The sequence below is a fragment of the Streptomyces mabaensis genome, assembly GCF_053763515.1.
Genome location: NZ_JBSOPZ010000021.1, coordinates 57,672 through 115,342 on the forward strand (window position 1 = coordinate 57,672; position 57,671 = coordinate 115,342).

Annotated in this window: 47 protein-coding genes and 1 pseudogene (1 of these 48 only partly in view); 28 read left to right on the forward strand and 20 right to left on the reverse strand. The window is 70.9% G+C overall.

Annotated elements, in window-relative coordinates:
• Positions 1-479 carry the final stretch of an MFS transporter gene (locus ACWV17_RS20050; RefSeq protein WP_455360818.1) on the forward strand. The gene continues 889 nt to the left of window position 1, outside the view, so only the last 479 of its 1,368 coding nucleotides appear in the window; its start codon lies off the left edge, out of view; it ends in the stop codon at positions 477-479.
• Positions 480-483: 4 nt separating this feature from the next.
• Here ACWV17_RS20050 and ACWV17_RS20055 read toward each other — a convergent pair whose 3' ends face one another.
• The 6 genes from ACWV17_RS20055 to ACWV17_RS20080 form a co-directional block, all read right to left on the reverse strand.
• Positions 484-876, reverse strand: coding sequence for a PIN domain-containing protein (locus ACWV17_RS20055; RefSeq protein ID WP_455351136.1), 393 nt, complete (start codon positions 874-876; stop codon positions 484-486).
• A gap of 2 nt (positions 877-878) precedes the next feature.
• Entirely contained in the window at positions 879-1,148 is a 270-nt protein-coding gene (locus tag ACWV17_RS20060) for a hypothetical protein (protein WP_455351137.1), read from the reverse strand.
• Between the two features lie 91 nt (positions 1,149-1,239).
• Positions 1,240-1,875, reverse strand: a complete 636-nt coding sequence (locus ACWV17_RS20065; RefSeq protein ID WP_455360819.1) for a flavin reductase family protein — start codon at positions 1,873-1,875, stop codon at positions 1,240-1,242.
• 107 nt (positions 1,876-1,982) lie between these two features.
• Positions 1,983-2,813: an enoyl-CoA hydratase/isomerase family protein gene (locus ACWV17_RS20070; RefSeq protein WP_455360820.1), complete on the reverse strand. Its 831-nt coding sequence runs from the start codon at positions 2,811-2,813 to the stop codon at positions 1,983-1,985.
• Between the two features lie 223 nt (positions 2,814-3,036).
• Complete coding sequence (locus ACWV17_RS20075; RefSeq protein ID WP_455360821.1) at positions 3,037-5,274, reverse strand: acetate--CoA ligase family protein; 2,238 nt, start codon at positions 5,272-5,274, stop codon at positions 3,037-3,039.
• Positions 5,275-5,415: 141 nt separating this feature from the next.
• The gene (locus ACWV17_RS20080; RefSeq protein ID WP_455351142.1) at positions 5,416-6,060 is read right to left on the reverse strand and encodes a TetR/AcrR family transcriptional regulator; all 645 of its coding nucleotides are present in this window, start codon (positions 6,058-6,060) and stop codon (positions 5,416-5,418) included.
• A 72-nt stretch (positions 6,061-6,132) separates the two neighbouring features.
• Here ACWV17_RS20080 and ACWV17_RS20085 point away from each other — a divergent pair, with 72 nt between their 5' ends.
• From ACWV17_RS20085 to ACWV17_RS20100, 4 genes are all read left to right on the forward strand, one after another.
• Complete coding sequence (locus ACWV17_RS20085) at positions 6,133-7,011, forward strand: metal-dependent hydrolase (protein ID WP_455351143.1); 879 nt, start codon at positions 6,133-6,135, stop codon at positions 7,009-7,011.
• Positions 7,012-7,066: 55 nt separating this feature from the next.
• Positions 7,067-8,242 carry a PDR/VanB family oxidoreductase gene (locus ACWV17_RS20090; RefSeq protein WP_455360822.1) on the forward strand — a complete coding sequence of 392 codons (1,176 nt, stop codon included), beginning with the start codon at positions 7,067-7,069 and terminating at the stop codon, positions 8,240-8,242.
• A 99-nt stretch (positions 8,243-8,341) separates the two neighbouring features.
• Positions 8,342-9,250, forward strand: a complete 909-nt coding sequence (locus tag ACWV17_RS20095; protein WP_455360823.1) for a M24 family metallopeptidase — start codon at positions 8,342-8,344, stop codon at positions 9,248-9,250.
• Positions 9,251-9,276: 26 nt separating this feature from the next.
• Positions 9,277-11,148: an SDR family oxidoreductase gene (locus tag ACWV17_RS20100; protein ID WP_455360867.1), complete on the forward strand. Its 1,872-nt coding sequence runs from the start codon at positions 9,277-9,279 to the stop codon at positions 11,146-11,148.
• Between the two features lie 34 nt (positions 11,149-11,182).
• Here ACWV17_RS20100 and ACWV17_RS20105 read toward each other — a convergent pair whose 3' ends face one another.
• Positions 11,183-12,349, reverse strand: coding sequence for a flavin-containing monooxygenase (locus ACWV17_RS20105; protein ID WP_455360824.1), 1,167 nt, complete (start codon positions 12,347-12,349; stop codon positions 11,183-11,185).
• A 206-nt stretch (positions 12,350-12,555) separates the two neighbouring features.
• On the opposite strand from ACWV17_RS20105, the gene ACWV17_RS20110 reads away from it, so the two are divergent.
• From ACWV17_RS20110 to ACWV17_RS20125, 4 genes are read left to right on the forward strand one after another with little or no spacing between them, the layout of a single operon-like run.
• The gene (locus tag ACWV17_RS20110) at positions 12,556-13,008 is read left to right on the forward strand and encodes a DoxX family protein (RefSeq protein ID WP_455360825.1); all 453 of its coding nucleotides are present in this window, start codon (positions 12,556-12,558) and stop codon (positions 13,006-13,008) included.
• Positions 13,005-13,484 (forward strand): Zn-ribbon domain-containing OB-fold protein, encoded by a 480-nt coding sequence (locus ACWV17_RS20115; RefSeq protein WP_455360826.1) that lies wholly within the window; start codon positions 13,005-13,007, stop codon positions 13,482-13,484. The genes ACWV17_RS20110 and ACWV17_RS20115 overlap by 4 nt, the downstream gene beginning before the upstream one ends.
• Positions 13,485-13,521: 37 nt before the next feature.
• Positions 13,522-13,800, forward strand: coding sequence for a type II toxin-antitoxin system Phd/YefM family antitoxin (locus ACWV17_RS20120; protein WP_455360827.1), 279 nt, complete (start codon positions 13,522-13,524; stop codon positions 13,798-13,800).
• Entirely contained in the window at positions 13,766-14,197 is a 432-nt protein-coding gene (locus tag ACWV17_RS20125; protein ID WP_455360828.1) for a type II toxin-antitoxin system VapC family toxin, read from the forward strand. Before ACWV17_RS20120 ends, ACWV17_RS20125 begins: the two co-directional genes overlap by 35 nt.
• A gap of 32 nt (positions 14,198-14,229) precedes the next feature.
• Here the strand turns inward: ACWV17_RS20125 and ACWV17_RS20130 are convergent, their stop codons facing one another.
• Positions 14,230-14,919: a pyridoxine/pyridoxamine 5'-phosphate oxidase gene (locus ACWV17_RS20130; RefSeq protein WP_455360829.1), complete on the reverse strand. Its 690-nt coding sequence runs from the start codon at positions 14,917-14,919 to the stop codon at positions 14,230-14,232.
• A 1,131-nt stretch (positions 14,920-16,050) separates the two neighbouring features.
• Positions 16,051-17,220 (reverse strand): thiolase C-terminal domain-containing protein, encoded by a 1,170-nt coding sequence (locus tag ACWV17_RS20135; RefSeq protein ID WP_455360830.1) that lies wholly within the window; start codon positions 17,218-17,220, stop codon positions 16,051-16,053.
• Positions 17,221-17,323: 103 nt separating this feature from the next.
• Between ACWV17_RS20135 and ACWV17_RS20140 the strand changes: the two genes are divergently transcribed.
• Both ACWV17_RS20140 and ACWV17_RS20145 read left to right on the forward strand, forming a co-directional pair.
• A complete protein-coding gene (locus ACWV17_RS20140; protein WP_455360831.1) occupies positions 17,324-18,526 on the forward strand; it encodes an acyl-CoA dehydrogenase family protein in 1,203 nt (400 codons plus the stop codon).
• Positions 18,526-18,996 (forward strand): nitroreductase family deazaflavin-dependent oxidoreductase, encoded by a 471-nt coding sequence (locus ACWV17_RS20145; RefSeq protein WP_455360832.1) that lies wholly within the window; start codon positions 18,526-18,528, stop codon positions 18,994-18,996. The genes ACWV17_RS20140 and ACWV17_RS20145 overlap by 1 nt, the downstream gene beginning before the upstream one ends.
• Positions 18,997-19,127: 131 nt before the next feature.
• Here ACWV17_RS20145 and ACWV17_RS20150 read toward each other — a convergent pair whose 3' ends face one another.
• Positions 19,128-19,775 (reverse strand): TetR family transcriptional regulator, encoded by a 648-nt coding sequence (locus ACWV17_RS20150; RefSeq protein ID WP_455351154.1) that lies wholly within the window; start codon positions 19,773-19,775, stop codon positions 19,128-19,130.
• Between the two features lie 298 nt (positions 19,776-20,073).
• Here ACWV17_RS20150 and ACWV17_RS20155 point away from each other — a divergent pair, with 298 nt between their 5' ends.
• A complete protein-coding gene (locus ACWV17_RS20155) occupies positions 20,074-20,904 on the forward strand; it encodes a VOC family protein (RefSeq protein ID WP_455360833.1) in 831 nt (276 codons plus the stop codon).
• Between the two features lie 155 nt (positions 20,905-21,059).
• Entirely contained in the window at positions 21,060-23,498 is a 2,439-nt protein-coding gene (locus ACWV17_RS20160; RefSeq protein ID WP_455360834.1) for a serine/threonine-protein kinase, read from the forward strand.
• Positions 23,499-23,554: 56 nt separating this feature from the next.
• Here the strand turns inward: ACWV17_RS20160 and ACWV17_RS20165 are convergent, their stop codons facing one another.
• On the reverse strand, positions 23,555-24,205 hold the full coding sequence (locus tag ACWV17_RS20165) for a hypothetical protein (protein ID WP_455360835.1): 651 nt from the start codon (positions 24,203-24,205) through the stop codon (positions 23,555-23,557).
• Positions 24,206-24,364: 159 nt separating this feature from the next.
• On the opposite strand from ACWV17_RS20165, the gene ACWV17_RS20170 reads away from it, so the two are divergent.
• Positions 24,365-24,886, forward strand: a complete 522-nt coding sequence (locus ACWV17_RS20170; RefSeq protein WP_455360836.1) for a hypothetical protein — start codon at positions 24,365-24,367, stop codon at positions 24,884-24,886.
• Here ACWV17_RS20170 and ACWV17_RS20175 read toward each other — a convergent pair.
• The 3 genes from ACWV17_RS20175 to ACWV17_RS20185 are packed head-to-tail and all read right to left on the reverse strand — an operon-like array spanning position 24,883 to position 27,335.
• Positions 24,883-25,686, reverse strand: coding sequence for an enoyl-CoA hydratase/isomerase family protein (locus tag ACWV17_RS20175; RefSeq protein ID WP_455360837.1), 804 nt, complete (start codon positions 25,684-25,686; stop codon positions 24,883-24,885). The genes ACWV17_RS20170 and ACWV17_RS20175 overlap by 4 nt on opposite strands.
• A 32-nt stretch (positions 25,687-25,718) precedes the next feature.
• Entirely contained in the window at positions 25,719-26,174 is a 456-nt protein-coding gene (locus ACWV17_RS20180; RefSeq protein WP_455360838.1) for a Zn-ribbon domain-containing OB-fold protein, read from the reverse strand.
• A gap of 9 nt (positions 26,175-26,183) precedes the next feature.
• Entirely contained in the window at positions 26,184-27,335 is a 1,152-nt protein-coding gene (locus tag ACWV17_RS20185; RefSeq protein WP_455360839.1) for a lipid-transfer protein, read from the reverse strand.
• Between the two features lie 146 nt (positions 27,336-27,481).
• On the opposite strand from ACWV17_RS20185, the gene ACWV17_RS20190 reads away from it, so the two are divergent.
• The 3 genes from ACWV17_RS20190 to ACWV17_RS20200 all read left to right on the forward strand — a co-directional run bounded on the left by ACWV17_RS20190 (position 27,482) and on the right by ACWV17_RS20200 (position 30,360).
• Positions 27,482-29,128: a FadD3 family acyl-CoA ligase gene (locus ACWV17_RS20190; protein WP_455360868.1), complete on the forward strand. Its 1,647-nt coding sequence runs from the start codon at positions 27,482-27,484 to the stop codon at positions 29,126-29,128.
• 56 nt (positions 29,129-29,184) lie between these two features.
• On the forward strand, positions 29,185-29,595 hold the full coding sequence (locus ACWV17_RS20195) for a PPOX class F420-dependent oxidoreductase (protein WP_455360840.1): 411 nt from the start codon (positions 29,185-29,187) through the stop codon (positions 29,593-29,595).
• A 111-nt stretch (positions 29,596-29,706) separates the two neighbouring features.
• On the forward strand, positions 29,707-30,360 hold the full coding sequence (locus ACWV17_RS20200; protein ID WP_455360841.1) for a carboxymuconolactone decarboxylase family protein: 654 nt from the start codon (positions 29,707-29,709) through the stop codon (positions 30,358-30,360).
• A 1,040-nt stretch (positions 30,361-31,400) separates the two neighbouring features.
• Here ACWV17_RS20200 and ACWV17_RS20205 read toward each other — a convergent pair.
• From ACWV17_RS20205 to ACWV17_RS20215, 3 genes are all read right to left on the reverse strand, one after another.
• Entirely contained in the window at positions 31,401-32,195 is a 795-nt protein-coding gene (locus tag ACWV17_RS20205) for a VOC family protein (protein ID WP_455360842.1), read from the reverse strand.
• Between the two features lie 194 nt (positions 32,196-32,389).
• Complete coding sequence (locus tag ACWV17_RS20210) at positions 32,390-32,557, reverse strand: hypothetical protein (RefSeq protein WP_455360843.1); 168 nt, start codon at positions 32,555-32,557, stop codon at positions 32,390-32,392.
• 209 nt (positions 32,558-32,766) lie between these two features.
• Entirely contained in the window at positions 32,767-35,679 is a 2,913-nt protein-coding gene (locus ACWV17_RS20215; RefSeq protein ID WP_455360844.1) for an AfsR/SARP family transcriptional regulator, read from the reverse strand.
• Positions 35,680-35,914: 235 nt separating this feature from the next.
• Between ACWV17_RS20215 and ACWV17_RS20220 the strand changes: the two genes are divergently transcribed.
• The 4 genes from ACWV17_RS20220 (at position 35,915) to ACWV17_RS20235 (ending at position 48,519) form a co-directional block, all read left to right on the forward strand.
• Positions 35,915-37,153, forward strand: a complete 1,239-nt coding sequence (locus ACWV17_RS20220; RefSeq protein ID WP_455360845.1) for an amidohydrolase family protein — start codon at positions 35,915-35,917, stop codon at positions 37,151-37,153.
• A gap of 206 nt (positions 37,154-37,359) precedes the next feature.
• The gene (locus ACWV17_RS20225; RefSeq protein WP_455360846.1) at positions 37,360-41,130 is read left to right on the forward strand and encodes a LamG domain-containing protein; all 3,771 of its coding nucleotides are present in this window, start codon (positions 37,360-37,362) and stop codon (positions 41,128-41,130) included.
• A 143-nt stretch (positions 41,131-41,273) separates the two neighbouring features.
• A complete protein-coding gene (locus tag ACWV17_RS20230; protein ID WP_455360847.1) occupies positions 41,274-48,251 on the forward strand; it encodes a polymorphic toxin-type HINT domain-containing protein in 6,978 nt (2,325 codons plus the stop codon).
• 10 nt (positions 48,252-48,261) lie between these two features.
• Complete coding sequence (locus ACWV17_RS20235) at positions 48,262-48,519, forward strand: MafI family immunity protein (RefSeq protein ID WP_455360848.1); 258 nt, start codon at positions 48,262-48,264, stop codon at positions 48,517-48,519.
• 145 nt (positions 48,520-48,664) lie between these two features.
• Here the strand turns inward: ACWV17_RS20235 and ACWV17_RS20240 are convergent.
• Both ACWV17_RS20240 and ACWV17_RS20245 read right to left on the reverse strand, forming a co-directional pair.
• A pseudogene (locus ACWV17_RS20240) lies at positions 48,665-48,850 on the reverse strand (site-specific integrase); the annotation flags it as partial.
• Positions 48,851-48,919: 69 nt separating this feature from the next.
• Positions 48,920-49,375 carry an ATP-binding protein gene (locus ACWV17_RS20245; protein WP_455360849.1) on the reverse strand — a complete coding sequence of 152 codons (456 nt, stop codon included), beginning with the start codon at positions 49,373-49,375 and terminating at the stop codon, positions 48,920-48,922.
• A gap of 210 nt (positions 49,376-49,585) precedes the next feature.
• On the opposite strand from ACWV17_RS20245, the gene ACWV17_RS20250 reads away from it, so the two are divergent.
• Together ACWV17_RS20250 and ACWV17_RS20255 are read left to right on the forward strand one after the other, a co-directional pair.
• On the forward strand, positions 49,586-50,467 hold the full coding sequence (locus tag ACWV17_RS20250; RefSeq protein WP_455360850.1) for a helix-turn-helix domain-containing protein: 882 nt from the start codon (positions 49,586-49,588) through the stop codon (positions 50,465-50,467).
• A 3-nt stretch (positions 50,468-50,470) separates the two neighbouring features.
• The gene (locus tag ACWV17_RS20255; RefSeq protein WP_455360851.1) at positions 50,471-50,671 is read left to right on the forward strand and encodes a DUF397 domain-containing protein; all 201 of its coding nucleotides are present in this window, start codon (positions 50,471-50,473) and stop codon (positions 50,669-50,671) included.
• Between the two features lie 63 nt (positions 50,672-50,734).
• Here ACWV17_RS20255 and ACWV17_RS20260 read toward each other — a convergent pair whose 3' ends face one another.
• Entirely contained in the window at positions 50,735-51,145 is a 411-nt protein-coding gene (locus ACWV17_RS20260; RefSeq protein WP_455360852.1) for a VapC toxin family PIN domain ribonuclease, read from the reverse strand.
• A 49-nt stretch (positions 51,146-51,194) separates the two neighbouring features.
• On the opposite strand from ACWV17_RS20260, the gene ACWV17_RS20265 reads away from it, so the two are divergent.
• From ACWV17_RS20265 to ACWV17_RS20285, 5 genes are all read left to right on the forward strand, one after another.
• Entirely contained in the window at positions 51,195-52,142 is a 948-nt protein-coding gene (locus ACWV17_RS20265) for an LLM class F420-dependent oxidoreductase (RefSeq protein ID WP_455360853.1), read from the forward strand.
• 11 nt (positions 52,143-52,153) lie between these two features.
• Positions 52,154-52,936 (forward strand): SDR family NAD(P)-dependent oxidoreductase, encoded by a 783-nt coding sequence (locus ACWV17_RS20270; RefSeq protein ID WP_455360854.1) that lies wholly within the window; start codon positions 52,154-52,156, stop codon positions 52,934-52,936.
• A gap of 123 nt (positions 52,937-53,059) precedes the next feature.
• Positions 53,060-54,184 (forward strand): LLM class flavin-dependent oxidoreductase, encoded by a 1,125-nt coding sequence (locus ACWV17_RS20275; protein ID WP_455360855.1) that lies wholly within the window; start codon positions 53,060-53,062, stop codon positions 54,182-54,184.
• 242 nt (positions 54,185-54,426) lie between these two features.
• Complete coding sequence (locus tag ACWV17_RS20280) at positions 54,427-56,166, forward strand: N-acyl-D-amino-acid deacylase family protein (RefSeq protein ID WP_455360856.1); 1,740 nt, start codon at positions 54,427-54,429, stop codon at positions 56,164-56,166.
• Positions 56,163-57,620 (forward strand): aldehyde dehydrogenase family protein, encoded by a 1,458-nt coding sequence (locus ACWV17_RS20285; protein ID WP_455360857.1) that lies wholly within the window; start codon positions 56,163-56,165, stop codon positions 57,618-57,620. Before ACWV17_RS20280 ends, ACWV17_RS20285 begins: the two co-directional genes overlap by 4 nt.
• Positions 57,621-57,671 lie beyond the last annotated feature (51 nt).

Sequence of the window (57,671 nt, forward strand, 5' to 3'; positions counted from 1 at the left end):
GCATGCCGATCACGGCTGCCGCGTCCCTGCTCGCGGTGATCGGCGTCTTCGACGTCGTAGGCACGATCGCCTCCGGCTGGTTCACCGACCGATTCGAGGCCCGCCGTCTGCTCGCCGTCTACTACGCGCTGCGCGGCATCTCGCTGCTCTTCCTGCCGATGCTGCTGGCGCCGTCCGTGCACCCGCCGATGCTCTTCTTCATCATCTTCTACGGCCTGGACTGGGTCGCCACCGTCCCGCCGACGATCGCACTGTGCCGCGAGCACTACGGCGAGGACAGCGCGATCGTGTTCGGCTGGGTCCTCGCGTCCCACCAGGTGGGCGCGGCGGTGGTCGCCTTCGCGGGCGCCGTGGCCCGGGACGTCTTCGGCTCGTACGACGTGGTCTGGTACGCCTCGGGAGCCCTGTGCGCGGCGGCGGCCCTGATGGCCCTGGTAATCCGCCGCAGGCCGGCGGTAGGCGGAGCTGTGCCCGCCTGACGGGTCAGACGCGGATGACCGCTACTCCGGGAAAGGCGGTAAACCCGAAGTCCTGCGTTACCACGGGCACGTCGTGGGCACGCGCGGTGGCCGCGATCCAGGCATCGTTCACGCGGGACTTGGGAAGGGGGCGGCCGGACTGGGCGATCTCGGCCATCATCTGGGACCAGACGGACGCGACGATGCGGTCGGGGGACAGGATCTCGTGGTCGGCCGCCATGAGCAGAGTGGCGAGTCGTTGGGAGCGGGCGTTGCCATCCCGTGCTGCCTGGACACCCAGCGACAACTCGCCGATCGTGATGGAGGAGATGTACAGCCGTCGCGGCAACACCGCGGCCAGTTGGCGACCCGTCTCGCGGGCAACGAAGAACGATGTGTCCGCGAGTGCGGAGGGCACCGTCACCTCGTGCCCGTGCTTCCAGGGTCCGTGTACTGGTCCGTACCGGAGAACAACGCGTCGATCTCGTCCAGCATTTCGCGGTCGATGCCTCCGCCGGATTCCCAGAATGCAACCATCTCCTCGGCGGTGAGAACCTTGTCCCTGCTTTCGATCACATGGATGACCTCGCCGTGATCGGTCACTTCGATGGGTGTGGGCCCGGCCAGGAGCCGGGTCATCATTCCCGGCTCGTTGAGCTCGGAGACGTCGATGCGTGCGGGTTCGCTCATGACTCGACGATAGGCGGGGCGCCACTCTCCGTAACGGTCTTCGTCCTACGAACCACCCGAACTGGTGAACGGCCGGATCGCGGGCGACTGTTCATGCGCTGAACCGCCCGAACTTCCCCCGGTGGAACAGCAGCGGCTCCCCGTCGGCCCCCTCCGCCGCGCCCAGCGCCGCCACCCGGCCGACCACGATCAGGTGGTCACCACCGGTGTGCACGGCGTGGATCGTACAGTCGATCCACGCGGGTACCCCGTCGAGCCGGGGCGACCCCGTCACGGGGGCGGGCGCGTGCCGGACTCCCGCGAACTTGTCCGCGCCGCTCACCGCGAAGCCACGGCACAGCTCGCCCTGGTCCGCGCCGAGGACGTTGACGCAGAAGACGCCGGCGCGTGCGATGCGCGGCCAGGTCGTCGACGTACGGGCGACCATGAACGTCACCAGGGGCGGGTCGAGGGACAGCGAGGCGAAGGACTGGCAGGCGAAGCCGGCCGGTTGTCCCGGTTCGCCGTCGGCGGGCGGGGCCGTGATGACGGTAACGCCGCTGGCGAAGCTCCCGAGGACGCGGCGGAACTCGGCGGGGTCGACGGGCAGCCGCTCGTCGTCACCGACGGCCCGCAGATCGGGCCGGGGCAGCGCTTCGACGGGCGCGACGACTGTGCCGGCGCCCACGGACCTGAGGTATCGGACGACGGTGGCTGCCATCCCTGCGTGTCCCATCACACCACCCATTGAAACTGACGAACCGTCAGATTGAAAGCCTGCGGTCTGCTGGAGCACGCTCACATCGGCTGGAGGTGCCCGGAGGTGCCGGAGTCTCTGGGGGGCCGGCCGGGCGGTTACAGCCCCCGGTACTTGGGGGTCCGGCGTTCCAGGAAGCTCGCCACGCCCTCGTTCGCGTCGGACGTGGTCATGTTGATCTCCTGGGCGGCGGCCTCCGCCGCGAACGCCGTCGCCCGGTCGGACTCCAGCGAGGCGTTCACCAGCTGCTTGGTGAGCGCCAGGGCGCGGGTGGGGCCCTGGGCCAGGCGTTCGGCCCAGGCGCGGGCCGTCGCGGTCAACTCCGGGTCCGGGACCACGCGGTTGACCAGGCCGAGGCGCTCGGCCTCCGGCGCCGGGAGCGAGTCGCCGAAGAACATCAGCTCCTTGGCCCGCTGCGGACCGATCAGACGGGGGAGCAGGTACGCCCCGCCGCCGTCCGGCACGAGCCCTCTACGGACGAAAACCTCGATGAACTTCGCCGATTCCGCGGCCAGTACGAGGTCGCACGCGAGCGCGAGATGCGCGCCGATGCCGGCCGCCGTGCCGTTGACCGCGGCGATCACCGGCTTCTCGCAGTCCAGTACGGCGCCGATCAGCCGCTGCGCGCCGAGCCGGATCGTACGGGCGACATCCCCCGCCACGCGGTCCCCGGTGCCGGGGGTGCCGCGCAGGTCCGCGCCCGCGCAGAAGCCCTTGCCGGCCGCGGTGATGACGACGGCCCGCACGGCCGGGTCGGCGGACGCTTCGGCGAGGAGGGAGATGACGCGTTCCCGCTGGTCCCAGGTGACGGCGTTCATCGCCTCGGGGCGGTTGAGAGTGATCCACGAGACGCCGTTGTCAGTGGCGTGCAGTACCAATGAGTCAACGGAGTCAACGGAGTCAGCGGATTCACGGGGGGAGTCGGTCATGGGAATGCTCCATTTCCGGGACGGAGACGCGGATGAGCGCGGGGGTAGCGGGGGCGGGGAACTCAGGGAGCGGGGCTGGGAAGCGGACGGCTGGGGCGATCGGGACGTCGGCCGTAACCGTGGATGGCCCCACGGTCGGCAGCCGGACGGGGGCGGCCGCCGGCCACGCGGGGCCGGGCCCGTCCTCAGGGCCGCCGGCCGGCGCGGCGGCGCGAGCCGGCCCTTACCGGCACACCGCCAGCGCGTCGAGCGCCACCGCACCCTGGCCCCGGGGCAGCACCATCAGCGGGTTGATGTCGAGCTCCGACAGGTCGTCGGCCAGCTCCAGTGCCATCCGCTGCACCCGGAGGACGACCTCGACCAGCGCGTCCACGTCCGCGGGGGGCGCCCCCCGGACCCCCTCCAGCAGGGCGTGGCCACGCAGTTCGCCGAGCATGGCCCGCGCCTGGTCCTCGCCGAACGGCGGGATACGGACGGCCGCGTCGTGCAGGACCTCGACGAGGACGCCGCCGAGGCCGACCGTGACGGTGGGGCCGAAGAGCGGGTCCCGCGTCACGCCGACGACCATCTCGACCCCCCGCTCGACCATCTGGCAGACGAGGACCCCGTCCAGCGGGACGTTCTCGTACCGCGCGATGTCGGTCAGCTCGCGGTACGCGTCGCGGACCTGGCTGGCCGACGTGAGACCGATCTTGACCAGGCCGAGTTCGGTCTTGTGCCCGAGCTGCGGGCCGGACGCCTTCATGACGACCGGGTAGCCGACGAGCCCCGCCGCCCGGACGGCCGCCGCCGCGCTGGCCACCAACTGCTCGCGCGGTACGCGGATGCCGTACGCCCGGAGCAGCTGCTTCGCCGCGTGCTCGCTCAGCTGGCGGCCCGGCTGCATCAGAGCCTGCGCCTTGCGGAAGGACGGCGACGGGATGCGCGGCGCCTCGTCGAACGGGGAGCGGTAGCCGGCCGTGAACCGGTGGTGGTCGAAGTAGGCGCGTACAGCGGTGATGCAGTTGCCGAAGGTGCGGAAGGTGGCGACCCGCGACGAGTCGAGCAGGGTGGTGCGGTAGGCGTCCTCCGTGCCGACGGGCGAGCCCCACACCACGCAGATCAGTTTGTCCGTCGCCTCCGCCGCATCCACCAGGTCTTGCGCGAGCTTGTCGCTCATCGGAGGGAAGGGGCCGGTGATCGGGCAGATCAGGACGCCCACGGACGGGTCGGCCAGGATGGCGTCGATGATCTTCCGGCCGCGCCAGTCGCCGACCGGATGCCCGCCGTTGTCGACCGGGTTGGCGACGTTCAGATACTCGGGTATCCACTGGTGCAGCTCGGTCTGCTTGGCGGCCGGCAGGGTGGGCAGCCGCAGTCCCGCCTCCGTCGCAAGGTCCGAGAAGTGCGCGCCCGTGCCGCCCGAGATCGAATACACGACGACGCCGTCGGCCCGCGGTTTCCGTGCCCGGGCCAGCAGCGCCGCGGTGTCCTGGAGTTCGTCGAGGCCGTCGACCCGGATCACGCCGAACTGCCGCATGGCCGCGTCCACCACCGTGTCGGCGCCGGTGAGCTTGCCGGTGTGTGAGGCGGCCATCCGGGCGCCGGCCTCGGTGCGGCCGACCTTGACCGCGACCACCGGTACCCCGTTGCGCGCCGCCCGGTCGGCGGCGAGCAGAAAGGAGCGGCCGTCCTTCAGCCCCTCGACGTACGCGGCGATCGCGCCGACCTCGGGCTGTTCCGCGAAGTACGAGATGAAGTCGGCGGTCTCCAGGTCGGCCTCGTTGCCGGTCGGCGCCCAGTGGGAGAGCCGGATGCCCAGCTCCTGGAGGGTGTAGACGGGCCGGCCCTGGTGGCCGGACTGGGTGATCAGGGCGATCGCCGGCCCGTCGAGGTCGTCGCGGAACTCCTGGAACGCGTTGAGGTTGGTGTTGGGGCCCAGCAGCCGTATGCCGGACCGTTCCACGGCGGCGGTGAGCCGCGCCTGTGCGGCGGCGCCCGCCTCACCGGTCTCGGCGAAGCCGGAGGCGAAGGCCACCGCGAACTTCACCTTGGCCTGGGCGAGTTCCTCGATGACGGGAAGGGGGTCGGCGACCAGCAGTACGGCCAGATCGACCTGCTCGGGCAGGTCGGCCACCGAGGGGGAGCAGGGGAGGCCGAACACGGACGTACGGGTGGGATGCACGGGGTGCAGCCGGGCGCCGACACGTTCGGCCCAGGCGATCAGCTGCCGGGTGATCCCGGTGTTCGGCCTGCCCTCGGCGTCGGAGGCGCCGACCACGGCCACCGACTCGGGCCGGAAGAACCGGTCGAGGTCGGGGACGGTGGCGTGCAGCGGGCGCCCGCTGACGTCCAGCCCGCCGTCCTCCGCCCGGGCCGAGGGGGCGGCCGTGGAATGAACGGCGGCGCGGGGATGCTCCCCGCAGGCTTCGACACGTGCGCGGAAGTCGGTGGTGAGGGTGCCGTGAGTAGATCCAAGCATCGTTCCGCCCGCTCCTGCTCGATGACTCCTGCATAACTGACGCTTAGTCAGATTACTGAACTGACATCGCGTCAGGAACAGTGCTGCACCGGAAACTGCGGCGGCGGGCTGCTGCGGGTGCGCTGCTGCGGGTGCGCGCGGCTAGGGGCGGGTGGACATGCGTACCAGGATCTCTTCCCACAGCCGGTCGTCGTCCAACGCCGTCCTCGCCAGTTGGTACAGGCTGCGCTCGCACAGGTCGACCAGGGCCGCCCGGTCCATCGTGGGCCGGTCCAGCCAGGCCAGTACGACCTCCTCCATGTACGCCAGCCAGCCGGCCACGGCCAGGTCGAGCGCCGGGGAGGCCGGTGCGCCGACGTCGGCGAGTGCCTCCATGAGCCACCCCGCCAGGGTGGCGCGTGCCGAGCGGTGCATGGAGCGCACCCCGGCGCCGCTGTTGAGGCGGGTGACCGCCTGGTAGAGGGAGGGGTGCCGCGAGACGTACTCGACGAAGGTCTCGATGCCGGCGGTCAGCTGTTCGGCGGCGCTCAGGGCCGGGTCGGGGCGGACATGGGCCAGCAGTTCTTCGGCGGCGGCCTGGAGGATCACCTCCCGGAACTTGCGCTGTGATCCGAAGTAGTGGAACAGCAGCCCTGGTGAGACGCCGGCCTCGGTGGCGACGGACTCGACGGTGATGTCGTCGATGGTCCGGGCCTCCAGCAAGCGGCGGGCGGCGGCGAGGATCTGCGTCCGACGGTCGGTCGGAGGCATCCGGGATGCGCGGGTGGCGGGGGTGCGACGAGCCATGCGCCCATCCTATTGACAAGAAATCAATAACTCCTACTGTTGAGTAAACCTCAATAAGCGAGGAGCGCCTTCATGAGCACCGTGGAAGAGCACGACAACCTGGTCCTTCAGCCCCGGGACGTCCAGTTCGACTGGTCCGGGCTGCCCCTGCACTGGATACCTCGCGAGCCGATGGCCACCCATGTCATCAACGTGCTCCACCTGCTGCTTCCGGAGGGCGAGCGCTGGTTCGTGCGCACCTTCCAGGAGGCGCTGCCGCTGATCACGGACGACAAACTGCGCGATGAGGTCCTCGGCTTCGTCGGCCAGGAGGCCGTCCACGCCGAGGCGCATCAAGGCGTCCTGGACCACCTGCTGGCCAAGGGCCTCGACCCCCGCCCGTACGTGGAGCAGGTCGAGTTCCTCTTCGGCCGGGTCCTGGGGAGCCGGCCCGGCCTCTCCCCGGCCGAGAACCGCGAGCACGTCATCGAGCGGGTCGCGATCATCGCGGCGGTCGAGCACTTCACCGCGTTCCTGGGCGACTGGGTGCTCAACGCGGACGGCCTGGACCGGGCCGGCAGCGACCCGACGATGCTCGACCTGCTGCGCTGGCACGGCGCGGAGGAGGTCGAACACCGCAGCGTGGCGTACGACCTGCTGCGCCACCTCGACCCCGGATACCTGCGGCGCATCCGCACGATGGCCATCGGCGGCCCGGTGCTCTTCCACCTGTGGATCCGCGGAGTCCGGTTCCTGCTCGCGGCTGACCCGAGCCTCGCCCAGGGCGCCCGGCCCACCTGGCGTGGGTACGCGGACGCGGCCCGGCGGGGGCTGCTGCCGCGGCTCGGCAGGCTGAGCCGCTCGGCGTCGCGGTACCTGAGCCCCCGTTACCACCCGTCGCAGGAGGGTTCGACGCAGCAGGCGGTGGCCTACCTCGGTTCCTCCCCGGCGGCGCGAGCCGCGGCGCACTGACCGGCGCGGGCTGCTGACTCCCACCCGACGTACGTAACGACAAGGACCCGCCTCGATGAGCCGCCCACACGCCGCCCGGCCCGCCCCACCGCCCGCGCCCGCCCAGCCGGCTGCCCAACCCTCCGCCCCGCCCTCCGCCCCGACGCCCGCCCCGGCGCCCGCCCCGCCGCGCGACCTGTACGGGCGCGACCGCAGTGACCGCCTCATGCGGTTCCTGGACGTGTTCGCCGGCCTCTACCTCCCGGCCGTCACCAGGTCGGACCGGTACGGAAGGAGGCGGCCCGCCCCGGACCGCGCCGCACCCCTCGCCCTCGTCGTCGCCGGCCGCGAGACCCTGGCCGAGGACGTCGTCTCACTGCGGCTGACCGCGCCGGACGGATCGCCGCTGCCACGCTGGCAGGCCGGCAGCCATCTGGAGCTGCACCTGCCCTCCGGCCGCACCCGGCAGTACTCACTGTGCGGCGACCCGGCGGACCGGTACGCGTACCGGATCGCGGTCCGCCGCATCCCGGACGGCGGAGGCGGCTCCACCGAGGTGCACGACACCCTGCGGAAGGGCACGCGGATCACCGTCCGGGCGCCGCGCAACGCGTTCCCGTTCGCCGCGGACCGCTCGGTCCTGCTCCTCGCCGGCGGCATCGGCATCACTCCGGTCCTGCCGATGGCCCGCGAGGCCGAACGGCTGGGCCTGGACTGGCACCTCATCCAGTGCGGCCGCTCCCGCGCGTCGATGCCGTTCGCGGCGGAACTCGCCGCGTTCGGCCCCGGCCGGGTGGAGATCCTGCCCGACGACGAGTACGGCGTACCCGACGGCGCGGACCTGCTCAGCCGCGCGGGGAACGGGACCGCCGTGTACTGCTGCGGACCCGGCCCGATGCTCGACTCCGTCCGCCGGGCCTTCGACGACAGTGCCGCGTCCGCCCTGCACTTCGAACGGTTCACCGCCGCGCCGATCACCGACGGCAGGCCCTTCGAACTGGAACTGCGCAGCAGCGGCGAGGTCCTGCGGGTGCCGGCCGACCGTTCCGCCCTCGACGTCCTGCGGGAACGGGACCCGGCGACCCCGTACTCCTGCCGGCAGGGCTTCTGCGGCGTCTGCACGGTGCGGGTGACCTCCGGCACCGTCGACCACCGCGACGGCAGACTCACCGCGCGGGAGCAGGCGGACGGGCGGATGCGCGTGTGCGTCTCCCGCGCTCCTGAGGGCGAACGCCTCGTTCTGGACGCGTAGTTCGAGTAGTTCGAGTAGTTCGAGTTCGCGTAGTACCTCCTTGTCCCCTTCCGCCCAAGACCACCCCCTCCTCAAGCCGAACGACCAGAAGGCGAGCACATGAGCACCGACGCCCCGACTCGCAAGGCGGGCAAGACGCGCAACGCGGGTAAGACGCGCACCGCGCGCACCGCGCATACGCCGGCTTTCCCCTTCGACGACCACGACCTCGACCGGTTTCGCGAACTCCAGCAGCTGGCCTACCGCTGCGCGCAGAAGGTCGGCGACTGGCTGGAGCCCGGCGTGACCGAGCGGCAGGCCGCGGCCCGGCTGCGCCGGGAGCTGGTGGCCGAGGGTGTCCAGGACTTCTTCCACGTACCGTTCGCCTGGTTCGGCGACCGCACCGCCTTCCGGCACTTCAGGACGCCGCTGCAGTTCTTCGCCACCGGCCGCCGCCTCGAGGAAGGCATGTCGTACGTCCTGGACTGCGCGCCCGTCGTCGACGGTTACACCGCCGACATCGGGTACGCCGGGAAGGTCGGCGACAACCCGGTCTGGGACCGGATCGCGCTGGACCTGCGCGAATACCGGGAACTGATCGTCCAGGAGGTTCGTGCGCGCAAGCCCCTCGACGAGGTGTACGCCGCCGTGGACGCCCTGATCGCCAAGCACGGGTACGACAACCGGCACAAGGTCTACCCGGGCCGGGTGATCGGCCACCAGGTGACGCGGATGACGGCCGCCCGCGGGCCTGCCGGGGTGAACGTCTTCGGCTTCGGGGTGCGCACGTTGCAGACCCTGGGCCGGGAGCTGATCAGCGAGCGGCTGCACGGCCGCTCACCGCTGTGGGCCGACGGCCGCGCGTCGCGCCACGCGCCGACCCCCGGCCTGTGGGCGGTCGAGCCGCACGTCGGATTCCGTGACGTGGGGCTGAAGTTCGAGGAGCTGCTGGTCGTCACCGAGGACGATGCGTACTGGCTGGACGACGACCTGCCGCACGTACGCCGCTGGGAGGCCGCGGCCCGATGAGCGCCGAACCGACGAGCGCCGACCCGATGAGTGCCGACCGGGTGAGCACCGACCCGACGAGCGCCGCGGCTCAGGTCCGCCATCGCACCGTCACCTCCGCCGGCGTGCGCCTGGCCGTGTACGAACAGGGGCACGGGCAGGGATACGAGCAAGGCCATCCCGCGCGTCCCACCGTCCTGCTGGTCCACGGCTACCCCGACACCCACCAGGTGTGGGACGACGTCGCCACCGCCCTCGCCGCGGACCACCACGTCGTACGGTACGACGTACGCGGCGCCGGCGGCTCCGGGCAGCCCGCCCGGCGGCGTGACTACCGCCTGGAGCTGCTCGCCGGGGACCTCTTCGCCGTCGCCGAGGCCGTCAGCCCGGACCGTCCGGTTCATGTGGTCGCGCACGACTGGGGCTCCATCCAGTCCTGGGAGGCCGTCACCCACCCCGGCGCGCCCGGCCGTATCGCCTCGTACACCTCGATCTCCGGACCGTGCCTGGACCACGTCGGTCACTGGATCCGCCACCGGCTGGCCCGGCCCACCCCACGCCATGTCGGGCAACTGCTCAACCAGCTGGCGCACTCCTGGTACATCGCGGCCTTCCACCTGCCCGTCCTCGCTCCCGCCGCCTGGCGGCACGGTCTCGCCGGCCGCTGGGAGTCGGTGCTCCGCCTCGCCGAAGGGGTCCGCCCCCGGCCCGGCCACCCGCAGCCCACCCTCACGGGCGACGCGGTGCGCGGCATCAACCTCTACCGGGCCAACATGCTGCCCCGGCTGCTCCGCCCCGGCCACCGGCCCGCCCTGCTGCCCGTGCAGCTCATCGGTCTGACCAAGGACCACTACGTAAGTCCGGTGCTGGCCGAGGGACTCGATCGCTGGGCGCCGAATCTATGGCGGCGCACCCTGCCCGCCACTCACTGGTCCGCACTGCTGGAGAAGGGAACCACCGTGGCCCGCATGGTCAGCGAATTCGTCGCCCACCACGAAGGACAAGGACACGAAGGACACGAGGGCCCCGGAAAGCACCGGGGAGACGACCCCGTACCCGCCCTGGACCGCGCGCGCCGCCGCGCACGGCAGGCGACCGGCGGCAAGCCCTTCGCCGGGCAGCTGGCCGTCATCACCGGCGCAGGCAGCGGCATCGGCCGCGCCACGGCGCTGGCGTTCGCCGAACACGGCGCGGACCTCGCGCTCTGCGACCTCGACCTCGAGGCCGCCGAGCGCACCGCCGAACTCGCCGTCCTGCTGGGCGCGTCGGCCCGCGCCTGGCGGGTGGACGTCTCCGACGGCCGTGCGGTCGACGCCTTCGCCGCCGAGGTCGCCGCGGAGCACGGCGTCCCGGACATCGTCGTCAACAACGCGGGCATCGGCCACTCCGGCACCTTCCTGGAGACCACCGAGGAGGAGTGGCAGCGCGTCCTGGACGTCAACCTGTGGGGCGTCATCCACGGCTGCCGCGCCTTCGGCACGCTCATGACCGCACGCGGCGAAGGCGGTCACATCGTCAACCTCGCCTCGGCCGCCGCCTACCTGCCGTCCAAGATGCTCGCCGCCTACGCGACCAGCAAGGCGGCCGTCTTCATGCTCTCCGACTGCCTGCGCGCCGAACTGGCCTCCTCGGACATCGGCGTCTCGGCGATCTGTCCCGGCATCGTCAACACCAACATCACCAGGACCACCACCTTCTCCGGACTCGATGCAGCGCAGCAAGCGGCGAAGCAGAAGCGCGTCTCCGGTATGTACGCCAGGCGCAACTTCCCCCCGGAGAAGGTCGCGGACCAGATCCTGCGCGCCGTCGCCAAGGACCGTGCCGTCGTCCCCGTCACCTTCGAGGCCAAGGCGGCCCGCCTCATCGGCCGGCTCTCCCCGGGGCTGCTGCGCACTGCGGCGCGGTTCAACGTGGGCTGAGCCGACGCCATCGCCCTCCCGGGCTGCGGCGCGTCTACCCGGCTGCGGCGCGCCGTTCGCGGCTCTTGTCCACCGCCTTCGCGATCCGGACCGCGTCGAGGGCCATCTCGCGGAACATGCCGCTGATCGGATTCGTGAACCCGGTGAAGTACAGGCCCGGCGCCCCGGCCTGCGTTCGTGCCCCGTGCACGACCGGCCGGCCGCGCCCGTCCAGTACGCCGAGGTGGCCGACCAGCGCTTCGAGCGCCCGCTCGTAGCCGGTGGCCGCGACGACGACCTCGGGGGAGATGGCCGATCCGTCCGCCAGGATCACCTTGCCGCCGTCGAAGGAGCCGACGGTGGCGACCGGTTCGACACGGCCCTTGCGCACCGCGTCGATCAGGCCGGCGTCCTGGACCGGGATCGCGCCGTCCTTTACTCGTGAGTAGAGGCCGGTGTCGGGGCGCGGCAGCCCGTGAGCGGTCAGGTCCGGTACGGCGATCCGGCACATCAGCTCTCCGGCCCGGTCCACCAGCCGGGTGGGCAGCCGCCGTACCAGGATGCCGGTCCGCTGGGCGGGCCAGCCGGCCGTGGAACGCCGCACGATGTGCGGAACGGTGCGGACGGCCAGCCGTACCCGCGCCGCGCCGCCCTCGGCCAGGTCGACGGCGATCTCGGCTCCCGTGTTGCCGACGCCGACGACGAGTACGTCCTTGCCGGCGTACGGGAGGGCGTTGCGGTACGCGGAGGCGTGCAGCAGTTCCCCGGTGTACGTCTCGCGGCCGCGCCACGTGGGCAGGCGGGGGCTGTGGTTGTAGCCGGTGGCGATGACGACCGCGTCACCGGTCAGCGCCCGCCCGCCCGTCGCGCGCAGCAGCCAGCCGGTGTCCTCGGGGGTGCGCTCGATGCGGGAGACCTCGACGCCGGTGACGATCTCCAGCTCGTGGTGCTCGGCGTACTTCTCCAGGTACCGGACGACATCGTCGCGGGCGACCCACCGCCCGAACGACCGCGGCATGGCCAGGCCGGGAAGCGCGGAGAGCCGGCGCGTGGTGTGCAGACGCAGCCGGTCGTAGTGGCCCCGCCAGGAGGCGCCGACGCTGCCGGACTTCTCGAGTACGACCGCGCGTATGCCCCGCTCGCGCAGCGCGGCAGCGGCGGCGAGACCGCCGGGCCCGCCGCCGATGACGTACACGGGTCTGTCATGGGTGGAGTCGGCCATGATGCGTGAGCGTAATCGCACTCTCTGTTGATGGGTCTCGGTCAAGACCTGAATCGGTTGCGAATTGATCACGGCAGGTGTGCGGCCGGGGGGGTGGGTTCGGGGATTCCGTGCCCCCGGCTCGTGCGTGGTTGTGCGTGCTCTTGCGTGACCGGCGTCCGTGCGCTGAACTGACGTTCCGTCAGATTGTGTGGGGAGGGTGAGCGATGCAGACCATGTGGCTCGGGGGCGCGGAATGGCTGGCCGTGCTCCGGATCGGCCTCGGGCTGTGGTGGCTGGAGAGCTGGCGCCACAAGGACAAGAAGGGCTGGTTCGAGCGCGGTACGGGCATCGCCTGGGCGGCGGACGTCGCCGGCAAGCACCGGTGGCCGTTCGTGCGGACCGGCTTCCGGAAGGTCGTCGAACCGCGCCCCAAGGCGATGGCGTACGTCGTCGTCTACGCCGAACTGGCGGTGGGTCTCGGCCTGGTCGTCGGATTCCTGACCCCGGTCGCGCTGGTCGGCGGCCTGCTGCTCAACCTTCTCTACCTGGTGCTGATGATCCATGACTGGGCCGAGCAGGGGCAGAACGCGATGATGGCGCTCATCTCGCTCGTCGCGCTCTTCGCGATGAGCTGGCAGGTGTGGTCGCTCGACAACGCGATGGGGCTGTTCCTGTGAGTGGGGGCGCGGATGGGGGCGCGGACGGGGCTGCGGGGGCCGTCCGCTTCGACCTCCCGGAACCCGATGCCTTCACGCGTCCTTACTGGGAGGCGGCGGGGCGGGGGCATCTGCTGCTGCGCCGCTGCGCGGCCTGCGGGCGGGCGCATCACTATCCGCGGGAGTTCTGTCCGTACTGCTGGAGCGACGACGTCGAGTGGGAGCGGGCGAGCGGCCGGGCCACGCTCTACACCTGGTCGGTGGTCCACCGGAACGACCTGCCGCCTTTCGGCAGCCGCGTCCCGTACGTCGCCGCGGTGGTGGACCTCGCGGAGGGGCCGCGGATGATGACCGAGGTCGTGGACTGCGCGGAGGGAGACCTCCGCATTGGCATGGCGCTGGAGGTCGCCTTCCGTCGCGAGGGGGGCGGGGGCGGGGGCGTGGAGGGGGCCGAGGAGTTGGCGGTGCCGGTGTTCCGCTGCCGTGCTCGCAGGTGATGTAGCTCGATGGGACACGTGGCGCTACGATTGATGCATGAAGACCATCACTCAGCGCGAGTTTCGGAACAACTCCGCCGCAGTCATGGATGCGGTTGAAGCCGGCGAGACCTACCACATCACTCGCAACGGGATAGAGGTAGCGGAGCTCCGACCGCTGCCGCGCAAGCGTCGGCTCAGCACGGAAGAGCTCGTAGCCCGCCACCGCACGATGCCGCGCATGGACTACAAGCAGATGCGTGAGGAAGCCGACGAACTCTTCGGAACCGAGGATCGTATCGGTGACGACGATCCGTGGGAGCGGGGTCGTGGCTGAGCGCCATCAGGTGGGCGTCCTCGACACCTGCACCTACATCGACCTCGGCGTCATCGACCCAGTCCGGCTCCCTGTGCTACCGGAGCTCACCGCTGTGACGCTGGCCGAGCTGCATCACGGGGTGGCTGCGGCCAAGAATGCTGCGGACAGGGCCATGCGGATGGAGAGGCTGGGGGCGGCCGTCTCAGACTTCGATCCCTTGCCTTTCGACGAGGACGCGGCTGCTCGGTACGGCACGCTGGTCGGGCTGACCATCGCCGCCAAACGTGACCCGAAGCCGCGGCGGATGGATCTGATGATCGCCGCGATCTCTTCGGTCAGGGGCCTGCCGCTCTACACGCGGAATGCAGACGACTTCAAGGGGCTGGACAGCGTGGTGACCGTCGTCGCGGTCTGATGGTCTCTGCATCGGCCTCTCCATGGCGGACATCAGGGCCAGAGCAACTCGCGGATCCAGCCGTCGGCGGCGCGGCGGTAGCGGAGCCGGATGTGCCGTCGGCGTTCGTCGCCCTGGAAGAACTCGGCCTCGTCCGGCGTGAGTACGTACCTGGTCCAGGTGGGGGCGGGTGCGTCCGGGTCCGCTTGTGCCCGCTCCCAGGCGGCCGCGGATTCCCGCGCCAGCTCCTCGTACGAGCCGAGTACGTCGCTCTGCCGCCCGGTGAGGGCGGCGGCCAGCGCGCCGGTCGAGCGGGCTCGCAGATCGGCGCGGCTCTCGTCCGGCCCGGTGGCGGTGACCCGGCCGCGTACCCGTACCTGGCGGCCGACGGCCGGCCAGTAGAAGCCGAGCGCGGCGTACGGACGGGCGGCCAGCTGGCGGCCCTTGGCGCTGGTCGCGTGCGAGGCGAAGTGCCAGCCGCGCTCGTCCGCGTCGTGCAGCATCAGCGTCCGTACGTCGGGCCGGCCGTCGGTGTCCACGGTCGCGAGCGACATCGTGTGCGGCTCGGTCTGGCCGGCGGAGACGGAGTGCGTGAACCACTGGCGGAAGAGGGCCAACGGCTCGCTGGGCGCGGTGCTGGGGTCGAACCCGGGCAGCTCGATGTCCCACACGCGGAGGGAATGAAGCGCGTCCCGGAACGCGGCGGCCTGCTGCGGTGCGTCGTGGTCGCTCATGTCGCTCATGCGCCCATTCCACACCACGGGGGTGGTGGGTGGGTGGTTGCCGGGCGCGGTCTGTCAGGGATGGGCCCGGCCCCGGCTGAGCGGCTGCCGGGCCGGTGGGATGGGGGCGGTCCGGCTTGGCCGGGGGCGAGTTCGTTCGGGAAGGGGGCCGCCCGGTTGGTGAGGATGGTGGCTCCGGGCCGGGCGTCAAGGGCGCTCCTTCGTCGCGTCGCTGCGCGATGGCCTTCGGCCACCCTGGACTCCCGTCCCTCCACCGCTACTGCTTGTTGAGGGGGCGGCCCCCGGAGCGGGGCCCGGGGCTGCTGGTCGGTTGGTCCGGGCCCCGCTGCCGGCCGCAGGCCGGTGGGTGGTTGCGGGGCGCGGCAGGTCCGGGGTGGGCCCGGCCCCGGCTCGGCGGCCACCGGGTGGTGGGTGGTGCGCGGTCGGCTCGGGCTGGGCCCGGCCCGGCCAAGCGGCCGCAGGCCGGTGGGTGGTCCGCCATCGACTCGCGGGAGTCCGGCTCCGGCTCAGCGACCACCGGGTAGTGGGTGACCAGGCGGGTGCGGCAGGTCCGGGCTGGGCACGGGCACGGCCAAGCGGCCGCAGGCCGGTGGGCGGGGGCCGCGCGTGGCAGGCCGGGAGGTGCTTGGCCCCGGCTATCCGGCTGTCAGGTCGGTGGAGCCGAGGTATGACTACATCTGTCGGCATGCGGGGTCCGCCGAGCCTCAATCGTGCCCGGTTTGCCGGGGTTTGTGGCTCGCCTGTGGGCCCCCTCGGCCGCTTGGTGTCGTCCCACCTCGGATTGGGCGTTGTCGTAGGCCAACAGGCGGCCGTCGGCCGCTATGCCGGGGCCCGCAGCCCCCGAACCTGGTGCGTGTCTTGCCCCTCCCGCCGGGCTGAGGTCACCGACGAGAGCTGGACCACTCCCGGGGCTCAGGTGGGGCCCCGCTCCCCGGGGCCGCCCGACACTCATCTGCACCAGCGGGACGCGGCTGCTTGTCAAGGGTGGCCGTAGGCCATCGCGCAGCGACGCGACGAAGGAGCGCCCTTTACAGGCAGGCGTGGCCCGCCATACTCACAAAGCGGGCGGCCCCGGGTTTTGGTGCACCCCTCGCCCCCGGGCACCGTCACCCCACCCACCCCCGGCGGCCCTCACCCCCTCCCCAGTACCACCGTTCCCGCCGAGCAGAACCAGCCGCCTGTGGCTGAGGCGACCGCCACCTCCGGTAGGCGGTCGCCCGCCTTGCGGACCTGGCCCTCGCCCGCCTCGCCGCGTAGTTGCCGTACCGCCTCCACCAGCAGGAACAGGCCCCGCATGCCCGGGTGGCAGGCCGACAGGCCGCCGCCGTCCGTGTTCACCGGGAGCTCGCCGTCCCGCAGCAGGCGGCCCTTCTCCACGAAGGGCCCGCCCTCGCCCTTCGCGCAGAAGCCCAGGTCCTCCAGCGTCACCAGCGTCATATAGGTGAACGCGTCGTAGATCTCCGCCACATCCACATCCGACGGCCGCACCCCCGCCCGCTCGAACGCCAGCCGTCCCGACACCGCCGCCGGCGAGACGGTGAAGTCCTCCCACTCCGACATGGTCGTGTGGGACACGGATGTACCCGAGCCCAGGATCCACACCGGAGTCTTCGCCGTGTCCGCGACGTACTCCTCCGCCGCCAGCAGCACCGCGCAGCCCCCGTCCGACCGGATACAGCAGTGCAGCTTCGTGAAGGGATCCGCGATCATCGGGCCGGACAGGACGTCGTCCACCGTGACCGGCTCCCGGAACATCGCGTCCGGATTCGTCGCCGCGTTCGCCCGCGCCTGGACGGCCACCGAGGCGAGCTGCTCCAGCGTCGTGCCGTACTCGTGCATGTGGCGACGCGCGGCCATCGCGTACTTCGCGATCAGCGTGTGCCCGTACGGCACCTCGAACTGCAGCGGCCCCCGGGCCCCGAAGGACAGGTTCGACGTGCGCCGCCGCGCCCTGATGTCGGCGCGGGCCGTGGATCCGTACACCAGCAGTACGGCGTTGGCGTGCCCCGCCGCGATCGCGTCCGCGGCGTGCGCGGCCATGACCTCCCAGGTCGCGCCGCCCACCGCGGTCGAGTCCACCCACGTGGGCCGCAGCCCCAGGTACTCGGCCACCTCGACCGGTGCCAGCGTCCCGAGGCCGGCCGAGGCGAGACCGTCGACCACCGAGCGGTCGAGGCCCGAGTCGGCCAGCGCGCGGCGGGCGGCCTGGGCGTGCAGGGCGTACGGGGTGGCTTCGTCGACCCGGCCGCAGTCCGAGAGGGAGATGCCGACAACTGCGACTCTGCGCGAAGATGATGGCATGCATCTGACGGTACATCAGATACGTCCGTCCCGTCGCGGCACTGTGCATCTCGGCGGGGCAGCCCTAGCATGACGCCCCGTCAGATCAGGGAGGAGCCCGCCGATGGACGCCGCCTTCACCACGGAACAGGACGAGATCCGCCGCACCCTGCGCGAACTGCTGAGCACAAGTCGCGGCCCCGACGAGGCCGGGTACGACGCCGGGTACGACCCGGAGCTCTGGCGGCGACTCGTGCAGCGGCTGGCGCTGCCGGGGCAACCGGTCCCCGAGGCGTACGGGGCCGTCGCTCGCGGACCCGCCGGGCTCGCGCTCGCAGCCGAGGAGGCCGGGCGGGTGCTGCTGCCCTCCCCGCTGCTCGCCACCGCCGTACTCGCCGCGCCGCTGATCACCGCGCTCGGCACCGGCGCCCAGCGTGCCGCCCTGCTGCCGCGCATCGCGTCGGGCGGGCTCACGGCGGCCCTCGCCGTGCCGGGCGGCAGCCTGTCGGCGGCGCTCGGGCTGACGGAGGACAACGCGAGCGGCGCATGGGCGGGCGGCGGCCGGGCCGGTGGCGTACAGGCGCGCCGGACCGGAAGCGGATGGCGGCTGTACGGAGAGGCCGGGCAGGTCCTGGACGGGCACACCGCCGGGGTGCTGGTGGTCGCCGCGCACACGGGCGGCTTCGCACGCAGCCGGACGCTGCTCTTCCTCGTCCGCGCGGAGGCCGCCGGCCTCGCCCGGACGCAGGAGACCGCGCTGGACGCGACCCGCCCGCACGCGCGGATCGAACTCCGCGACACCGAGGCGGATGTCCTCGGCGAGGGCGAGGGCGGGGGCGGGGGCGGGGGCGGGTGCGCCGACGTGCCGGGCGCCCTCGCCGCCGTCGGCCGCACCGCCGCCGCCGTACTGGCGGCCGAGGCGGCCGGCGCGGCGGCGGCCGTCCTGGAGCGGACGATCGCGTACGTCCGGGCCGGCGAGCGGACCGCGGACCCCGGCGGTTCGTACCGGCCGGTCGAGCACCGGCTCGCCGACCTGTACGTACAGCTGCACGCGGCGCGCTCGGCCGCGTACTACGCCGCCCGTGACCCGGCGGAGGCCGGCGGCCTCGCCCTGGCGCAGGCGCTGGAGGCGCTGCGCGCCACGGCCGCCGAGGCGGTCCAGCTGTCCGGCGGGACCGGCTCCGCCCGGGAGCGCGAGGCGCAGCGGTACTTCAAGCGGGCGGCGGCCGACGAGCTGCTGTTCGGCCCGGTCCACCGGCTGCGGGCGTACGCGGCCCGGCGGGCGGGCCTGTTCGCACCCTCCCCCCGAGAGGAAGTGGCGGTCTGATGCCCCCAGGAGTGCGTCTGATCCAGAAGGTCTCCTCGACCCGTACGTTCGCGAAGGTCGCCCCGCACTTCCTCCCGGCCATGGACCGCGCGGTCCACCGGCTCACCCGGGGAAAGGTGATCCTCAGCGCCCAGATGCTGCCCGGAGTCATCCTGACCGCGAGGGGCGCGAAGAGCGGGCAGCCGCGGACCACCCCGCTGGCCTGTATGCCGGAGGAGTCCGGCAGCTGGATCCTGATCGGTTCCAACTTCGGCCGCCCCGGCCATCCGGCGTGGACGGCGAATCTGCTCAAGAACCCGGACGCGGAGGTCAGTTGGAAGGGCCGGAACATCCCGGTCCGGGCGACTCTGCTGGCCGGGGAGGAGCGGGCGGCGGCGTGGCAGGCGGCGCTGCGGTTCTGGCCGCCGTACGCGACGTACCAGGCGAGGGTCGAGCGCGAGATCCGGCTCTTCCGGCTGCACCGCCGCTGACCGGGGAACGTGCCGCGGCGGCGGACCGGTGAGACGGTCCGCCGCCGCGTAGACAGGACTGGCGGGACTGCGAGCGGGACTGCAGACAGGAGTAAGCCCTCGGTACTACGGGGGCGGGGCGGCCCCGGCCGCTACCGCGTCGGCTTCTTGCCGGTGATGCCGAGGTGCACCAACAGGGCGAGATTGGGCTTGAGTTCGGCCTGTTTGACGCCCCACGTCTGGAAGCCCTTCTGGTGCGAGGCGACCGCCGCGAGCATCGCGACCAGCGAGCCGGCCATGGCGGCCGGACTGACGTCCTTGTCGACCCTGCCCTTGGCCTGCAGCTCCTTGACCGCGTCGGTGAGGGAGTTGTTCACGGAGTTCAGGATCTTCATGCGGATCTTGTAGAACCGCTTGTCGCCCTCCGCCGCTCCCAGGTCGACGACGCGAAGGATCGCGTCGTTCCGGCGCCAGAAGTCGAGGAAGCCCTCGACCAGTTCCTCCGAGGTCTGCCATCCGGCCTTGCCGACCCAGGAGCGGCCCGCGACGAGTTCCGTCAACTGGGCGCCCTCCGCCGCCATTTGCTCGGCGATCTCCAGGACGGCGCCCTCGACGTCGGGGAAGTACTGATAGAAGGTCGCGGGGGAAGTCCCCGCCTTCCGGGCCACGTCGATCACCTTGACGTCCCGGTACGGCGAGGAGCTGAGCATCTCGCTGAGGCAGTCGAGCAGCTTCTGCCGCGTCGCCTGGCCGCGTCGCCCGGCCACGCGGCCGTCGACGGTGCGTACTTGTCCTGTCATGCCGTCAGCTTACCGAGGGGTGATCCGAGCGCGATTCGGCCGACTGCAAATGGGGTTACCCCTCTCGGCGGACGGCCGCCCGCCCGGGATCACCCCGCCCGGCGTCGATGCGTCCCCCGAATAGTCTTATCAACAGCCTGTGGACAACTTCGGTGGACAACACAATAACCGCATGCCGTTCCGCCCCTATAATTGGCCGTATGTTCGATTAGTTCCCTGCGCGGAGGGCGTACCCCCGCTAGCGTGAGTGTGACGGGCGCCACAGGATGCCCGCAGCACCCGGAAAGGATCCGGCGCCATGGCTGACGTCGCGGCTGATTCCGCGGCCGAATTCCCGGCCGACTTCGCGGAGGGCATGCCCTGCTGGGTGGATGCCTCGCTGCCGGACCTCGCGGCGGGCAAGCGCTTCTACGGCGAGCTGTTCGGCTGGACCTTCGACGAGGGCGCGGGCGAGAAGTACGGCTCCTACACGCAGGCGTACAGCGACGGGAAGAACGTCGCCGCGCTGGCCCCCAAGCCGGACGGGCGGATGCCCACGGTCTGGGAGGTGTACTTCGCCACCCCGGACGCCGCCGCGCTCAGTGCCCGGATCAGGGACGCGGGCGGCCGGCTGGTCGTGGATCCGGTGGAGGTCGGCCCGTTCGGCACGATGGCGCTGGCCGCCGATCCCGAGGGGGCGGTCTTCGGGCTGTGGCAGCCGGGCACGCACCTCGGCTTCGAGAAGCTGCGGGAGCCGAATTCCTACTGCTGGACCGAGGTGTACTCGCGCGACAAGGATCGGGTCGATCCCTTCTACGAGAGCGTGTTCGGCTTCGTCGGACAGGACATCGAGGACGCGGGCGTCGACTTCCGGACCTGGTCGCCCCGGGGCGCGAGGCCGGGGCCGGAGACCGCGATCGGCGGGCGCAGCGTCATCACGGACGCCTTCCCGGCCGAGATGCCCGCCCATTTCCTCGTCTACTTCAACGTCGACGACTGCGACGCGTCGGTGGCCACGGTGCAGCGGCTCGGCGGCCGCGTCACCGCGGGTCCCTTCGATACGCCGTACGGGCGGATAGCCGTGGTGGCGGACAACCAGAGCGCGGTCTTCGCCCTGCTGGCCGAGCCGGAGGTGTCCGGATCGCGGTGAGACACCCCGATCCGCCCCCGGGTTCGCCTCGGCCGCCTCCGACAGGAAGAATCAGGGTGCGCACCGCCGGGTGGTGCCCAGTGGTGAGACGCTGCACAGGGCGGTATTTCACGGGCTCCGTTCCGATGGGGCCCGTACGGGGAGGTGGCAGGCAAGTGGTGGAGCAGCTGACGCAGCACGACCCGAGACGGATCGGCCCGTTCGAGGTGCTGGGCCGGCTCGGCGCCGGCGGCATGGGGCTGGTCTATCTCGCGCGCTCGGCGTCCGGCCGGCGCGTGGCGATCAAGACGGTACGTACCGAGCTTGCCGAGGATCAGCTGTTCCGGGTCCGCTTCACGCGCGAGGTCGAGGCGGCACGGGCGGTCAGCGGCTTCTACACGGCCGCCGTCGTGGACGCCGACCCGCGGGCGGCGGTGCCGTGGCTCGCCACCGCGTATGTGCCCGCCCCCTCCCTCGAGGAAATAGTGAATGAGTGCGGGCCGATGCCGGCCCAGGCGGTCCGCTGGCTCGCGGCCGGGATCGCCGAGGCGCTGCAGTCCATCCACGGCGCCGGCCTCGTCCATCGCGACCTCAAGCCGTCCAACGTCCTGGTGGTGGAGGACGGCCCGCGCGTCATCGACTTCGGTATCGCGAGCGGCGTCTCGAACACCCGGCTGACCATGACCAACGTCGCGGTGGGCACCCCCGCGTACATGTCGCCGGAGCAGGCCAAGGACTCGCGCAGCGTCAAGGGCGCGAGCGACGTCTTCTCGCTCGGTTCCACGCTCGTGTTCGCGGCGACCGGACATCCGCCGTTCCACGGGGCCAATCCGGTCGAGACCGTCTTCATGCTGCTGCGCGAGGGCCCCGACCTGGAGGGCCTGCCCGACGAGCTGCGTCCGCTGATCGAGTCCTGCATGCAGATGGAGGCCGCGCTGCGGCCGAGCCCCGCCGACCTGCAGGCCCAGCTCGCGCCCCACCTCTTCGGCTCCGGCACCGACGACAGCGGTACGGCGTCGGCCTGGCTGCCGGCGCGCGCGACCGCGATGATCGAGCAGCGCCGGGGCGGTCGTCCGCCCCTCCAGACGGCCGGTCCGCCCAAGCGCAGACCGCCCACGCCGCCGCGCGGCAACGACTGGGACGCCGCCTGGCGCGGCAGCGACCCGCGTACCGGCCAGGCGCCGCCGCCCCCGCCTTCCCACCGGCCGCAGCCGCAGCCTCACCACCAGCCGCAGCCACATGCCCAGGCCCAGCCTCAGCCGCAGCCCGATGGGCCGGTACGGCTGGCCGGCGCCAAGGTGTCCATCGGGCCCGGCCCGCGCGTCGCCGACGCCCGGCCCGGCAGCCCGCCCGCCGACTCGGCGGCCGCCACCGGATGGGTCCGCCCGCCCGCCGGAGTGGCCGCGCCCGCGCACCCCGGTCCGGCCGTCAACGGCGCCGAGCCCGGCCCCGCCGCGGTACCGGCGCCCGGCCCGGCCCCGGACAGCGGGCGCTGGCGGCCCTGGCGCTTCCGTATGTCGAACGACGTGTGGGGCACCCCCACGGTCGCCGGGAACCTGCTCTACGTCACCTCCTTCGAGGTGCACGCCCTGGACGTGGGCAGCGGCCGGCGCCGGTTCAAGACCCGCGACGTCGCGTGGGCGATGGCCGTCGCGGACGGCCGGATCCACGCCTCCGACGGCCCCTCGCTGTACGCCCTGGACGCGGCGGACGGCGCCGAGCGCTGGCGCCTGCAGACGGATGCGTGGGTGTACTCCCTCAAGGCCGACCGCGGCACGGTGATCACCGCGACGCGCGGCGGCGGCGTACAGGGCTGGGAGGCCGCCAACGGCCGGAAGCTGTGGGAGGTCACCGGCGCCCAGACCGACTTCGAGACCGCCGAGGCCGGTCCGGTGATCGACGACTCGACCGTGTACGTGTGGCAGGACGCCCGGCTCCGGGCCCTGGACGCCCGCACCGGCGCCGAGCGCTGGTCCTACCCGGTGGGCGACGCCGCGTCCTGCGGCAACGTCCCGGTACGGGTCACGCCCGCGCCGGACGGGTACGCGTACATCGCCGCCGGGACGCGCGTCCTCGCGATCGACATCGCCAGCGGCCATGTGCGCTGGCGCTTCGAGGCCCCGGCGGTGTTCCTCAGCCCGCCGGCGTTCGCGCCGGGTCCGGCCGTCACGGGCGGCGGGGTCTACCTGGCCGACTACCTGGGGACGGTGTACGCCCTGGACGCGGCCACCGGCAAGGACCGCTGGCGCATCGCGACGGAGGGCCGCCAGTCCGTCGAACCGGTCCTCGTCGCGGACGGCAGCATCCATGTCGGCTCGGGCAGCGCGCTGTACACGCTCGACGCGGTGACGGGCACGCCGAAGTGGCGGTTCGCCGCGGGCGGCGAGGTCGTCGGGGCGCCGGTGGCGGCCGACGGCCGCGTGCACTTCGGCTCCGCCGACCACTGCCTGTACACCCTGGACGCGGCGGGCGGCCAGCTGCGCTGGAAGCTCGCGACGGGCGGAGAGATCACCGGCTCACCGGTGGCGAAGGCCGGCGTGGTGTACGCGTGCAGCAAGGACCGCTGCGTCTACGCGCTGGACGCGGCCAAGGGCACGGGAACCCGCACCGCGTAGCTGCGGGGCGGCCCCTGGGGCGTGCGGGGCGTCCAGGGCGCGCGGGCGCCGGATCCTCACGGCCGTGGTCCGTCCCGTCCGCCGGGTGCGTCACGGCCGGTGTGCCGGGAGCGCCGGCTCCAGGGCCGCTCGCGCGGCGGCTGGTCGGGCGGCGGGCGGTCGGGACCTGCCCGGTCAGGCGGCGGGTACTCGTCCCGGTCGGGCGGTGCGTACTCGTCCCGGTGCCGGCCGGTCGGCTCGTACGGGGCGTACGGTTCCGCCTCCGCCCCCTCCCCCCGCCTCGGCCTGTGCCGGCGGCCGGGCAGCACCGCCGCGGCCACGAGCAGCAGCAGACCGCCGCCGATCGCGTTCGCGACGCCGTCACCGAGGCCCCCGCCGCCGCCTTCCACGGTGAGGCTGCCCGCGGCCTGGCCCTGCCGGACCATCCACAGGACCGTGAAGCCCAGGACCACCACCCCGGCCAGGGCCATCAGCAGGCGGGAGCGCAGTACGACGGCGATCAGGGTGAGCAGGGCGGCGAAGGCGAACGCCAGCAGGATCGAGGCGGCCAGGGGCGCCTTGCTGTCGGTGATGCCGGTGCCGCTGAACAGCTCCGCGATGCGGTAGTCGCGTCCGTGACGGCCGTCGTACCAGGCACGGAAGGGGCTCCAGACGGCGGCCGTCGCTCCGACGAGACCGATAACGGAGCCGAGAACATTACGGATCATGCTCGGCCTCCTGCGTCGGCTCTCGGTCCCGACGCTACGCCGGGAGGGGGGACGCCGCCACCAGGAAGCACCCCCCCGCCGGCCTCTCCAGGCGCTGCTAGGGTGACGTGTGCCCGTCAAGGGCGTACGCATATCCATGATTTCAACGGGGGTTGAAGCGTGAAGCTTCGTCATGTCCGCGCAGTCGCCGTGCTCGGCATCGCCGTCGTCGCCCTGACCGGAGCCCGCGGCTCCGGCGGTGGCGGCTGCGACAACTCGAGCAGCGGCAGCAGCGGCGGTTCGAGCAGCAGCAGTGGCGGTACGACGAGCGGCGGCAGCGACGACGGCTCGTCGAGCAGCACGTCCGGCGGTTACACCACCGGCGGCTCGACGACCGGCGGCAGCAACAACAGCGCCGTACGGGACATCAAGATCGAGTCCTGCGACTACGACCCGTCCCGCGGCATCGTGGCGCGGATCAGCGCCCGCAACAGCAGCTCGTCGGAGAAGTACACCTACAAGTTCAGCGTGAAGTTCACCGACCCGAGCGGCACGCTGCTGCGCACCAGCGACTCCACGATCCCGTACGTCATGCCGAACACCACTGACACGCTCGACGTCTCCGCCGCGTACGTGCCCAAGGGCAGCGACAGCGGCGGCGGCAAGTGCGAGGTCACCAACGTGACGCGTACGACGGCCTAGCGGACCCGGAACGACGGGCGGCGGGCGGTGAACAGCTCCGCCTGCCGCTCCGCCGGAAGATTCCCGAGCGCGATCAGGTGCGGCGCGTGCGCCAGCGCCTGCGCCCGTGCCGCCTCCCGGGCCGCCCATACGGCGCGCACGGTGCCCTGCACAGCCCCGGGCGGGTACGACGCGATGGTCTCGGCACAGCGCACCGCGGCCGCCAGTTCCTCGCCGGGGCCGGTGAGCTCGGAGACCAGACCGATCTCGTACGCCCGCTGCGCGGACAGCCGCTCGGCCGTCCCCATCAGCGACATCCGGGCCACCTCCCCGAACGGCATCCGCTGGGCCATGTTCATCGCCTCGTACGCGCTGACCATGCCGTACGTCGTGTGCGGGTCGAAGAACGTCGCGTCCCGGGAGGCGACGACGAACTCCGCCTCGCCGAGCAGGTAGAACGCCCCGCCGCACGCCATCCCGCCCACCGCCGCGATCACCGGCTTCCACAGGTCGTTGGCCTTGGGCCCGATCGAGAGCAGCGGATCGTCGATCGAGTACGGGGAGGACGGCTGCGGCACCTCCACCGAGCGGTCGATGCCCGTACAGAAGGCCTTCCCGCCGGCGCCGGTGAGGACGACCGCGCGTACGGAGTCGTCGAAGCGGAACTCCCGCCAGGCGGCGGACAGGGCCTCGGCGGCGGCCAGGTCGAGGGCGTTGTGCTTCTCCGGCCGGTCGAGCGTGACGACCACGACGCCGGTGGCCTTGTCCGGCTCGACCCGGACACCGCCCGGGCTCTTTGCCCCGCTCGCGGTCCCACTCACCGTCCCACTCGCTGCCCCCCTCACCGTCCCGCTCACGGCCGCTCCAGCAGCCAGCGCGGGACGGTGATGCCGGGCGTGACCTGCGAGAAGGCCACGCGTACCGGCGCCCCGATACGCAGCCGCGCCGGATCGACGGAGTTCAGCGGTGCGTCCGGTGCGCTCACCAGGTTGCCGACGAGCCGGATGTGCGGCGCGTCGGCGAGCTCCACGACGACCGCGGTGTACGGAGCCTGCTCGGTGTAGCCGGGCAGCAGCGGCGGGTGCGGCCGTACGTACGACCAGATGCGGCCGCGTCCGCTCATCCTGCGCCACTCGCTCTCAAAGGACTGGCAGTGCGGGCAGCACGGACGGGGCGGGAAGCGCAGCTCGCCGCAGTCCCCGTTCGCGCAGGCCTGGATACGCAGCTCGCCCTGGGCGGCGTACTCCCAGAAGGGCGCGCCGTCCTCGTCGACGACGGGGGTGAGCAGGTCGTGGTCGGTGGTCGTCATCGGTTCGGTTCAACTCCTCAGCAGGATCGCGGAGGTGGGGACGCCCTCGCCCGCGGTGACCAGACAGGTGGCGGCGTCGGGGACCTGGGCGGTGCTGGTGCCGCGCAGTTGCCGGACGCCTTCGGTGATGAGGTTGAAGCCGTGGACGTACGCCTCGGACAGGCCCCCTCCGCCGGTGTTGACCGGCAGCCGCCCGCCGATCTCGAGGGCGCCGCCCTCGGTGAACGCGCCGCCCTCGCCCCTGGCGCAGAAGCCGTAGCCCTCCAGGGAGAGCGGGATGAGCGGCGTGAACGCGTCGTAGATCTGCGCCACGTCCACGTCCTGCGGCCCGAAGTCGGCCTGCTTCCACAGGTGGCGGGCGGCGGTCCAGGCGGGGCCGGTGAGCGGGTCGTCGTTCCAGTAGTTGACCATGCCGTGGTGCTGGGCGGGCAGGCCCTGGGCGGCGGAGTGGACGTACACCGGCTTTTGCCGGCAGTCGCGGGCGCGCTCGGCGGAGACGATCACGCAGGCCAGCGCGCCGTCCGTCTCCAGGCAGTTGTCGAAGAGGCAGAGCGGCTCGCTGATCCAGCGGGAGGTCATGTACATCTCGCGGGTCAGCGGCCGGTCGTACATGATCGCGGCGGGGTTCTGGTTGGCCCGGTTGCGGCAGGCCAGGGCCACGTTGAAGAGGTGGTCGCGGGTCGCCCCGTACTCGTGCATGTAGCGGCGGGCCAGCATGCCGATCTCGTCGGCCGGGCGCAGCAGGCCGAAGGGGCGGGTCCACTGGGCGGGGGTGGGGAGCTGGACGGCGGTGTTCTTCCAGGGGCGGGGGCCGGATCCGCGCTTGCGCGATCGCCAGGCGACGCCGACGCTCGCCTGGCCGGTGGCGATGGCGGAGGCGAGGTGCGCGACGGTCGCGCAGGAGCCGCCGCCGCCGTAGCCGACCTTGGAGAAGAAGGTGACGTCGCCCGCGCCGATGGCTTTGGCGACCTCGACCTCGTCGGTCTCCTCCATGGTGTACGAGGCGAACGCGTCGACCTCGCGGGGCGCGATGCCGGCGTCGTCGAGCGCGGCGAGGACGGCCCGGCACGCCAATGTCTTCTCGGATTCCGGGAGTTGCTTCGCGAAGGTGGTCTGACCTATCCCGGCTATCGCTGTCGCGTCCTTGAGGGTTGCCGCCATCGCCACCTCCGCGGTAGGTCTTCGTGCTGCTGTCTTCGTGACCAGCTGCTGACAGCCGGGAAGGCTACCGCTAATCTGACGGATAGTCAGCTACCGGTGCGGGAGGGCTTGCGATGGCAGGAGACCAGGGTGGCGGTCAGTACCTCATGCGCGGGGACCTGAGGTGGGGCAGCATCCCGCGGCTGGTGCGCTCGGCCGCCGAGCGGTACGCCGGGCGCGAGGCCGTCGTCGAGGGTCGTACCCGGATCACGTACGCGGAACTGGGCGAGCGCGTCGAGCGCGCGGCCGCGGCCTGCATCGCGTCCGGAGTCGAACCCGGCGACCGGGTCGCGGTCTGGGCCCCCAACACCCTGGACTGGATCGTCTCGGCGCTCGGGGCGGTGTCCGCGGGGGCGGTGCTGGTGCCGCTCAACACCCGCTTCAAGGGCACGGAGGCGGCGTACGTCCTCGCCCGCAGCCGCGCGAAGCTGCTCTTCGTCACCGGTACGTTCCTGGGCACGTCGTACGTCGCATCGCTGCGGCGCGCGACGGCGGAGGGGACCGGGGGCGGCCCGCTGCCCGCGCTGCCGCACCTGGAGCAGGTCGTGGTCCTGGCGGACGACGCCCCCGAGAACTTCCGCACCTGGAAGGACTTCCTGGCCGGCGGGGACGGGCTGCCGGCCGCCGTGGTGCGCGAGCGCGCGGACGGGGTCGCGGGCGGGGCCGCGTCCGACCTCGTCTTCACCTCCGGTACGACCGGGCGGCCGAAGGGCGCGGTGATCACGCACGCCCAGACGCTGCGCTGCTACGACGTCTGGAGCGAGCTGGCGGGGCTGCGGGAGGGCGACCGCTACCTGATCGTGAACCCGTTCTTCCACACGTTCGGTTACAAGGCGGGCATCATCGCCTGCCTGATGCGCGGCGCGACGATGGTGCCGCAGCCGGTCTTCAACGTCGACACCGTGCTGGCCAACATCGCGGCCGAACGCATCTCGGTCCTGCCCGGCCCGCCCACGCTCCACCAGTCACTGCTGGACCACCCGGCACGCGGGAAGCACGACCTGTCGGCGCTGCGGCTGGTGGTGACAGGGGCGGCGGTGGTTCCGCTGCAGCTGGTGGAACGGCTGCGCAGCGAGCTGAACATCGCGACGGTGCTGACGGCGTACGGCCTGTCGGAGGCGAGCGGCATCGTCACGATGTGCCGGCGCGGCGACCGCCCCGAGGTCGTCTCGGCGACCTCGGGCCGCGCCATCCCGGACACGGAGGTCCGGGTCGTCGACCCGACGGGCGCCCCGCTGCCGCCGGGGGAGCCGGGGGAGATCCTGGTGCGCGGACACCACGTCATGCGGGGTTATTTCGAGGACCCGCAGGAGACGAAGAAGGCGCTCACGCCTGGGGGCACCTCCCGGACGGAGTCCGGGGGAGGATGGCTGCGCACGGGGGATGTGGGGGTGCTGGACGGGGAGGGCAATCTCCGTATCACCGACCGGATCAAGGACATGTTCATCGTCGGCGGCTTCAATGCCTACCCGGCGGAGATAGAGCAACTGCTCGGCCTGCACCCGGACATCGCGGACGTGGCGGTAATCGGCGTCCCGGACCCGCGGCTGGGCGAGGTGGCCAAGGCGTACGCGGTACGCAGGGCGGACTCGACGCTGACGTCGGACGACCTGATCGCGTGGTCGCGGCGGGAGATGGCGAACTACAAGGTGCCGAGGACGGTGGAGTTCGTACGGGAGCTGCCGCGCAACGCGAGCGGAAAGGTACTGAAGACGGCGCTCAGGGCGCGGCAGGGCTCGCAGCGCCAGGGCTAGTGACGGGGTGCGACGGGGGTCGACCGAGCCGGCGGCCGGAACGTACGCTCGCGATCATGCCGATATCGCTGAGTGCGGACGCACGAAAGATCCTCGACGCACCGAACCCCGCTGTCCTGGGCACGGTCAGCCCCGACGGGAGCCCCCAGACGTCCGTCGTGTGGGTGGGCTGGGACGGGGACGACCTGGTCATCTCGAGCCAGGCCGGCCGCCGGAAGGTCAAGAACGTGGAGCGTGAGCCGAGGGTCAGCCTCACGGTGTACGACCGGAGCGACCCGCTCCAGTACATCGAGGTACGCGGCCGGGCCACGGTCGCCGAGGACACCGGCCGGGAGGTGGCGGTGTCACTGGCCGAACAGTACGAGGGCCCGGGCGCGGGTGCGGAGTACCTGGAGCTGCCACCGGAGGTGGTGCGGGTGGTCATCCGGATCACGGTGGAGCGGGTGGTGGGCAGCGCGGCGGGGTGAGTCCGGCTGTCACATTGCTCCGCTCTGTTCCGTCAGAGTAGTGAGGAGCGGCAGAAGGAAGACGGAAGAAGGAAGAAAGAAGAAGGAAGACGCAGGAGGCAGGAGGTCGTGATGACACGCCTTGAAGGAGTCTCCGCCCGCAAGGCGGGACCATTGGTGCGACTCGTCTACTGGTTCACGCGGCGCGGCATCAAGCAGCTCACCGGGCGCGCACCGGAGCGCATGCTGGAGCCGCTCGAGATGTATGCGCATGCGCCGCGGCTGCTGAGCGGCTATGCCAGGTTCGAGCAGGCCACAGCCAAGCTGCATCGCGTCGACAAGCGCCTCAAGGCGCTGGCCGAACTGAAGGCCGCGACGCTCACGCAGTGTGAGTACTGCATTGACATCGGATCGCAGATCTCGCGCCGGTGGGGCATCACTGACGAGGAACTGCTCGCGCTGCCGTCGTATCGGACCAGCGGGCTCTTCAGTGACCTCGAGATGCTCGTGCTCGACTACGCGGTCGGCATGAGCCGCACGCCGGTCGAGGTGTCCGACGAGCTCTTCGCGCAGCTGCGCGAGCACTTCGACGAGGCCCAGTTGGTGGAGCTGACCCACGTGATCGCGCTGGAGAATCTGCGCGGCCGCTTCAACCTGGCACTGGGCATCGGCGCCGCGGGCTTCAGCGAAGGCATGGTCTGCGCGGTACCGGCAACGGCCGGCAGCGCCGGCCGGGGCGGGCAGCCGGGGGCGGGGGGTTCGGGTGGGGGGCCGCCCGGCCGGTGATGATGGCGGCTCCAGGCCGGGCGTCAAGGGCGCTCCTTCGTCGCGTCGCTGCGCGATGGCCTACGGCCACCCTGGACTCCCGTCCCTCCACCGCTGACTGATGAGTGGGGGGCGGCCCCCGGAGCGGGGCCCCGGGGCTGCTTGTCGGTTGGCCCGGGCCGGCCCCCGGCCGCAGGCCGGTGGGCGGCGACAAGACACGCGGCAGGCCCGGGATGGGCCCGGCCCCGGCTCGGCGGCCGCCGGGTCGTGGGTGGCGCGCCATCGGCCTGGGATGAGTCCGGCCCCGGCTCAGCGGCCGCAGGCCGGTGGGTGATTGCTGCGTGCGGCAGGCCGGGAGGGGTTCGGCCCTGGCTATGCGGTCGTCAGGCCGGTCTGGCCGAGGTGTGGCGACATGAGTCGCCATGCGGGGTCCGCAGTGACCTCAATCGCACCCGATTTGCCAGGGTTTATGGGGGTCATCGCGGCCCCCTCGGCCGCTTGGTGTCGTCTCACCTCGGATTGGGCGTTCTCCCAGAGCAACAGACGGCCGTCGGCCGCTATGCCGGGGCCCGCCGCCCCCGAAGTGGCCGCGTGTCTTGCCCCTACCCACCGGGCTGAGGCCACCGACGAAAGCGCGGCCACTCCCGGGGCTCAGGTGGGGCCCCGCTCCCCGGGGCCGCCCGACAACAAAGTTGCACCAGCGGGACGGGGCGGACGGTCAAGGGGGGCCGAAGGCCATCGCGCAGCGACGCGACCGCAGGGAGCGCCCTTGACGGGACGGTCCGGCCCGCCATACTCACCAACCGGGCGGCCCCGGGATTGGGTGCGGCTCTCGCTCCTGGTCGGTGCGCGCGCCCAGCTCCACCCAGACCGCCTTGCCGACTTGCCGGCGGCGAGTGCGTCGAAGTCGCCGCCAACGTCCCCGGCACCGTCGCCGTGCGGGACTCCAAGGACCCGGAGGGGCCGATGCTGCGCTTCACGCCGGGGCGTGGGGCGCCTTTCGGGCGGTCGTCGCCGACAGGGGCTTCGGCCGCCCGCAGTTCGTGGTCGGGGCCGGGGTGTCAGCTAGTCGGCTCGGGGGTCAGCAGCACGAACTCCGCGCCCGCCGGGTCGGTGCAGACCGCCAGGCGGCCGACGCCTTCCGCGGTCTCCGGGCCCATCGAGACGCCGCCGCCGTTCTCCCGTACGCGCGCGACCGTGGCGTCGCAGTCCGCCGAGCCGAACACCGGGTGCCAGTACGGCCCGGTACCGGAAGCGGCGCCCGCGTCCTCCATGAGGCCCCCGTGCATCCGTTCCTCGGCGCAGCCCGCCGGTGTCAGCAGCGTGTACGTGCCGCCGCCTCCGGGCATCGGCATGTCCTGGGTGGTCCAGCCGAAGACGCTGCCGTAGAAGCTTTGCGCGGCGGCCGAGTCGGTGGTGTAGAGCTCGATCCAGCTCAGGCTGCCCGGGCCGTCGGCCAGCTCGAGGCCCGCGTACTGGTTGGGTTCCCAGATGCCGAACTGCGCGCCCTGCGCGTCGGTGAGCTGGGCGAACCGTCCCTCGTCGCCGGGGACCTCGGCCGGGGCGGTACGGACGGCGCCGCCTGCCTGCTGTACGGCCTTGACGGTGGCGTCCGCGTCGGGGGTGTTGAAGTAGACCATCCAGGCCGGGCGGGCGCCCGGCTCGGTGAGTGGTCCGACCGCGGCGACCACCTTGCCGTCGAGGCGGAAGGCGGTGTAGCCGCCGGTGTCCTGGCCGCCGGCCGGGTCGGTCTGCCAGCCGAAGACGGCGCCGTAGAAGGCCGCCGCGGCGTCCACGTCAGGGGCGCCCAGGTCGATCCAGCAGGGGGAGCCGGGGACGAAGTCGGTCGTGATCATTGCGGTGCGCTCTCCTCCTGGACGGGAGACTGCCGGGACTTCCAGCGTCGCACCCCGTGCGGGCCGTCGCGCGGCGACCCGCACGGCCGCAGACCCGGATGTACGAAGGGCCCCGGCCCCTCGTGGTCCGGACATGCGGCGGCCGCGGTGGCTCCCCCTCCGGGCCACCGCGGCCGCTCCCCGTCGTGCTGGCTCTAGGCGGGCTCGGACCCCGCGTGGTTGTCCGCCGGCTTGAGGACGTCCTCGCCCACGCTGCCGGCGTGGTTGTCCAGCGGCTTGATGGTGTCGTCCTTGCCCGGGGTCCCGGCGTGGTTGTCCTGCGTGGTGATGTCGCCGGTGGTGGGCTTCTTGGCGTCGCTCATCGCTGTCAACTCCCGTTGTGGTGCTGGTTCTGCGGATCGTGGAGCCCGTCCGGCAACTCCCCCGAGGGTTGCCGGACGGGCGTATCAGGGCCGTTCACACTAGCGGTGACGTTCCCCGCCGACCCGCCTGCCCCCCGACGCGGCGGATCGTGGGTATGAGAGTGCCGTCCGGCGATAAACAATCGATGAACGCCACCGCCGCAAGGGCGTCAGGCGGCGGCCAGCGGCGTGAGCAGGCCGCGCACGGTCTCCGCCTCCGACGCTCCCGACTGCTCGTAGATGGCGAGGGCCTCCCGCCAGCATGCCCTCGCCCGGTCGGCCTGGCCGAGCTGGTCCAGGGCCCGGCCCAGGGTGGTGAGCACGTTGCCGCGCATCCACTCGCCGCCGATGCAGCGCAGGGCGAGTGCCTGCTCTGCGTGGAGTGCCGCCTGTGCGGGGCGGCGAGCGGCGAAGTGTGCCTCGGCGATACGGAAGTGGGTCGTCCCCTCCCAGAGACGCTGACGGTTCTCCTGGAAGACACGGAGCGCTTCGGCGAGTTGCTCAAGCGCTTCGGCGTGACGTCCGGCCCGGGTGAGCGCGATGCCGAGAGCGAAGCGCCCGTTGGCGATCCGGAGGGTGAGACCCATCTCGTCGTAGAGGGCGATGCCCTGCTGGGCCAGCTCGACCGCGCTGGAGGTCCGGCCCATGTTCACGTGGATGCGGGAGAGGTTGCACAGGGCGCTGGCCTCGCCGGACCGGTTTCCGTACGCGCGGAAGGCCTCGACCGCCTCGCTCAGGAACTGTTCACCGTCCGCGTGCCGGTTCTGGTAAAAGGCGATGATCCCGCGATCGTTGGGCGCCCAGCTGGCGGGCACCGGGTCGTCGGCCGCCCGCGCGAGCCGCGTCGCGATCCGTGCTTCCTCGTCGGCCTGCTCGAAGCGGCCGGAGACCAGCAGCAGCGTGGTCAGGGCCACGCGCGCTCTCGCTTCGGCGCGCTGGTCCCCCGCCGCGTGAGCGGCGTCGCGCATGGCGACCGCCGTGGTCTCGTACTGACGGGAGTTGGCCCCGGACTCGGCCAGGTCCTTGGCGGCCCACAGCAGGTCTACGGCGCGCCTGAGCATCCCCTCGTCCACGCACTGGCGCACGAACGCCAGCAGGCAGTTGGCCTCGGCGTACAGCCAGTCGACCGCCTCGGCGCCGCAGGTGAACCGCAGGCCCGGGTACTGGGCCGGCTCCCAGTGGTCGACCGTCCGGTCCCCCGGCCGTTCCAGCGCGTACACCCCCGCCGCCGTCGACAGGTAGAAGTCCAGCAGCCGCGACATCGCCGCGTGGCGTTCCGTCGGGGGCTGTTCGTCCCGCTCCGCGCATGCACGCGCGTAGAGGCGGACCAGGTCGTGGTAGCGGTAGCGGCCCGGGGCCGCCGATTCCAGGAGGGACGTGTCGACCAGGGACTCCAGCAGGTCCTCGGTGTCGTGGAGCGGAAGGTCGAGTACGGCGGCCGCGGCGGCCAGGGAGATGTCCGGGCCGTCCGCCAGGCCCAGCAGGCGGAACGCGCGGGCCTGGGCCGGTTCCAGCTGGCCGTAGCCGAGTTCGAAGGTGGCCTTGACCGCGAGGTCGCCGGCCTGGAGCTCGTCCAGGCGGCGGCGCTCGTCGGCGAGCTTCGCGGCGAGGACCGAGACGGTCCAGGTGCGGCGGGCCGCGAGGCGGGAGGCGGCGATACGGATCGCCAGCGGGAGGAAGCCGCAGGCGCCGACGACGTCGAGGGCAGCCTGGCGCTCGGCGTTGACGCGCTCCTCGCCGACGATGCGGGTGAAGAGCTGAAGCGCCTCCTCCGGGCTCATGACGTCGAGGTCGACCAGGTGTGCGCCCGCCAGGTCCACCATGCGGGTCCGGCTGGTGACGAGGGCCGCGCAGCCCGCCGTGCCCGGCAGCAGCGGCCGGACCTGGGCGGCGTCGCGCGCGTTGTCCAGCAGGACCAGGACGCGGCGGCCGTCGAGGACCGAGCGGTAGAGCGCGGCGCGCTCGGCCAGGGTTTCCGGAATGGCGGAGTCCGCGGTGCCGAGGGCGCGCAGGAACGCGCCGAGGACGGTTTCCGGTTCCGCGGCGCGGGCGTCGGTGCCCTGGAGGTCGACGTACAGCTGGCCGTCCGGGAAGTGCGGCCGGGCCGCGTGCGCGACGTGCACGGCGAGGGTGGTCTTGCCGACGCCGCCGATGCCGGCGACCGCCGACACGGCCATGACCTGGCCCTCCGCGGTGGACAGCACCTCGCCGAGCTCGGAGACGAACGCGGCCCGGCCGGTGAAGTCCTGGACCGTGGCGGGGAGCTGGGCGGGCATGACGAGGGCCGGGGCGGCCGCGCTGGGGGCCGGCTCGGCGGGCCGGGCCAGTTCCGCGTCGGCCTGGAGGATGCGCTGCTGGAGGTGGGCGAGCTCGGGCCGCGGGTCCACGCCCAGCTCGTCGGCGAGCAGGCGGCGGGTGTCCGCGTACACGGCGAGGGCCTCAGCCTGCCGCCCGCTGCGGTAGAGGGCGAGCATCAGCAGCTCGCGCAGGCGCTCGCGCAGCGGGTGCGCAGCGGTGAGGGCGGTGAGCTCGGAGACCGCCTCCGCGTGGCAGCCGACCTCCAGGTCCATGTCGAGGCGGTTCTCCAGGAGCTGCAGGCGCCATTCCTCCAGCCGGGTGCGTTCGGTGTCGGCGTACGGGCCGGGCACGCCGGCCAGCGGTTCGCCGTCCCACAGCCCGAGCGCCTTGTCGATCAGTACGCGCGCCTGGCAGCGGTCGCCCGAGGCGCGCGACTTCTCCGCGTCCGCGGCCAGCTCCTGCGCGGCGGACAGGTCGAGGGCGCCGGGGCGCAGGCGTATCGCGTACCCGCCGGACTCGCTGATCAGCACGCCGGGGTCGAGGACCTTGCGGAGCCGGGAGGCGTACGTGCGTACGGCGGCCAGCGCCTGCGACGGCGGCTCGTCGCCCCAGATGGCGTCGATGAGCTCGGAGGCGGTGGCGGTACGGCCGTCGCGCAGCAGCAGCGCGGCCAGCAGCGCCCGCTGCTGAGGGGAGCCGGAGGGCAGGGGTTCGCCGCCCCGCCAGGCCCGGACGGGCCCCAGCACGCCGAAGCGCAGCCCGGCGCCGGGCTGTACTGCGTCCATCGCTTCCCCCTGACTGCACTGAAACCGCCCCGCGTGCCCCGCTGTGCCGCACAGGCCAGTTTGCCTTGTCCATGCCGCATGCGTCAGTACAAAAGTGGCGCTCTGCACAGGGCCTGCGCACCGGTTCACCGGGAGGGCTCATCCACGGATCCGGCATGGATCCGGCACCCATCCGGCGCAGGACCGGGCGTACGACTAGCTGACGGTACGTCAGATCGGCGCTACCGTGGAGCGTATGGAGACCTTCCCGAAGATCATCTCGGTGGACGACCACACGGTTGAGCCCCCTCACGTCTGGCGGGACCGGCTCCCGTCGAAGTACCACGACATCGGCCCGCGCGTCGTCCGCGCCCCACTGAAGGAAATGACCTTCCTGGGCGGCAAGTTCGCGCCGGTCATGGGCGCCAAGGGCGACGACGGGCCGATAGGTGACTGGTGGGTGTACGAGGACCTGCACCGGCCGCTGACCCGGCTCGACACGGCGGTCGGCTACGACCGCGACGAGATCAGGCTGGAGGTCATCACCTACGAACAGATGCGGCCGGGGTCCTTCAGCGTCCCCGACCGGCTGGCCGACATGGACGTGAACCACGTGCAGTCGGCGCTCTGCTTCCCCACCTTCCCGCGCTTCTGCGGGCAGACCTTCACCGAGGCGAAGGACCGCGAGCTCGGGCTGCTCGGCGTACGGGCGTACAACGACTGGATGGTGGAGGAGTGGTGCGGCCCCGAGGCGCGGGGCCGGCTGATCCCGCTGACCCTGATCCCGCTGTGGGACGCGGAACTGGCCGCGGCGGAGGTCAGGAGGAACGCGGCGCGTGGCGTGCGGGCGGTCTGCTTCTCCGAGATCCCGCCGCACCTGGGGCTGCCGTCGATCCACACCGACGCGTGGGACCCGTTCCTGCGGGCCTGCGACGAGACCGGCACGGTCATCGCGATGCACATCGGGTCGTCGAGCAGGATGCCGTCGACGTCGCCGGACGCGCCGCCGGCGGTGGGCTCCACGATCACCTTCGCCAACTGCTGCTTCTCGATGGTCGACTGGCTGATGAGCGGCAAGTTCGAGCGCTTCCCGAACCTGCGGATCATGTACGCGGAGGGCCAGATCGGCTGGATTCCGTACATCCTCGAACGGGCCGACGTGGTGTGGGAGGAGAACCGAGGCTGGGGCGGGGTGGCGGACAAGGTCCACCGGCCGCCGTCCGAGCTGTTCGCGGAGCACGTGTACGGCTGCTTCTTCGACGACGCGTTCGGGCTGAAGAACCTGGACGCGATCGGAGTGGGCAATGTCCTGTACGAGACGGACTATCCGCACTCCGACTCGACCTGGCCCAAGTCCCGGGAGGTCGGCGAGTCCCAGATGGGCCACCTGGACGCGGACGTGGTGGACCGGATCGTGCGCCGCAACGCGATCGGTCTACTGGGCCTGACGCCCGAGGGCCTGTGGGCGGGGCGGGCCGCCGCGGGCCGGGGCTGACGCAGGCCCGCGCTGCGTTCCCGGTCCCGGGCAGGGTGTACGGCACGCGCCCGCGCGCCCCGCCCGGGATGCGGAAACGTTTCTGTCGATCAGGGTGCCTTAGGGCGTTTCGCGGGGGGTGCAGGCTCCTGGCCTGCGGGTCTTCGTGGCGGGAAACTCTTGTTCGAGTCGTCTGGGGGTGTGTACGTTCCTGACGCGATCTTTATGTGGTCGCTGTTTCTGCATGGGTCTGGGGAGGCCCTGGAGGGGTGGGGTGGGCTATGCCTGCGCGTAAACAGCGGCGACTTGGCCGTCTTGTGGGAACGGGGCTGAGTGCTCTGCTGGTGGCGGGGGCTTCGCCTGCCCCGGCGATGGGCGCGACACCTGAGGTGAGATCGGCGCCGGCCTCCGCTGTGGGGCAATCTCCGTCAGCGCTCGCTGCGGCCTCCGGTGAGCCTGTCGAGGTGGTTGCGGAGCGATCTGAGTACACGAAGACGATGGCGAATCCGGACGGCACGTACACCCTGACGCAGTCGACGACTCCGCAGCGGGCGCGGGCCGAGGACGGTTCGTGGCAGAGCATCGATACGACGCTGGAGTGGCGGACGGACGGCACGGTGGGCCCGAAGGCCGCCGTGGTAGACCTGTCCTTCTCCGGGGGTGGTAGCGGCAAGGACATGATTCGGCTGGCCGGCTCCCGCGGCGCGATCGAGCTGGGCTGGCCGGATGCTCTGCCGAAGCCTGTTCTGGACGGGCCGATGGCCACCTACCCGGAGGTCTATACGGGGGTGGACCTGCAGCTGACGGCGACTGCGGAGGGTTTCCGCGAGGTGCTGGTCGTCAAGTCCGCCGAAGCGGCGGCCAATCCGGAGCTGCAGCGGATCAGCCTGTCCGCGCAGGGCGACGGACTGACGATCGTGCCTGGGGCAGGCGGTGGCCTTCGGGCCCTCGATGGTGACGGGAACGCAGTCTTCGCTGGGCCGGCCGGCGTGATGTGGGACTCGGCCGGAGATGCCGGAGTCCAGCCGCAGCTGTTGCGCACCGCCGAGGCCGGTGAGCCGACGGAAGGTATGGACGAGTCGGCGGAGGGTGCGGGGGACCCGACACAGCCCGAGGCCGGTGATGCGACGGCGGTCCTTCCTGTCCAGGTCGCTGACGGTTCGGTGAGCGTCGTCCCGGACCAGGCTCTGCTGCGCGGCAAGGACACGGTCTACCCGGTCTACATCGATCCGCCGATCGGCGTCGGTGCGTCGGAGAAGTCGGTGATCTCCTCGGACGGTGACCGGTGGTGGCAGTTCTCCGGCGACTACGGCGTTGGTCGTTGCTACCGGGTCGGCCCGTGGTACTGCGATGCTGACCACACCAACCGGATGCTGTTCGAGTTCGCGCCCACCAAGCTGACCGGCATGCACGTGCTGGATGCGACATTCCGCGCGTATGAGACGTGGTCGTTCTCCTGCACTCCGCACTGGGTCGACCTGGTGCGCACCAACAACATGTCCGAGGCCACCCGCTGGCCGGGGCCGACCCAGATCGACCTGATGGGCGACCGGGACGTCTCCGCCGGTCGAGGTACCAACTGTTCGCCGGAGCAGCCGGACTCGTGGGTCGAGTTCAACGACAACCCGGCCGAGCCGGACGAGAACCTGACCGCCACGGTGCGCAATTTCGCGGACGGCAAGTTCTCACGGCTGACCTTGATGCTGCGGGCGAAGGACGAGAGCGATCCGGATGCGTGGAAGCGGTTCGACGACAATGCCGAGCTGAAGGTCGTCTATGTTCCCAAGCCGTACCTGCCGAACAACGTCGGCGTGATCCCCGGCTACGGCACGGACCAGTTCTGCGGCAAGACGCCGGCGGAAGCGACGGCGGTCACGCGCACGGACCCGACCATCCAGGGGATGGTGCAGACACAGCAGCAGCCGCAGGGCAACGAGTCCCTGGGGTCGCTGCGGGCCCTGTTTCACACTGAGTACCAGAAGCCTGATGGAACGTGGGCAAAGGCGTTCAGCGTCAACGTGCCCGACCCCGGCTCGGACCCGGACGACACCCTGGAGAAGTTCCGCATCGACGGAGTCGCCGACGGGGCTCTGTACCGGTTCAACGTGCTGACAGAGTCGTACTGGACCTGGGGCACTGCGAACGGGAAGCTGTCGTCGGGCCGATCGGCGTGGTGCTACTTCAAGGTCGACACGCAGGGACCGAAGGCCCCGCAGATCCTGTCCGGTCCGGGCAACGACTACACCAGCAGGTGTTCCGAGGACTGGTCGTGCGTAGCCCAGGGCGGTCCCGGCAAGGCTGGAGTGTTCAATCTCAAGCCGAACGCGGCAGACGCTGATGTGACCGCCTACCAATGGTGGATGCAGGAGGGCAGCGCCACCACGGTGGCGAAGGCGGTGGGGGAGTTCACGACGATCTATCCCAAACCACTGCTTGCGGGTACCCACAGGTTGTTCGTCCGAGCCAAGGATGTGCGTGACCGGTGGGGCGACACCGCGGTGTACCGGTTCAAGGTAGATCCCGGCGCGAAGCCGTCCGGGCAGTGGAAGTTTGCCGAGAACACCGGGACCACTGCGGCGGACAGTGCCACTCAGGGCGCCGTCCGGTACCCCGCCACGCTGAAGCAGCCGCAGCCGGGCACAGCCGGCTGGTCGGACCGGGGACGCCGCGGCGCGAACGATTACTCCCTGGCCCTGAACGAGACGGTCACCGATCCGGCGAAGCAGGTCGGCTACGCCGAAACGGCAGCGCCGGTCGTCGATACCAAGGACTCGTTCACCGTTTCGGCGTGGGTGTATCTCACCGACGGGACGGCGAACCGTGCCGTTCTTTCTGCGCCGGGGGCGAGGGACACCGCCTTCACGCTCTACTATTCGCCGACCAAGAAGACCTGGGCGTTCAACCGCGGCTCGCGGGACGGGGACGACGCGGTAGACATCGTGACGGCAGGGACTCAGCCCGCCGCGCTGCGGGTGTGGACGCATCTGACTGCCGTGTTCGACACCAAGGGCGATGCGCTCAAGACCAACGACACCATCCAGTTGTTCATCAACGGCCGCCCGCAGGGCCCGGGGGTGACCGTGGTGCAGCAATGGCCCGAATACGAGCCGTGGACCGCCACGAGTGGACTGCAGTTCGGTCGAACCAAGATCAAGGGAGTGTTCCAGCAGCCGTTCCGCGGCAGCATCGACGAAGTGGCCGTTTGGCAACGGGCGTTGACGGCCGACGAAGTGCCTGAACAGGCTCAGATGCTGCAGGACGGTGTCGCGGCCACGGAACTGATCGCACACTGGGACCCCACCGTCTCGACGGGCACCGAGGTCAAGCAGCAGGTCACCGGCTATCAGGTGGCGCCGTTGAAGCTGTCCACGTCCGGGGCCGCGCTGGGTGGCGCCGACGAGGGCCTGGTCCTGGACGGCATGGCCGGCTACGCATCGATGACCGGTCCACTTGTCGACGAGACCGGCTCGTTCACCGTCTCGGCCCGCGTGAAGCTGGACAAGGCGAAGCTGGACGCGAAACCGGTCGGATACCGGGGGCAGGTCTTCGGCCAGGCCAGCTCGGTGGGTGCGGAGTCCTCCTGGGCGCTGTGGGTGGAGAAGGTGTCCGCGGACGGCTACTTGTGGCGATTCGGCCGTACCGCGACCGACGGATCCGGAAGCGTTCTGGAGAGCGCCTCGGTGCCTTCCGGGCTTGGGGCCGAGATGGACACCTGGGTGCAGGTAACCGGTGTCTTCAGCCCGTCTGAACCGTTCGGCACCGGTCTCGGCAAGACGCACCTGTACGTCAGTGCCGAAGATCAGCCGTCGGAGGACAAGGCCGGGTTCCAGAGCGCGACGCAGGGAAGCGGCGCACTGGCCGCCGGCCGCGGTCCGGCGGGCGGCACCACCGGGCACTACCTGCCCGGCGGGCTACAGGACCTGAGGGTGTGGGCGGGTGCGATGTCCGCCGATCAGGTCGCAACGATCCTTGAAGGCGGCGTACCGGTCAGCTCGTAGAACTGGCGGCGACCCGGGCCGAGGGACGGCCCGGGTCCGCCCATCACGCACATCAGACACAGGTAGGGCCGGGCCGCCGGCGCGGAGCGCCGCGGCTGGCGACAGGGGTGGCCGCAGCAGGCCGCACACAAGTAGAGGCGGGAATGGCCTTGTTCGGCACAGCTCACCATGGCACCAGACGCTTCGCGCGTTCACAGACCCGGTGGACGCGGCGCATGGCCGCGGTCCTCGGCTTTGCGATGATCCCAGGCTTGTTGACGCCGGTGGCGTTCGCGGCGGATCCGGATCCGGATCCGCTGGGCCGTCCGAAGTTGAAGGCTCCGCGGTCGCAGAAGGTCGTCCCGTTTACTGGCAAGGCCGATGAAAAGACCGCCGGGGTGATGCAGCGGGCCGCCGCTGCCGTCCGTGAAGATGCTGCCCGCGCCAGCGCCGACCAGAACAAGAGCGTTACCTGGCCGACAGCCGGCTCCGCGACTCTGACCCTGCCCGCAAGCGGCGCAGCGAAGGCCGCCCCGGGGGCCCTGCCCCTCTCCCTCAACCCGCCGAAGGCGGCCAAGCCGCCCCGGCCGGCAGACGCGGTCACCGTCAGAGTGATGGACCAGAAACAGGCCACCGCGCTCGGCGTGAAGGGTGTCGTCCTGACGGTCACCGGTCCCGCGACCGGTGGCGCTGCCGAACTCGCCATCGACTACAAGGCGTTCGCGTCCGCCTACGGAGGCGACTGGGCCGGTCGCCTGCAGGCTCTGCGCCTTCCTGACTGTGCGCTGACCTCGCCCGGCTCCGCGAAGTGCCGCACCCGTACCCCGCTCACCTTCACCAATGACCGCAAGAACACCAGCCTCAACACCCAGTTGGCGTTCAAGCCGGCCGCCGCGTCCGCACCTACGGCACGATCGGCAGCGGCTCCGGCCGCCGGGCAGACCATGGTCGTCGCGCTCGCCGCGGGTACCAAGTCCGGTGCAGGCGACTACAAGGCCACCCCGCTCTCTGCGTCCTCCACCTGGGAGGCCGGCGGCTCTTCGGGCACGTTCACCTGGTCCTACCCGCTGCGCGTGCCACCGTCTGCGGCCGGCCCCAAGCCGGATCTGACGATCGCCTACGACTCCGGCAGCGTGGACGGCCGTACCGCCTCCACCAACAACCAGGGAACCGGCATCGGTGAGGGCTTCGACCTCACCTCCTCCTATGTCGAGCGCAAGTACGGCTCCTGCGACGACGACGGACAGACCGACAAGTTCGACCTCTGCTGGAAGTACGAGAACGCCTCCCTCGTCCTCAACGGGAAGGCCAGCGAGCTCGTCAAGGACGACACCAATGGCAAGTGGCGCCTGAAGAACGACGACGCCTCGACCGTCACGCACTCCACCGGCGCCACCGACAATGGTGACGACAACGGCGAGTACTGGACCGTCACCACCGGCAATGGCACCAAGTACGTGTTCGGCCTGAACAAGCTCGACGGCGCGGGAGCCACCGACCGCACCCAGTCGGTGTGGACCGTCCCGGTCTTCGGCGACGACGCGGGCGAGCCCGGCTACGCGGACGGCACCACCCTTGCCGGCCGGTCCAAGAAGCAGGCCTGGCGGTGGAACCTCGACTACGTCGAGGACACCCACGGCAACGCCTCCTCGTACTGGTACGAGGCCGAGGAGAACAACTACGACACACTCGGCGACGACACCACCGGCACCGAGTACATTCGCGGCGGCCACCTCAGGGAGATCCGCTACGGACAGCGCGCCGGAGCCCTCTTCACCGCGACACCGGCCGCCTCCAACAAGGTCGTCTTCGACAACGACGAACGCTGCCTCGCCGCCGGAACCGGCTGTGACGCACTGACGGAGGACACCCGGGACAACTGGCCCGACGTGCCGTTCGACGCGGTGTGCAAGACGGGCGACAAGTGCACGGGGAACGTCGGCCCCACCTTCTTCACCCGCAAGCGTCTGACCGCTGTGACCACCTACGCCTGGGAGGCTGCCGGCACCACGCCCGGCTTCAGGCCCGTCGACCAGTGGCAGCTGAAGCAGAAATACCTCGACCCGGGCGACACCGGTGACACCTCAGATCAGTCGCTGTGGCTCGAAGAGCTCCGCCACACCGGCCTGCGCGGCACCGCCATCAGCCTGGATCCGGTGAAGTTCGCCCACGAGTTCCTGCCCAACCGGGTCGACGGCGCCACCGACGACATTCTCTCCCTCGAGAAGCCGCGCCTGTACACGATCACGTCCGAGACCGGCGCGCAGACCATCGTCAACTACATGCCGGCCGACTGCATCGCCGGCCAGACGATGCCCAAGGTCGACACCAACACCCGCCGCTGCTACCCCGTCTACTGGTCACCGAACGGCGGCAAGGTCCCGACTCTCGACTGGTTCCAGAAGTACCCGGTCGCGCGAGTCTCCACCACCGACCCCAAGGGCGGCTCCGCAGCGGTCGAGCACTCGTACGAATATGTCGGCGGCGGGGCCTGGCACTACAACGACGACCCGATGACCAAGGAGAAGGAACGCACCTGGTCCATCTGGCGCGGCTTCGAAAAGGTCACCCACCTCACCGGCCGGGCGGACCGGACGCAGTCCAAGACGGTCACCGTCTATATGCGCGGCATGAACGGAGACCGCGTCCTCGGCGCGGACGGCAAGACCCCCGATCCTGTCCAGCGCAAGACCGCCACGGTCACCGGCATCAAGGCCGCGGCGATCACCGATGCCGACCAGTACGCGGGATTCACCCGCGAATCCGTCACCTACAACGGTGCCCAGGAAGTCGGCGGCACGGTCAACGACCCCTGGTCCAAGCGAACCGCCACCCAGCACAAGTCCTACGCCGACACGGAGGCGTACTACATCCGCACCGCCGCCACCCACGCCCGCACGAACATCACCACCAGCGGCACACCGCGCGATCGGGTGCGCTCAGTGGTGACCACGTACGACGGCTATGGGATGGCGGCAACCGTCGAGGACAACGGCGACAACGCCGTCACCGGTGACGAGAAGTGCACCCGCACCTGGTACGCCCGAAACGACACTCTCGGCATCAACAATCTGGTCTCCCGCAGCCGAACCGTCGCCAAGCCCTGCGCGACCACCGACGATCAGCTCGATCTGCCCGCTGACTCGACCCGACCTGGTGACGTCATCACCGACACCGCCACCGCATACGACACCACGTCCTGGTCGGCCGCCCAGATACCGTCCAAGGGTGAGCCGCGCTGGACGGGCCGGGCCCAGGCCTATGGGACCGACAACCAGCCCATCTGGCAGAAGGCGGCCACGTCCACCTACGACGGGCTCGGCCGCCCGCTGACGGTCAAGGACACCAACGACACCACCGTCGCCACCACCACCTACACACCCGCGGCCACCGGCCCCCTGACCTCATCGACAGCGGAGAACGCGAAACTCCACAAAGCCACCACGCTCGTCGACTTTGCGACCGGGGCTCCGACGAAGGCCACCGACCCCAACGGCAAGGTGACCGAGTCCACCTACGACGCCCTCGGCCGCGTCACCCAGGTCTGGCTGCCCAACCGCTCCAAGTCCCTCGGCAAGACCCCCAACTACGTCTACAACTACAGCGTCACAGCCGCCGCCCTGCCCTGGGTCTCCACTGCCACTCTCAAGGGCGACGCTTCCGGCTACAACACCACCTACGACATCTACGACTCCCAACTGCGCCCCCGGCAGAGCCAGACCCCCTCGGTACGTGGGGGCAGCGTCATCTCCCAGACGGTGTATGACGACCGCGGTCTGGCCTACGTCTCACAAGCCGACATCTGGGACGCGGTCAATGCCCCGTCCGGCGGGATCGTCCAGATCGACGGCGGCCAGCCCCCGCTGCAGAGCGACACTACCTACGACGGCGCCGGCCGGCCCACCAAGACGGTCACCAAGACCTACAGCACCGTTCGCTGGACCACCGACACCACCTACACCGGCGACACCGTCACCAGCAGCGCCCCGGCCGGCGGACAGGCCACCGCTGTGGTGACCAACGCCCTGGGCCAGACCACCGAGCGCCGCGAGTACGGAAGCCCGCAGCCCACTGGCAGCGACTTCACCAAGACCTCCTTCACCTACACTCCGGCCGGTCAGCAGGGGAGCATCACCGGGCCGGACCAGGCGAAATGGTCCTACGGTTTCGACCTGTTCGGCCGACAGACCTCGGCGGCCGATCCGGACAAGGGCACGTCCACCACCGCCTACAACGAGCTTGACCAGGCTGTCAGCACCACCGACGCCCGCGGCAAGACACTCCTGGCCGAGTACGACGTGCTCGGCCGCAAGACCGGCCAGTGGGACGGCACCAAGACCGACGCCAGCAAGCTCGCCGCCTGGACCTTTGACATCCTCGCCAAGGGCCAGGGCGACACTGCTGTCCGCTACGACGGCGGCCTGATCGGCAAGGCCTACACCAGCAAGGTCACCGCCTACGACCCGCTCTACCAGGTCACCGGCAGCCAACTGATCCTCCCCGACGCAGACCCGCTCATCGCAGCGGGCGTCGCCAAGACCCTGTCCTTCTCCACCGTCTACAACCTCGACGGCACCATCAAGCAGGCAGGCAACCCCGCCGTCGGCGGCCTCCCGGCCGAGACCGTCTCCTACACCCGCAACTTCAATGCCGGCGCAGGGCGCGAACTCACCGCCCAGGGCACTACCGGCTTCCTCCAGGGCGCCGCCTACTCCCCTCTGGGTGACCTGCTCCAGCTCAGCCTCGCCACCGACCCGACCACCGCCAAGAAGACCTACCTCAACTACGAGTACGAGGACGGCACTCGCCGTCTCACCGCCTCCTCCGTCACTGACGACGTCCACAGCTACGCGCCACAAGCACTGACGTTCACCCAGGACGACGCCGGCAACGTCACCTCGATCTTCGACCGGTCCACCCTGGGCGGCACCGGCAAGACCGACAACCAGTGCTTCGCCTACGACGGCTACCGCCGCCTGACCGAGGCCTGGACCCCCAAGACAGCCGACTGCGCCGCCACCGGCCGCACCACCGCCAACCTCGACGGCGCAGCTCCCTACTGGACGAGCTACACCTACAACGCGGCCGGCCAGCGCAAGACCGAAACCCAGCACACGACCGCGGGCAACACCACTACCGACTACACCTACGGCACCACCAACAACCAGCCCCACCCGCTCGCCAAGACGGTCACCGGCACCACAACCAAGTCCTACGCCTACGACAAGACCGGCAACACCACCACCCGCCCCGGTACCCAGGCCACTCAGACCCTGACCTGGAACACCGAGGGCGAACTCGCCACCACCACCGAGCCCGCCGCAGGCACCAAGCCGGCCCTTGGTACGAAGTACCTGTACGACGCCGGTGGCGAACTCCTCATCCGCCGCCCCACCACCGCCGACGGCGACACCGTCCTCTATCTCGGTGCCACGGAAGTCCGCCTCACCACCAAGGGCACTGCGAAGACACTTTCCGGCACTCGCTACTACACCGCCGCCGGCAAGGCGATCGCCGTCCGGACCGCCACCGCAGGCGTGACCGGCACGAAGTTGAACTTCCTCGCCGCTGACCACCACGGCACCTCCAGCCTCGCCATAGACGCGGGCACGCTAGCCATCACCAAGCGCTACACCACCCCCTTCGGCGCCCCCCGCGGCACCAAGCCGACCACGTGGCCCGACGACAAGGCCTTCCTCGGCAAGCCCGCCGACACCATCACCGGCCTGACCCACATCGGCGCCCGCGAATACGACCCCGGCATCGGCCAATTCATCAGCGTCGACCCGCTGCTCGTCCCGGAGAGCCCGCAGTCACTCAACGGCTACAGCTACGCCAACAACACGCCCGTCACCACGAGTGACCCGACGGGCATGTGCGCAGAGATTGACTGCCCGACACGTCCCAGCCCCGACCACGAGAACACGACCCCTGGCCATGTCCCAGGGCCGCCGAAGAAGTCGCAAGGCGCTAGCGCAGGCACAGCACCCACCGATAGCAGCGGTAACACGGGCAACGGTGGCGGAAATGAGGATAGCGGCGACTGGTTCTCTGATTTCGGCAACACGTTCACGGACGAGGCGATCAATTTCGGAAGTTCGGCATGGAATTCAGGAATCGCATATGCCTCTAACGCTTGGAACTGCGTCTCCTTCGACGGGGGGTGTCGCGAAGCGGCAGAATTCGCCCTTGGCTTCACGCCCCCAGGGTTGCTGTTGAACTCAACGATGGGGTTCTGGGACAGAGGAAGGGAAATTTACGGCGACTTCGCAAGCGGAAGAAGCGCGGCGGGCACCGCGAAAATCACGTTCGACGTCGTCCTGGCCCTCATAGCGCGAAAGGTCGGCCTCAAGGGCGGAGGATGCAACAAGTGCTTCCTCGCCGGAACTGCCGTCCTGATGGCTGATGGAACGACCGAGGAAATTGAGGACGTGCGGCTCGGTGACGAAGTCTTGGCCACGGACCCCGAAACGGGTGAGAGCGGGCCGCGAACTGTCACCGCGCTCATAGTCACCGAGGATGACAAGCACTTCAACAAGTTGTCCATCGCGACCGAGGATGGCGTCGAAACCCTCACCGCCACGCATGAGCACCCGTTCTGGTCCCCTTCCGAGAAGGAATGGATTGAGGCACGGGACCTGCGCCCCGGGATGACCCTGCTCACGGATGACCAGACCACCGTCATCGTGACGGCGAACGACCCCTTCAGTAAGCGCGCGCGCACGTACAACCTCACGGTCGACGACCTCCACACGTACTATGTGCTGGCAGGTAAGACTCCGGTTCTTGTTCACAACAGCAACTGTCCCGGCATCGGCCGCGAAATGATTGGTGGGCAAGAGCAGTTCCATATCATTCACGGTGACAGAACGGGTGGCGGCCATAAGTGGCCGGGACAGCCTGGGAAGAGCGTGTTTCCGCGTGGCTGGGACACCGACAAGATCCTCGACAGCATTGTCGACGTGGCGACCAGCCCCAACAGCGTTAGGACGCAGCAGACAGGCCGAGCTGGAGCCCTGTACACAAGGAATGGGGATCCGTCGCGGTGGAAGGTTGAAGGAGTAGTGGACGGCGTGAACGTCAGGGTCATTTATGAACCTGCAACGGACCGAATTGTGACCGGTTTCCCGTATCAGCCCTGATGGAGACGCAGTGGAATCTGTAGAGTACGCCGCCAAGATCGAAGAACTGCTAGAGGAGTCTCCCATCACTGCGCCTCCGGTCGTAGTCGATGTGCGCGACCTTCTGGCGGCCGGAGAGTTCGCCCTAGCTTTCGACACCATGTGCTCATGGATTTACGAGGACGAGTTGTCGATTAGCGAAGAGTATTACGAGCGGCTTGTCCGACTGTCGGAAGATCTTGGATCTGGCGATCTGATCGCGCGAATGCGTGAGCTGGTAACGGGATAGCTGAGTGCGTTCCCGCCACTTCGATTGGCCGCGGCGTGATCGTCTGATGTGGGTCGAATCGGAGTGCGACCGCAAATCTGAAGCCCCGCCAGGTGCGTCCTGGCGGGGCTTTTGCGTGGGGTGACGGCAGCAGTTGACGGCAACGTCAGCGGGCTGTCTCGGTGGTCGCCGGGCTGAGCGCGGTGCCGAGGGTGTCGATGGCGTCTCGCTGGAGGCGAAGTCGGACGTGGGCGTAGACGGTGGCGGTGACGCCGATGTGGGCGTGGCCGAGGAGTTCTTTGGTCACGACGAGGTCGACGCCTTGATCTAGGAGCAGGGTGGCCGTCGAGTGTTAGTTGTGGAGGCGGATGTGGCGGAGCCTCGCGCGGGCATCAGTTGCCATCTCCTGGACGCGCCATACTCACAAGCCGGGCGGCCTCGTGGTGCCGTCCAGCTCTCGCTGCTGGTCAGTGCACGCGCCCAGCTCTGCCCAGACCGCCTTGCCGACTGTGAGTTCCTGTACGCCCCAGTTCGCCGCCAGCGCGCGGACGAGGAGCAGGCCTCGGCCGAACTGGTCGCCTTCGGCCGGCGTGCGCGGTGCCGGTTTGCGTTCGCCCTTCGGGTCGGTGACGACGATCCGAAGGGTGGGTCCCGTCAGTAAGAGTTCGACTCGGAAGAGTCGGTCCCACAAGCAGCCGTGCAGCAGGGCGTTTGTCGTCAACTCGCTGGTGAGCAGGGCCGCGTCATCGACCAGCGACGGGTGACCCCATTCCGTGATCAGCCGCGCGACGCGCAGGCGGGACAGGGGGACGGATTCCAGGCGCGGTGGGTAGTGGGTGATGTCGTACCGGTCGGCTTCGCTTGAAGGCTTGGCCATGGACGTGCATCTCCTTGTGCGGTCGGGTGCGTACGGCGGTGGCGATGCCGCGTCCGCGCAGCGCGGAGCGGTGCACTTCCGCCAACTGGCGCCGCTGTGCGAGCGGTTGCTCACTGACGGTAGGGAATGGAATACTTCCTGTGCAAGTTGTTCCCGGGAATATGTTCCCGGAACGGTGACGTGCTGAGTCGTACGAGGAGGTGGGACCGCATGGCTCCAAGGCGGGCGTCGGCGCTGGCCCGAACGTCAACTGTGCTGGGACGTAAGCTCGGTGGAGAACTGCTGCGCCTACGGGATGCGGCCGGGAGGACGCAGGCCGAGGCGGCGGAGGCGCTCAGTGCGACGGCGACCAAGGTCGTGAAGATGGAGCGCGGCTGGGTGCCGGTGCGGGACCCGGACGTCAAGGCGCTCTGTGAGTTGTACGGAGTGGACGATCGCGATCTGGTCGCCGGCCTGTTGGACCTGGCGAGGGCCGACCGCGACCGACGCAAGGCGCACGGCTGGTGGAACCAGTATCCGGAGCTGCGGGCGCAGGTCGAGTACGTGGCGCTGGAGGACGTTGCCACCCGTGTCCGAACACTCCAAGTGGCCCTGATCCCGGGTCTGCTCCAGACTCCGGACTATGCGCGGGCCCTGCACGTGGCGGCCGGGCTTTGGGACGACCCCGACGAGATCGAACGGTACGTCGAGGCTCGTGTAGCCCGCCAGGAGCGGATCACCGGCGACCGGCCGATCCAGCTGTGGTCGATTGTCGGCGAAGGAGCTCTCCGGCACGAGCTGGGTGGCCGCGAGGCTATGCGAGCCCAGCTCGAACACATGCTGAAGCTGACCAGTCTGCCCAACGTGAAGGTCCAGGTGCTGCCGTACCGCGCAGGTGCTCACGCCAGCATGGCGGGCGCGTTCACCGTCATGTCGTTCGCCGAGTCGGGCGCGATGGACGTGGTCCACCTCGACACGCCCTCGTCTACCCTGTGGCTGGAGAGCGAGCAGGACACCGCGCATCACGCGGCGATCTTCGATCGCGTTGCCCGGCAAGCGCTCGCGCAGACCGACTCCCGGTCGCTCATCAGACGCGTCGTTGAGGAGATGTAGCCGGTGCCCGGGTCCGCGTTCCAGTTCGTGAAGTCCAGCTACAGCTCGGCTGGCGGCGAGTGCGTCGAAGTCGCCGCCAACGTCCCCGGCACCGTCGCCGTACGGGACTCCAAGGACCCGGGCGGGCCGATGCTCCGCTTTACGCCGGAAGCGTGGGGGGCCTTTCGGGCGGTCGTCGCCGGCAGGGGCTTCGGCCGCCCGTAGCTCGTAGTCGCGGCCTGACCCCTGGGCACGGCCGCCGAACGGCCGCCCACCGGCCTTCGGTGTCTACAGGTCGTCGGGCAGGACGCGGAACGCCTGGTGGCTGGTCAGTGGGCGCAGCGCACGGAAGTCCCGGCGGTCCAGGGTGAGGACTGCCTCGGTGTCGTACTCGGCGGCCAGGACCACATTGACCGCGTCGACGAGGTCGAGGTCGAGATCCTGGAAGCGGGCACTTACGGACAGGGATGCTGCCAGCAGTTCCGGCGTGGTGTCGGCCAGGGCGATGCGCATCGCCTTCGCAGGAGCGGCGATGGTCCGAACGATCGTGTCCGCGGCCTCGCGTCCGGCGCGCACGCCGGCCACGTGGTGAACCTCGGTCAGCGCGAGAGGGAAGGCCGCGGGGGCGATCTCCGTGTCCCTCGCGGCCGCGATGTGCCCGCGCCCCGCCCCTTGCCTGATGGGGGGCTCGCGCGTCACGATGGCCACCCGCCGCTGATGTGACGGTTCGTCAGATAGAGGTGATCCCATGGTGCAGGTGCTGCCGTCGGGCCGGCTCGCGTACGGGATGCAGCTTCCCGTTCAGTCGCAGAGCGCTCTCTACGCGGAGGGCTGGGAGGCCGCCGCCGGGGCCGGGGAGCTCGCCGCCGTCGCGCGGGCGGCGGACCGGGGCGGGTTCGCGTACATCGCGTGCTGCGACCACGTCGCCATTCCGCGTCGTCTCGCCGCTGCCATGGGCACCGTCTGGTACGACCCGGTCGCCACCCTCTCCTTCCTGGCGGGGATCACCGAGCGGGTCCGGCTTCTCTCCCATGTCGCGGTCGTCGGGCTGCGGCATCCGCTGATCACCGCCAAGCAGTACGCGACGCTCGACCACCTCTCGGGCGGCCGGCTGATCCTCGGCGTCGGCGCCGGGCATGTGCGGGAGGAGTTCGAGGCGGTCGGCGCCGACTTCGACGGGCGCGGAGCCGTGCTCGACGAGACCGTCGACGCGCTCAGGGCCGCGCTGGGGCCGGAGGAGTTCCCGGAGTTCGCGGGGGAGCGGTTCTCCTTCAGCGGGCTCGGCCAGCGGCCGCGGCCCGCGCAGGAGCGGGTCCCGGTGTGGGTGGGCGGTTCGTCGCCCGCCGCCGTACGCCGGGCAGCCACCAGGGGGGACGGCTGGCTCCCGCAGGGGGACCCGCGGTCGGAGCTGCCCGGGCAGATCGCGCGGATCGCGCGGCTGCGGGCCGAGGCGGGTGTGACGGATCCGATCGAGATCGGGGCGATCACCGAGCCGCTGTACGTCGGTGAGGCGTCCTGGGACGTCGGGCGCCGCACGCTGAGCGGCAAGCCGGAGGCCCTCGCCGAGTCGCTGCGCGCGTACGCGGCGATGGGGGTGCACCAGATCCAGGTGCGGTTCCGCAGCAGGAACGTCACCGAACTCACCGACCAGATGGCGGCGTTCGCCACCGACGTCGCTCCGCACCTCGACGACTGAGGAGTGAAGGCATGGGCAAGCTCGACGGTCGCGTCGTCGTCATCACCGGAGCGGCGCGCGGACAGGGTGAGCAGGAGGCGCGTCTCTTCGTGGCGGAGGGCGCGCGGGTACTGCTCGGGGACGTGCTGGACGAGCAGGGGACGGCGGTCGCCAAGGAGCTGGGCGACGCGGCCCGTTACGTACACCTCGACGTGAGCCGGGAGGACGACTGGGCGGCCGCCGTGGCCGCCGCCCGGGAGTCCTTCGGGCGGATCGACGGGCTGGTGAACAACGCCGGCATCCTGCGCTTCAACGAGCTGGTCGCCACTCCGCTGGAGGAGTTCCAGCAGGTCGTCCAGGTCAACCAGGTCGGCGCCTTCCTGGGCATGAAGACGGTCGCCCCGGAGATCGAGGCGGCGGGCGGCGGGACGATAGTCAACACCGCCTCGTACACGGCGCTTTCGGGCATGGCCTTCGTCGGCTCGTACGCCGCGACCAAGGCCGCGATCGTCGGGCTCACCCGGGTCGCGGCGATGGAGCTGGCGGGCAGGGGCATCCGGGTCAACGCCATGTGTCCGGGAGCGATCGACACGCCGATGAGCAATCCGGCCCAGCTGGACCCCACCGCCGACCCGGCCGAGACGTCGGCCGCACTGGACGAGCTGTACAAGAAGCTGGTTCCGCTCGGGCGGGTGGGGCAGCCCGAGGAGGTGGCGCGGCTGGCGCTGTTCCTGTCCTGCGCGGACTCCTCGTACATCACCGGGCAGCCGTTCGTCATCGACGGCGGATGGCTCGCCGGGGTGTCCATCCTCTGATCCGCCGATCCTCCCGATCCGCCCGACCCGGCGCCGGGCTATTGACGGCCCATGCGGTCGGTGGAACAGTCATCCATCAGCATCTGACGCTTCGTCAGAAACTAACGAGGACGGTGAACCTCCTTGGAATTCGGTCTCTTTGTACAGGGGTACGTGGGCAAGCGCGCCGAGGTCGACCCGGAAGCCGAGCACAAGGCGCTGATGGAGGAGACCGAGTACGTCATCCAGGCCGACCAGTCCGGTTTCAAGTACGCCTGGGCCTCCGAACACCACTTCCTGGAGGAGTACTCGCACCTCTCCGCGAACGACGTCTTCCTCGGCTACCTCGCGCACGCGACCGAGCGCATCCACCTCGGTTCCGGCATCTTCAACCCCCTCGCGCAGGTCAACCACCCGGTCAAGGTCGCCGAGAAGGTGGCCATGCTGGACCACCTGTCGGAAGGACGCTTCGAGTTCGGCTCGGGTCGGGGGGCGGGGTCGCACGAGATCCTGGGGTTCATTCCGGGCGTCACCGACATGAACTTCACCAAGGAGATCTGGGAGGAGACGATCGCCGAGTTCCCCAAGATGTGGCTCCAGGACGAGTACGCCGGCTTCCAGGGCAAGCACTGGTCGCTGCCGCCGCGCAAGGTCCTGCCCAAGCCGTACGGGAAGTCGCACCCGGCCATGTGGTACGCGGCCGGGTCCCCGCCGTCGTACGCGATGGCCGCCCGGAAGGGGCTCGGCGTCCTCGGCTTCAGCGTCCAGAAGGTCTCTGACATGGAGTGGGTGCTGGAGCAGTACAAGACCGCCATCCAGGAGGCGGAGCCGGTCGGTGACTTCGTCAACGACAACGTGATGGTGACGTCGACGGCGATCTGCGCGCCGACGCACGAGGAGGCGGTACGGATCGCGGCCGGCGGCGGCCTGCACTACCTCCAGTCGCTGGTCTTCCGGTACCACGACACCTTCCCGCGGCCCGAGGGCTTCCCCGTGTGGCCCGAGACGCTTCCGGAGTTCAACGAGGAGATCGTCGAACTGCTCATCGCGGAGGAGCTGCTGATCTGCGGCGACCCGGACGAGGTCTTCCGGCAGTGCAAGCGGTGGGAGCAGGCGGGCGCGGACCAGCTGTCGTTCGGGCTGCCGATCGGGATCTCGCGGGAGGACACGCTGCAGTCGATCCGGCTGATCGGCGAGCACGTCATCCCGAAGATCGACACGGACCCGGTCCACCGGACGACCCACTTCCGCCGGTCCGCCGGGGACTGACCGGGCGCCGCCCGGGGCGCGGGCTCCGCCCCTCCAGGGCGCGGACTCCGCCCCTCCCGGACGCGGGCCGGCGTCTTCCCGGACCAGCCGTCCCGCACCGGCCCCGCCGGAGGGCGCCGCAGCCGCGGCCGGCCGCGGCTGCCCTCCGGTCGGGGCGAGCCCACCCGCCCCCCGCACTGCCCCGCAGGGACACCGCACCCGACGTACGGAGAACCGACGTACGGAGAAAGGGACGCCACCCCATGCTCGACCACCTGATCAAGGGCGCGACCGTCGTCGACGGCACCGGCGCCCCCGCGTACACCGCCGACGTGGGCCTGCGCGACGGCCGTATCGCCGTCATTGCCCCGCCCGGCGGCGCGGCCGAGGACGCCCGCACCAGCGAGGACGCGACCGGGCTCGTGCTGGCCCCCGGCTTCGTCGACCCGCACACGCACTACGACGCCCAGCTCTTCTGGGACCCGTACGCGACCCCCTCCATGAACCACGGCGTGACCACCGTCGCGGGCGGCAACTGCGGTTTCACCCTCGCCCCGCTGCACCCGGACCGGCCCGAGGACGCCGACTACACCCGCCGCATGATGTCCAAGGTGGAGGGCATGGCCCTCAAGGCGCTCGAAGAGGGCGTCGACTGGAGCTGGTCCACCTTCGGCGAGTACCTGGACGCACTGGAAGGCCGGATCGCGGTCAACGCCGGCTTCATGGTGGGGCACTGCGCGCTGCGCCGGCACGTCATGGGCGCCGACGCGGTCGGCGGCCGGCCGACCCCCGGGCAGCTCGACGAGATGCTGCGGCTCTTCCACGACGCGATGGCCGCCGGTGCCTGGGGCCTGTCCACCACCCAGTCCGCCACCCACTCCGACGGCGACGGCAAGCCCGTGGCCTCCCGGCACGCCGGTCCGGAGGAGCTGCTCGCCCTCTCCCGGGCCGTCGCCGACCACGAAGGCACCCAGCTCGAAGCGATCGTCGCCGGCTGCCTCGACCAGTTCGCGGACGAGGAGATCGACCTCCTGGTGGAGATGAGCGCCGCCGCCGGCCGCCCGCTCAACTGGAACGTCCTGACCATCGACGCGTCCGTCCCCGAACGCGTGCCACGCCAGCTCATACCGAGCGAGCGTGCCCGCAAGGCGGGCGGTCGCATCGTCGCCCTCACCATGCCGATCCTCACGCCCATGAACATGTCGCTCGGCACCTTCTGCGCCCTCAACCTCATCCCCGGCTGGGGCGACATCCTCTCCCTCCCCGTCCCCGAGCGGATCGAGAGGCTGCGCGACCCGGCCGTACGGGACGGGATGCTGCGCCGCGCCGACAGCAAGGAGGCCGGCGTCTTCCGACGGCTGGCCGACTTCGGCCGGTACGTCATCGGAGACACCTACTCCCAGGAGAACGAGGGCCTCGGCGGGCGCGTGGTGAAGGACATCGCGGCCGAGCGCGGCCAGGACCCGTTCCAGTGCCTGGTCGAGATCTGCGCCAACGACGGCCTGCGGACCGTCCTGTGGCCCATGCCCCCGGACAACGACCCGGCGAGCTGGCAGCTGCGGAAGGAGACCTGGCAGCACGAGGACGTCATGCTGGGCGGCTCCGACGCCGGCGCGCACCTCGACCGGATGTGCGGCGCCCCGTACACCACCCGGTTCCTCGGCGATTGCCTGCGCGGCCGGAAGCTCGTCGGCCTGGAGGAGGCCGTGAAGATGCTGACCGACGATCCCGCCCAGCTCTTCGGGCTGCGCGGGCGCGGCCGGATCGTGGAGGGCTTTCACGCGGACCTGGTCCTCTTCGATCCGGAACGGATCGACGCCGGGCCCGCCACGCTCGTCCACGACCTGCCCGGCGACAGCCCGCGCCTGGACTCGCGGGCCGTCGGGATCGTGTCCGTACGGGTCAACGGGGTCGAGACGATCCGCGACGACGAGATCACCGGCGCCGTGCCGGGCACGGTGCTGCGCTCCGGCCTTCACACCAGGACGGTGAGCACCCGGTGACCCGGCAGCAGAGGCTGTTCATCGGCGGGGAGTGGACCGAGCCCGACGACGGCCACTACGAGGTGATCAACCCGGCCACCGAGGAGGTCGTCGGCCTCGCTCCCGAGGCGAGCCGCGCGCAGGTGTACGCGGCGGCCTCGGCGGCCCGCGAGGCGTTCACGGCCTGGTCGCGGACGAATCCCGAGGAGCGCGCCCGCATCCTCGACCGGGCCGCCGACCTCATGCAGCGCGAGTTCGAGCCGTACGCGGCACTCGCGCAGGCGGAGAGCGGTGCAACGACGGCAACGGCGCGCGGGATGCAGGTGGCGGTCGCGGTGGCCCGCTTCCGGCGGTACGCGAAGGGCGCCCTGGAACCGGTCGAGAACCCGCTGCCCCCGCAGATCAACGAGGCCGGGCCGATGGGGAAGGCCGGGGTCTTCGGCGCGGTCGCGGTACGGCAGCCGGTGGGGGTGGTCACCTGCATCACCTCGTACAACAATCCGTGGGCCAACCCGGCCGGCAAGGTCGCGCCCGCGCTGGCCATGGGCAACACGGTGGTCGTGAAGCCCGCCCCGCAGGACCCGCTCTCCGTCTACCGGATGGCGGAGGCGCTGGAGGAGGCCGGCGCGCCGCCCGGGACCGTCAACGTCGTCACCGGGTCGGGCGCCGGGCCGGGCGAGGCGGCCGTCGACTCACCGGACGTCGACATGGTCAGCTTCACCGGCTCGACCGCCGTGGGGCAGCGCATCGCCGAGGTGTGCGGACGCGGGATGAAGCGGCAGCTCATGGAGCTGGGCGGGAAGGGCGCGGCACTCGTCTTCGACGACGCCGACCTCGACTCGGCGGTCTCGGGCATCGGCACCACCTTCTCCTTCTACAGCGGGCAGATCTGCACCGCCCCGACGCGGGTGCTCGCGCAGCGCGGCATCCACGACCGGCTGGTCGAGAAGCTGACCGGCTACCTGGGCTTCCTGACGGTGGGCGACCCGGCCGCGCCGGGCACGGTGGTCGGCCCGGTGATCTCCGCCGCGCACCGCGACCGTGTCGAGTCGTACGTCGAGCTGGGGAGGAAGGAGGGCGCGCGGCTGGTGGCGGGCGGCGCGCGGCCGTCGTACGACAAGGGCTTCTACGTGGCGCCGACGCTGTTCGCGGACTGCACCAACGACATGCGGGTGGTCCGGGAGGAGATCTTCGGGCCGGTCGTCGTGGTCGTCCCCTTCGACGACGAGGAGGAGGGCATCGCGCTCGCCAACGACACCGACTTCGGCCTGCTCGACTACGTCTGGTCGGGAGACGTGGCCCGCGCCTTCCGGGTGGCGCGGCGGCTGCGTGCGGGCGGGGTCGGGGTGAACACCATCGGGCGGAACATGGAGGCGCCGTTCGGCGGGTTCAAGCGGAGCGGGGTGGGGCGGGACGTGGGGTCGTATGCGCTGCACGCGTACAGCGAGACGCAGGCGATCGTGTGGCCGGGCTGAGGCCGCCGGAAACCCGTGCGGGAAATTTTTGAATCCGAACAAAACGGACAG

Coding starts and splice junctions, on each gene's coding strand:
- ACWV17_RS20060 (WP_455351137.1), bottom strand. CDS start 1,148: ATGAGCGAACCCGCACGCATCGACGTCTCCGAGCTCAACGAGCCGGGA.
- ACWV17_RS20065 (WP_455360819.1), bottom strand. CDS start 1,875: ATGGGTGGTGTGATGGGACACGCAGGGATGGCAGCCACCGTCGTCCGA.
- ACWV17_RS20070 (WP_455360820.1), bottom strand. CDS start 2,813: ATGACCGACTCCCCCCGTGAATCCGCTGACTCCGTTGACTCCGTTGAC.
- ACWV17_RS20075 (WP_455360821.1), bottom strand. CDS start 5,274: ATGCTTGGATCTACTCACGGCACCCTCACCACCGACTTCCGCGCACGT.
- ACWV17_RS20080 (WP_455351142.1), bottom strand. CDS start 6,060: ATGGCTCGTCGCACCCCCGCCACCCGCGCATCCCGGATGCCTCCGACC.
- ACWV17_RS20085 (WP_455351143.1), top strand. CDS start 6,133: ATGAGCACCGTGGAAGAGCACGACAACCTGGTCCTTCAGCCCCGGGAC.
- ACWV17_RS20090 (WP_455360822.1), top strand. CDS start 7,067: ATGAGCCGCCCACACGCCGCCCGGCCCGCCCCACCGCCCGCGCCCGCC.
- ACWV17_RS20095 (WP_455360823.1), top strand. CDS start 8,342: ATGAGCACCGACGCCCCGACTCGCAAGGCGGGCAAGACGCGCAACGCG.
- ACWV17_RS20100 (WP_455360867.1), top strand. CDS start 9,277: ATGAGTGCCGACCGGGTGAGCACCGACCCGACGAGCGCCGCGGCTCAG.
- ACWV17_RS20105 (WP_455360824.1), bottom strand. CDS start 12,349: ATGGCCGACTCCACCCATGACAGACCCGTGTACGTCATCGGCGGCGGG.
- ACWV17_RS20110 (WP_455360825.1), top strand. CDS start 12,556: ATGCAGACCATGTGGCTCGGGGGCGCGGAATGGCTGGCCGTGCTCCGG.
- ACWV17_RS20120 (WP_455360827.1), top strand. CDS start 13,522: ATGAAGACCATCACTCAGCGCGAGTTTCGGAACAACTCCGCCGCAGTC.
- ACWV17_RS20130 (WP_455360829.1), bottom strand. CDS start 14,919: ATGAGCGACATGAGCGACCACGACGCACCGCAGCAGGCCGCCGCGTTC.
- ACWV17_RS20135 (WP_455360830.1), bottom strand. CDS start 17,220: ATGCCATCATCTTCGCGCAGAGTCGCAGTTGTCGGCATCTCCCTCTCG.
- ACWV17_RS20140 (WP_455360831.1), top strand. CDS start 17,324: ATGGACGCCGCCTTCACCACGGAACAGGACGAGATCCGCCGCACCCTG.
- ACWV17_RS20145 (WP_455360832.1), top strand. CDS start 18,526: ATGCCCCCAGGAGTGCGTCTGATCCAGAAGGTCTCCTCGACCCGTACG.
- ACWV17_RS20150 (WP_455351154.1), bottom strand. CDS start 19,775: ATGACAGGACAAGTACGCACCGTCGACGGCCGCGTGGCCGGGCGACGC.
- ACWV17_RS20155 (WP_455360833.1), top strand. CDS start 20,074: ATGGCTGACGTCGCGGCTGATTCCGCGGCCGAATTCCCGGCCGACTTC.
- ACWV17_RS20165 (WP_455360835.1), bottom strand. CDS start 24,205: ATGATCCGTAATGTTCTCGGCTCCGTTATCGGTCTCGTCGGAGCGACG.
- ACWV17_RS20180 (WP_455360838.1), bottom strand. CDS start 26,174: ATGACGACCACCGACCACGACCTGCTCACCCCCGTCGTCGACGAGGAC.
- ACWV17_RS20185 (WP_455360839.1), bottom strand. CDS start 27,335: ATGGCGGCAACCCTCAAGGACGCGACAGCGATAGCCGGGATAGGTCAG.
- ACWV17_RS20190 (WP_455360868.1), top strand. CDS start 27,482: ATGCGCGGGGACCTGAGGTGGGGCAGCATCCCGCGGCTGGTGCGCTCG.
- ACWV17_RS20195 (WP_455360840.1), top strand. CDS start 29,185: ATGCCGATATCGCTGAGTGCGGACGCACGAAAGATCCTCGACGCACCG.
- ACWV17_RS20200 (WP_455360841.1), top strand. CDS start 29,707: ATGACACGCCTTGAAGGAGTCTCCGCCCGCAAGGCGGGACCATTGGTG.
- ACWV17_RS20205 (WP_455360842.1), bottom strand. CDS start 32,195: ATGATCACGACCGACTTCGTCCCCGGCTCCCCCTGCTGGATCGACCTG.
- ACWV17_RS20210 (WP_455360843.1), bottom strand. CDS start 32,557: ATGAGCGACGCCAAGAAGCCCACCACCGGCGACATCACCACGCAGGAC.
- ACWV17_RS20215 (WP_455360844.1), bottom strand. CDS start 35,679: ATGGACGCAGTACAGCCCGGCGCCGGGCTGCGCTTCGGCGTGCTGGGG.
- ACWV17_RS20220 (WP_455360845.1), top strand. CDS start 35,915: ATGGAGACCTTCCCGAAGATCATCTCGGTGGACGACCACACGGTTGAG.
- ACWV17_RS20230 (WP_455360847.1), top strand. CDS start 41,274: ATGGCCTTGTTCGGCACAGCTCACCATGGCACCAGACGCTTCGCGCGT.
- ACWV17_RS20245 (WP_455360849.1), bottom strand. CDS start 49,375: ATGGCCAAGCCTTCAAGCGAAGCCGACCGGTACGACATCACCCACTAC.
- ACWV17_RS20250 (WP_455360850.1), top strand. CDS start 49,586: ATGGCTCCAAGGCGGGCGTCGGCGCTGGCCCGAACGTCAACTGTGCTG.
- ACWV17_RS20265 (WP_455360853.1), top strand. CDS start 51,195: ATGGTGCAGGTGCTGCCGTCGGGCCGGCTCGCGTACGGGATGCAGCTT.
- ACWV17_RS20270 (WP_455360854.1), top strand. CDS start 52,154: ATGGGCAAGCTCGACGGTCGCGTCGTCGTCATCACCGGAGCGGCGCGC.
- ACWV17_RS20280 (WP_455360856.1), top strand. CDS start 54,427: ATGCTCGACCACCTGATCAAGGGCGCGACCGTCGTCGACGGCACCGGC.